We start from the raw sequence: 55,799 nt of genomic DNA, 5'->3' as shown, positions 1-55,799 counted from the left end.
GGCGGGCAAAGGCACCTATACAATCGTGCATGGTTAAAGGTATAAACGCCAAAAGTGTGCCGTGCAGGCGCTATCGGACGATATGAGGTAAGACATGGCAGATGACGATTTCGATCTTGATATTGACGACCTGAAGCGGCGCATGGACGGTGCGATGGATGCGCTGCGCCACGAATTCGCATCGCTGCGCACGGGTCGTGCCTCGGGCAGCATGGTGGAACCGATCATGGTTGACGCCTATGGCCAGCTGACGCCGATCAACCAGGTGGGCACGATCAACGTTCCCGAACCGCGCATGGTGACCGTCACCGTCTGGGACAAGGCCCTGATGGGCAAGGTGGAAAAGGCGATCCGCGAGTCGGGCCTTGGCATCAACCCGGTGATTGACGGCCTGACGATCCGCCTGCCGATTCCCGAGCTGAACGAGGAGCGGCGCGCCCAACTGGCCAAGGTGGCCGGACAGCGGGCCGAGGATGCCCGCGTGGCCATCCGCAACGTGCGCCGCGACGGTATGGACCAGTTGAAGAAGATGAAGGCCAACGGCATGTCCGAGGACGACCACAAGGTCTGGAGCGCCGAGGTGCAGGAGCTGACCGATGCCGGGATCGCCAAGATCGACTCGGTGCTGGCCAACAAGCAGGAAGAGATCATGCAGGTCTGAACGGGCCCGGCGGGGTGAAACCCGCCGCCGTCCGCGTCCGTGTCTTGGGCAAGCCGTCCGCGACACGACCATGAAAGAGAGGCAGACATGAGCAGCAAGACCGACGACACCGATCAACGGACCGGGCCGCGCCATGTGGCGATCATCATGGATGGCAACGGACGCTGGGCGCAGGGGCAGGGCAAACCGCGCCTCTTTGGCCATCACGCCGGGGTCAAGCGCGTCAAGGAGATCGTGCGCGCCAGTCCCGATCACGGGGTCAAGTACCTGACCGTCTTTGCCTTCAGCACCGAGAACTGGAAACGCACCCAGGCCGAGGTTTCGGGCCTGATGAAGCTGTTCCGCCGCTATATCGCGTCGGAAGCGCGCGATCTTCTGGCCGAGGGGGTGCGCGTGCGCTTCATCGGCGACCGCCTGCAACTGGACGCGAAGTTGCGCCGCGTGATGGACGAGATCGAGCTTCTGACCAGCGGCAACGACCGGGTGCACCTGACCGTCGCGCTGAACTATGGCGGGCGCGACGAATTGGGCCGCGCCACCAAGCGCCTGGCCCGCGAAGTGGCCGAGGGGCGGCTTTCGCCCGATGCGGTGGACGAAACCACCCTGGCGCGCTTTCTTGACACCTGTTTCCTGCCCGACCCCGACCTGGTGATCCGCACCAGCGGCGAGGCGCGGATCTCCAACTTCCTGCTCTGGCAGTCGGCCTATGCCGAATATGAATTCGTCAACACGCTCTGGCCCGATTTCGATGCCACCGAATTCGCCCGTGTCCTTGCCGGTTATGGCAAGCGGGAACGCCGTTTCGGGGCCGTTCCTGCATGACCTCGAAGCCGGGGCAGTGGGATGATCTGATCGTGCGCGTCGCCTCGGGCGCCGTGATCGCGGCGGTCGGGCTGATCTGCGTCTGGGTGGGGGGCTGGCTGTTCCTGCTGCTGACGGTCGCGGTTTCGGCGGTAATGATGTGGGAGCTGACCCGCATGCTGGATACCGAGGCCCCGGCGGTGATGATCGCGGGGGTGTCGGGCCTGGCCCTTCTGGTGGCCGACCTTGTGGCGCCGGGCTTTGCCCTGCCGCTTCTGCTGGCGCCCGCCTTCGTGGGGTTCGGCCAGTTGCACCACCGCCGGGCCACCTTTGCCATCTTCAGCATCATGATCCTGCTGGCAGGCTTCGGCCTGTTCATCCTGCGCAGCGAATTCGGCTTCGTCTGGATGCTGTGGCTGGTGCTGATCGTGGCGGCCACCGATATTGCCGGGTACTTCGCGGGCCGCTTCATCGGCGGGCCCAAGTTCTGGCCCCGCGTCAGCCCAAAGAAGACATGGTCGGGCACCGTCGCCGGCTGGGTCGGGGCGGCGATTGTCGGGGTTGTCTTCATGTTGGCCACGGGGGCTGCAAGCCAGATCATCGGCATCGCCATCGCTCTGTCCATGGCCAGCCAGATGGGCGACATCGCCGAAAGCGCGGTCAAGCGCCGGGTGGGCGTGAAGGACAGCAGCAACCTTCTGCCCGGACATGGCGGGTTGTTCGACAGGTTCGACGGCATGCTGGGCGCGACGGTCTTTCTTTTGCTGGTGGAACAGCTGGTGGATTTCCCGCCGGGGGTTCTATGACCCGACGCAGGGTTTCGGTGTTCGGGGCGACGGGTTCGATCGGGGGCAACACGCTTGACCTGATCGGCCGTGCGCCCGACAGCTATGATGTGATCGCGCTGAGCGGCGGGCGCAACGTGGCGCTTCTGGCCGACCTCGCGCGCCGGCACAACGCACAGATTGCCGTGACCGCCTATGACGATTGCCTGCCCGCCCTGCGCGACCATCTTGCCGGCAGCGGCATAGACTGCGCCGCCGGGGCAGGGGCCATCGTCGCGGCGGCGGAACGCCCGGCCGATTGGGTCATGTCGGCCATCGTCGGCGCGGCGGGCCTGGCGCCGGGCATGGCGGCCCTGAAACAGGGCGCGACCCTGGCACTGGCCAACAAGGAATCCCTCGTCACCGCCGGCACCCTTCTGATGGAGACGGCAAAGCGGCACGGCGCCATCGTCCTGCCGGTGGACAGCGAACATTCCGCCGTCTTCCAGGCCCTGATCGGCGAAGACATCGCCACCGTTGAACGGATCGTGATCACGGCCAGCGGCGGCGCCTTCCGCGACTGGCCCCTGGCCGATCTGGCCCGCGCCACCCCGGCCCAGGCGTCAAGCCATCCGAATTGGGACATGGGCCAGCGCATCACCATCGACAGCGCCAGCATGTTCAACAAGGCGCTGGAGCTGATTGAAACCCATGAGTTTTTCGGCATCGCCCCCGAACGGATCGAACCGTTGATCCACCCGGAATCGATGATCCACGCCATGGTCGGCTTTGTGGATGGGGGCATCATGGCCCACGTCGGCCCGCCCGACATGCGCCATGCCATCGGCTTTGCCCTGCACTGGCCCGAACGCCGTGCGCTGCCGGTCGAGCGGTTGGATTTCGCGGCCCTGGGGCAGTTCACCTTCCGCGCCCCGGATGAGGCCCGCTATCCCGCCCTGCGCCTTGCGCGCGAGGTGATGCAGGCCGGGGGCCTGAGTGGCGCGGTGTTCAACGGCGCCAAGGAACGGGCGCTGGATGCCTTCATCGACGGCGATCTGGGCTTCCTTGAAATGGCGCCCGTGGTCGAGGAAACCCTGACCGCGATGGCGGGCGATGCCTTGCTGTCGGGGCAGATGACACTTGATACCGTCGCCGAAACAGACCATCTGGCGCGGGTAAGGGCGGGCGAGGCGATCCGCGCAAGGCAGAGCAAAAGGCAGGATTGACCCCATGGACCTTATCGGACTGATCCCGTCCTTCGGCAGTTTCTTCTATTCGGTGCTGGCCTTCATCGTCGCCCTTTCGGTGATCGTGGCGGTGCATGAATACGGCCATTACATCGTGGGCCGCTGGTCGGGCATCCATGCCGATGTCTTTTCGCTGGGCTTCGGGCCGGTGCTGTTTTCGCGGCTGGACAAGCGCGGCACGCGCTGGCAGGTGGCCGCGCTGCCCTTTGGCGGCTACGTCAAGTTCGCGGGCGATGCCGATGCCGCCAGCGTCGAGGGCGCCGATATCTCGCACCTCAGCGCGGCAGAGCGCCGCCGCACCATGACCGGCGCGCCCCTTTGGGCGCGGGCGGCGACGGTGGCGGCGGGGCCGGGGTTCAACTTTGTCTTCTCGATCCTGATCTTCAGCGCCGTGATGCTGTTTCGCGGCGTGGCAAGCGACCCCCTCACCATCGAGGAGATCACGCCGCTGCCCGCCGCCGTGCAGGAACTGCGGGCGGGGGACGAGATCCTGTCGATCGCCGGGCAGACCACGCCGCCCTTGGCCGAGATGGACGGTTTCATCGGCAAGCTGCCGGTTGAACCGGTGCTCGATTATACGGTGCTGCGCGACGGGCAGGAGCTGAGCGTGCAGGGCCCGCACCCCTATCCGCCGCTGATCAACGGCGTCAATCTGCAGTCGGCCGCCATGGATGCGGGGCTGAAGACCGGCGATGTCATCACCGCCGTCGACGGCCAGCCGATCTTTGCCTTCGATCAGCTGCCCGCCCTGGTGGCGGCGGCGAAGGGCAAATCCCTTGACCTGACAGTCTGGCGCAGCACCGACGGGGGGGAGGAGACCCTGGATGTCACCCTGTCGCCCCGTTCGGTCGACATGCCCCGTCCCGGGGGCGGTTTCGAAACCCGCTGGCTGATCGGCATCTCGGGCGGCCTGTTCTTCACCCCGCGCACCGAAACGCCCGGTGTCTTCGCGGCCATCGGTCAGGCGGCCTCGCAGACGCTGTTCATCGCGCAATCCTCGGTTTCGGGCCTTTACCACATGGCCGTCGGCGCGATTTCCTCCTGCGGGTTGCAGGGGCCGATCGGCATTGCCCAGACCAGCGGCGACGCCGCCTCTCAGGGCGGGCTTTCCTTCATCTGGTTCATCGCGGTGCTGTCCACCGCTGTCGGGCTGCTGAACCTCTTCCCGATTCCCGTGCTGGACGGCGGACACCTGGTGTTTCATGCCTACGAGGCGGTGACGGGCAAGCCGCCCAGCGACGGCGCGCTGAAGGTCCTGATGTTCATCGGCCTGGCCCTGCTGGGCAGCCTGATGGTCTTCGCGCTGACCAACGATCTGTTTTGCCCGTAACGCCCTGATTTCGGGGATTCGGCCCAAATCACGCCACAATCTTGCGTTAGCAATGGGTCAACCCTGATCCATGACGCTTTGAACGAGTCCGACCCATGCAACACATCGAAGCCGGCGCGCGCAGTCTTTCCCTTCTGGTCGACCTGAACTTCGATCGGATCATCTATGTCGGCACGGTTGCCGCCGCGCTGATGGCAGGCGCCTTCATCGGCAGCCTCTAACGGCGCGTTAACGCAACATATATGTTTTTTTGGCCCGGACCGCATAAATAAGCGGTTCCGGGCCTTTTTGGCGTTTTGACAAGCCAGTCCAATCCCGATACCTAGTTTGCACTGGAGTCTGCATTGGATTGGGGCATATGGGCAACGTGACAACAGGCGGTCAGCGCCGGGCACAGACGAAGGCGGCGCGCCGTCTTCAGGGTGTGATTTTCTTTCTCTGTTTTTCGGTGCTTGGCGCATTCTTCGCCACCGATGCCGCGGCACAGTCTTTCCGCTTCAATTCGGTGAACATCGAAGGGAACGAGCGGGTCGAGCCGGGCACGATCCTGTCCTATGCGGGAATCGGGCGGGGTGAGGTTGTCAGCGCCGGTACGCTGAACGATTCCTACCAGCGGATCGTCAACTCGGGCCTGTTTGAAACGGTCGAACTGGTGCCCAGCGGGTCAACCCTGGTGATCCGGGTCAAGGAATGGCCGACGATCAACCGCATCAACGTGGAAGGCAACGTCCGCATCAAGGACGATGCCCTGCAACCGCTGATCCAGTCGCAGCCGCGCCGCGTCTACAACCCCAGCGTGGCCGAGCAGGACGCCGCCGCCATCGCCGAACTGTACGAGGCGCGGGGCCGTCTGGCTGCCAGCGTCACCCCGAAGATCATCCGCCGGTCGAACAACCGCGTCGACCTGGTGTTCGAGGTGGTCGAGGGCAAGGTCGTCGAGATCGAGCGTCTGTCCTTCGTCGGCAACCGCGATTTCTCGGACCGCCGCCTGCGCCGGGTGCTTGACACCAAGCAGGCTGGTTTCCTGCGCCAGCTGATCCAGCGCGACACCTTCGTCGCCGACCGCCTGGAACTGGACAAACAGCTTCTGCGCGATTTCTACACCTCGCGCGGCTATGTCGATTTCCAGACCCTTAGCGTGAACAGCGAATTCTCGCGCGAACGCAACGCCTTCTTCGTCACCTTCACGGTGCAGGAGGGGCAGCGCTTCCAGTTCGGCGAGGTCAGCGCCTCGTCCGATCTGCCGGGGATCGACCCGCAGGAATTCCTGGCCGTCACCAAGACGCGCCGTGGCCAGATCTATTCGCCCACCGCGCTTGAGAACGACATCGCGCGCATGGAGCGTCTTGCAACCCGCAAGGGGCTGTCCTTCGTGCGGGTCAACCCCAAGGTCGACCGTGACGATCGCAACCTGATCCTGAACATCGACTATGTGCTGGAGCGTGGCCCGCGCGTCTTTGTCGAACGGATCGACATCGAGGGCAACGCCACCACGCTTGACCGGGTGATCCGCCGCCAGTTCGACGTGGTCGAGGGCGATCCCTTCAACCCGCGCCAGATTCGCCAGGCCGCCGAACGCATTCGCGCGCTGGGGTATTTCGCCAACGCCGAGGTGAACACCCGCGAAGGCAGCGCCAGTGACCAGGTGATCGTCGATGTCGACGTGGAAGAGCAGCCCACCGGCAACCTGTCCTTCGGTGCCAGCTATTCCGCCGACAGCGGGCCCGGCCTGAACGTGTCCTTCTCCGAGCGTAACTTCCTGGGCCGTGGGCAGACCCTGCGCTTTGCCTTGGCCTCGGGAACGGATTCGTCCAGCTCGAACTTCACCTTCATCGAACCCGCGCTTTTGGGCCGCGATCTGAAATTCTCGTTCCGTGCCTTCTATTCGGTGACCGAGCAGGAAAACTCCTTCTACGACACCCGCGTCGTCGGCTTCTCGCCCTCGATCGAATTCCCGGTCTCCGAGAACGGGCGTCTGGCGCTGCGCTATTCGCTGTCGAAGGACACCATCCTGAACGCCTCGACCGACAGTTCGCCGATCCTCCAGGCCGAGGCGGGCGGTCTTTATACCAGCGCGCTGGGATATACCTTCAGCTATGACACCCGGCGCACGGGGCTGAACCCAAATGCCGGCGTGCTGTTGCAGTTCGGGCAGGATTTCGCGGGTCTTGGCGGCGACAGCCAGTACATCAAGACCTCGGCCCTGGCCATCGCCCAGACCAAGGTGATGAACGAGGAAGTGACCCTGCGCGCCACCTTCGAGGGCGGGGCCATCAACTCGCTGTCGGACTCGACCTCGCGGCTGACCGACCGGTTCTTCCTTGGCCCCAACCAGCTGCGCGGTTTCGAATCCAAGGGCCTTGGCCCGCGTGACCTGAACGCCGGTAACGAGGATGCCCTGGGTGGCAATCTCTATGCCGTGGCCCGGTTCGAAGCGGAATTCCCCCTTGGCCTGCCCGAGGAATACGGGATTTCGGGCGGTGCCTTCGTCGATGTCGGCTCGGTCTGGGGGCTGGACAACACCGTCGGGGCTGGCGGGCTTGAGGTGGACGATGACGCTGCCCTGCGCGCCGCCATCGGTGTGTCGCTGTTCTGGGATACGCCCATCGGTCCGCTGCGGTTCAACTTCTCGAAGCCTCTCAAGAAAGAGAGCTACGACAAGGAACAGAACTTCAACCTGACGATCTCGACCGAGTTCTGAGATGGCGCCCGGAGCGATGATCCGGGCGGCGCTTCTGGCGCTGGCCCTTGCGCCAGTCGCCGACCCGGCGGCGGCCCAGGACACCGGGCCGCTGCTGATCCTCGACCAGGAGGAGCTTTTCCTGCGTTCGCAGTTCGGCCAGCGCATGCGCGAGGATATCGCCGTGGCCTCGGGCGAGCTGGCAGCCGAGAATCGCCAGATCGAGGCCCGGCTGGTGGCCGAGGAACAGGAGCTTACCGACAAGCGCGACACCCTGCCGGTGGATGAGTTCCGCGCGCTGGCCAAGGCATTCGACGAAAAGGTCACCGCCCTGCGCACCGAACAGGATGCCAAGGCGCGCGCGCTGTCGCGGTCAAGCGACGAGGCACAGGCGAGGTTCTTCACCCGCGTCGCCGAGATCCTGTCGCAGATCATGCGTGAACGCGGCGCCGTGGCCATCCTTGACCAGCGGGTGGTCTTCCTTTCGGCCGAGGTGATCGACATCACCGATGTCGCGGTCAGCCGGATCGACGCGGCCCTGGGCGACGGAACCGCCGCCGGGCCTTCCGAACCCGGGCGGCCGGAACCCGCCGAAGGGGCGCCGACACCCCCCAACACCCCCACGGCCGACTGAGCGGGTCGCTTGCGGCACCCTGCGCCAGTTGCTAGTCAGGGTCCAAACCCGGAGAGGATGCCCGATGAGTGACAAGACAAGCGCCGATATCCAGTTGATCCAGCGGATCATTCCCCATCGCTATCCCTTCCTTCTGGTGGACCGGGTGCGCGATATCGTCGGCCACGACAGCGCCGTCGGGATCAAGAACGTCACCATGAACGAACCGCATTTCCAGGGCCATTTTCCCGGCACGCCGATCATGCCGGGTGTCACCATCGTCGAGGCGATGGCCCAGACCGCGGCTGTGATGGTCGGCGTCGACATGGACCTGGCCGACAAGAATTTCCTCGTCTATTTCATGGCGATCGACAGCGCCAAGTTCCGCCGCAAGGTGGTGCCCGGCGACGTTCTGGAAATGCAGATCACCACGAAGCGGGGCGGCGGCAAGGTGTGGAAGTTCCACGGCCGGGCCACGGTTGACGGCGAACTGGCCTGCGAGGCCGAATTCACCGCGATGATGGACCTGCCGAAGTGAGCATCGACGCCTCAGCCCGTATTCACCCCTCGGCGGTGATCGAAGACGGCGCCCGGATCGGCCCCCGCGTCGAAATCGGCCCGTTCTGCGTGATCGGCGGCGATGTCCGGCTGGATGAGGGCTGTGTCGTCAAAAGCCATGCGGTGATCACGGGCCAGACGACCATCGGCGCCGAGACCACGGTGTTTTCCTTCGCCTGCGTGGGTGAAATTCCACAGGATCTTAAGTTTGCCGGCGAAACGACCCGTCTTGAGATCGGCGCGCGCTGCCGCATCCGCGAAAGCGTGACGATGAACACCGGCACTTCCGGTGGTGGCGGCGTGACGCGGGTGGGGGACGATTGCCTGTTCATGGCCGGGGCCCATGTGGCCCATGACGCGCAGGTGGGCAACCGGGTGATCATGGTCAACAACTCGGCCCTTGCGGGGCATTGTGTCGTGGGCGACGACGTGATCATTGGCGGCCTCGCTGGGGTGCATCAATGGGTGCGCATCGGGCAGGGGGCCATCATCGGCGCCGTGACCATGGTGACGAATGACGTGATCCCCCATGCGCTGGTGCAGGGCCCGCGCGGAGAGCTGGACGGGCTGAACCTTGTCGGGCTCAAGCGCAAGGGCGTCAGCCGCGCCGACATCACCGCCCTGCGCGCCGCCTTCCAGATGCTGAAGCAGGGCGACGGCGCCTTCCAGGACCGCGCCCGCCGCCTGGGCGAGGAAACCGACAGCGCCTATGTGCGCACCATCGTCGATTTCATCACGGCCGACAGCGACCGTGGCTTCCTGACCCCGTCATGAGCCTCTGTCTGATCGCCGGGCAGGGACGCCTGCCGGTGCTTCTGGCAGAAATGCTTGCCGAAGGGGGCGCGCCGCTGCTCCTCGCGCAGTTGGAGGGCAGCCCCTGGGATGGCCCGGCGCGCGACGATGTGCTGACCTTCCGCCTTGAAACCCTGGGCAGCCTGATCGAAACCCTTGTCGCGCGGGGTGTCACCCGCGCCTGTTTCGCCGGGGCGATCCGCCGCCCGGTGGTTGATCCGGCTCGGATCGACGCCGCCACCTTGCCGCTGGTGCCGCGTCTGATGGCGGCGCTGGGGCAGGGCGACGATGGCGCGTTGCGCGTGGTGCTGGACCTGTTCCAAGAGGCCGGGATCGCCATCGTCGCCGCCCATGACCTGCTGCCGGGGCTGCTGGCCGATGAAGGTGTCCTGACGCGCGCCACTCCGGGCGACCTGGTCAGGGGTGACGCCAGTCGGGCCGCCGGGATCGTGGCGGCCATGGGGCAGGCCGATGTGGGGCAGGGCTGTGTCGTGCTGCGCGGCCAGGCCCTTGCGATCGAGGCGCAGGCCGGCACCGACTGGATGCTGCGCAGCCTTGCGCTCATGGCGCAGGACGCGGGCACACTGCCTGCACCACCCCCCACGCGGGGCGGTATCCTGTTCAAGGCGCCGAAACCAGGGCAGGACCGGCGCATTGATCTGCCCGCCATCGGCCCCGACACGGTGGCGCTGGCGGCCGAGCTTGGCCTTGCGGGCATTGTCGTTGCGGCGGGGGGCGTTCTGCTGCTGGACCGTGAACTCATGGTGGCCCGGGCCAATGCGGCGGGGCTTTTCCTCTGGGTGCGGGCGTGAAGATCTTCCTTGTCGCGGGCGAGGCTTCGGGGGACCGTTTGGGCGCGGCCCTGATGGCGGGGCTGAAAAGCCTGCGCCCCGACATCAGCTTTCACGGCGTCGGCGGCCCCCTGATGCAGGCCGAGGGGCTGGACAGCCTGTTCGACATGAACGAACTCAGCGTCATGGGCATTGCCGAGGTGCTGCCGAAGTATCGCCACCTGCGGGCAAGGATGATCCAGACCGCCGATGCTGTTCTGGCCCTGCGCCCCGATGCCCTGATCACCATCGACAGCCCCGATTTCTGCCTGCGGGTGGCGGCGCGGGTGCGGCGCAGTGCCCATGTGCACACGGTGCATTACGTCGCGCCTTCGGTCTGGGCCTGGCGGCCGGGGCGCGCGGCGAAGATGGCGCCCCATGTCGATCAGGTGCTGGCGCTGCTGCCGATGGAGCCGCCCTTGATGCGGGCCGCGGGCATCCGCTGTGATTTCGTGGGCCACCCGGTGGTGACCGAGCCACAGGCCGACGCCGCGGCGCGTGATGCCTTTCGTCAGGCCCATGGCATCGGCGCGGCGCCGCTGCTTCTGGTGCTGCCCGGTTCGCGCAACAGCGAGGTGGGGCGCCTGCTTCCGATCTTCGGTGAAACCGTCGCCCGCCTCGCACGGCTGCGCCCCGACCTGCGCATCGTCGTTCCCGCCGCGCCCGGGGTTGCCGACAGGGTGCGGGAGGCGGTCTCGGGCTGGCCCGGCGGCCCGGTCGTGCTTGACCCGCGCGGCGCGCCGCCCGAGGCTGCGCGCCATGCCAAGGCCGCCGCCTTTGGCGCCGCCGATGTGGCCCTCGCGGCCTCGGGGACGGTATCGCTGGAGCTGGCGGCGGCCGATACGCCCATGGTCATCGGTTACGACATGAGCTGGCTCAGTTGGCAGATCATGTCGCGCATGGCACTGATCGACACGGTCACGCTGGCCAATATCGTGACCGGCACGCGTCTGATCCCCGAATTCCTGGGCCCTGCCTGCCGCCCCGCGCCCATGGCCCGGGCGCTGGACGCGGTTCTGGCCGCACCGGACGGGCAACACGAGGTCCTGGCTCAGACCATGGAGAAGCTGGGCAGGGGCGGCGAACCGCCCGGCCTGCGTGCCGCGCAGGCGGTGCTGGAGGGGTTGCCCAAGGTGCGCGAAGCCTGACCGGCCGCCTCGCTCCGACGGATTCACTCAAGCCGCGATCCGCCCATCTTTGGTCTTCAAATATCCCTGCGCAGGTCAAAGCCCCGGGGCGCGCCCTCTGACGGTTTCACGCCCACGGACCGCGGCGTCCGGTCTCAGCCCTTGGTGATCCAGCCGCCGCCGAAGATCCGGCTGCTGTCCGGATCATAGAACACGCAGGCCTGGCCCGGGGAAACACCTTCCTCCGGGGTCAGCAGTTCCACCTCGGCCTGTCCTTCGCCGCGCGGGCGCAGGATCGCGGCGCGGGGCGGGCGGGTCGAGCGGACCTTGACCAGAATGTGCCATTCCTCCTGCGAGGTCAGCGGCGCATCCCCCAGCCAGTTGATCTCTTTCAGGGGTACGGTGCGGGTTGAAAGCAGCGATTTCGGCCCCACGACAACCTCGCGCCGGTCCACGTCAAGACGCACGACATAGAGCGGTTCGTCCAGCCCGCCGATGCCAAGGCCGCGCCGCTGGCCGACGGTATAGTGGATCACGCCGCGATGTTCGCCCAGGTCGCGCCCCTCGACATCGACGATGCGCCCCGGATCGGCCGCACCGGGGCGCAGCTTCTCGATCACGGCGGCATAGTTGCCGTTGGGCACGAAACAGATGTCCTGGCTGTCGGGCTTGTCGGCCACGCTGAGGCCATACCTGGCCGCGAGGGCGCGGGTTTCGGCCTTGCTGGCCAGATGACCCAGGGGGAAGCGCAGATAATCCAGCTGTTCCTGCGTGGTGGAGAACAGGAAATAGCTCTGGTCGCGGTTTGCATCGGCGGCGGCGTGAAGCTCGGCCTTCTCGGGGCCCATCTTGCGCTGGATGTAGTGGCCCGTGGCCATGCAATCGGCGTCAAGATCGCGGGCCGTTTCCAGCAGGTCCTTGAACTTCACCCTCTCGTTGCAACGGATGCAGGGCACGGGCGTTGCGCCGGCCAGATAGCTGTCGGCGAATTCGTCGATCACCGCTTCCTGAAACTTGTTTTCGTAATCAAGTACATAGTGGGGAAAGCCCATGGTCTCGGCCACGCGGCGGGCATCGTGAATGTCACGCCCGGCGCAACAGGCACCCTTCTTGGCCAGCGCCGCGCCATGATCGTAAAGTTGCAGGGTCACCCCCACCACGTCGTAACCTTCGGCCGCCAGTTCGGCCGCAACGACCGAACTGTCGACACCGCCCGACATTGCCACGACCACGCGGGTTTCGGCGGGGGGCTTGGCAAAGCCAAGCGAATTCAGCGGGTGGTTGCGATCGAGTGGCATGGCGGCTCCGTTGGGCATCGTCGGAATATAGGAAAATTGGAAGCACTCTCAAGGGTGCCGTTTCACCCCCCATTAAGTGCTGCCTTTTACGGTCTGCCCCGGGGGTACGAAAGGGGTGTTACCATGTTTCTTAAGAAAGTGACCGGACCGCGGGCCGTAAAGCTGCCCGGCGGACAGATGATGACAAGGGCCGATCTGCCCGATCCGGACACCAAGCGCTGGGTCGCCAGCCGCAAGGCGGCGGTGGTGCGCGCGGTCATCGGCGGGTTGATCACGCAATCCGAGGCGCTGAAGACCTATGGCCTTACGGACGAGGAATTCGGCGCCTGGTGCCGCGCCGTGGATCGCCACGGAGAAGCCGCATTAAAGACCACGAGATTGCAAAAATATAGACAACTTTAAGGAGAACATGTTAACCGGGATTAAGCGTAACCGGTCATTAACCATTTGCGACCAAGGTGGGGATCAATTCGGGAACCGGCGGAGAGACGAATGCGGATTTTGCTTGTTGAAGACGACCCCACCACATCGCGCAGCATCGAATTGATGCTGACCCATGCAAATTTGAACGTCTATTGCACCGATATGGGCGAAGAAGGCGTCGATCTGGCAAAACTCTATGATTACGATCTGATCCTTCTCGATCTCAATCTTCCCGACATGAATGGCCACGAGGTTTTGCGCCAGGTGCGCCTGGCGCGGATCGACACGCCGATCCTTATCCTGTCGGGGTCGGACGATACGGACAACAAGATCAAGGGGTTCGGTTTCGGCGCCGACGATTACCTGACGAAACCCTTCCACCGCGAGGAATTGGTGGCACGGATTCATGCGATCATCCGCCGCTCGAAAGGGCATGCGCAATCGGTCATCAAGACCGGCCGCATTTCGGTGAACCTGGATGCCAAGACGGTGGATGTGGCCGGGCAGACGGTGCATCTGACGGGCAAGGAATACCAGATGCTGGAATTGCTTTCCCTGCGAAAGGGAACGACCCTGACCAAGGAGATGTTTCTCAATCATCTTTACGGCGGGATGGATGAACCGGAATTGAAGATCATCGACGTGTTCATCTGCAAGTTGCGCAAGAAACTGTCCCAGGCCACGGATGGGGACAATTACATCGAAACGGTCTGGGGGCGCGGCTATGTCCTGCGCGATCCCGACCCGAAGGAAAACGGCGCGCCCATCGCGGTCAGCGCCTGATCTGCAACGCCGATGGCGCTGCGGGCTGGACCCCGGCCAAATCCGAACCTATCAAACCGATATGGTGCAGTCGGAGGGGCAGATGGCCGATCCAACCCGGGTTGACGAATTGAGCGAGGATGAAGCGGCGGCAGAACTGGCGCGGCTTGCCGAAACGCTGCTGGCGGCGAATACCGCCTACCACGGGCAAGACGCCCCGACGCTGAGCGATGCGGATTACGACGCTTTGAAACAGCGCAACCTGGCGATCGAGGCCCGGTTTCCCGACCTGAAACGCGCCGACAGCCCCAGCGAACAGGTGGGCGCCGCCCCCGCCGATGGCTTTTCCAAGGTGCACCATGCGGTGCGGATGCTGTCACTGGGCAATGCCTTTGAGACCGAGGATGTGGCCGAGTTCGACCGGTCGGTTCGCAAGTACCTGGGCCTGGGCGCCGAGGCCGCGCTGCCCTATACAGCCGAGCCCAAGATTGACGGTCTGTCGCTGTCTTTGCGCTATGAGAATGGCCGGTTGGTGCAGGCGGCCACCCGAGGCGACGGCGCCGTGGGCGAAAACGTCACCGCCAATGCCCGCACCATCGACGACATCCCGACGACCCTGCAAGGCGCGCCCGACATCCTTGAGGTGCGGGGCGAGGTCTACATGTCGCACGCCGATTTCGAATCGCTGAACGCGCGGCAGGAGGCTGCGGGCAAAAGCCCCTTCGCCAATCCGCGCAATGCCGCCGCCGGATCGCTGCGCCAACTGGACGCCGAGATCACGCGCGCCCGGCCGCTGCGCTTTTTCGCCTATGCCTGGGGCGAGGTTTCGGCCCCCCTTGCAGACACGCAACAGGCTGCGATCCAGCGGCTGGGCGACCTGGGCTTCACGGTCAACGATCTGACCGCGCTCTGCGACGGCCCCGAGGAGATGATCGCCCACTACGCGATGATCGAACAGCGCCGTGCGACACTTGGCTATGACATCGACGGTGTCGTCTACAAGGTGAACGACCTGGCGCTTCAGGCGCGGCTTGGCTTCCGGTCAACCACGCCGCGTTGGGCCATCGCGCACAAGTTTCCCGCCGAACTGGCCTGGACCCGGCTGGAACGGATCGAAATCCAGGTGGGGCGAACCGGTGCGCTGTCGCCCGTGGCGCGGCTGCAACCTGTGACGGTGGGCGGCGTGGTGGTGTCCAACGCGACGCTGCACAACGAGGATTACATCGCCGGGCGCGGCGCCAAGAGCGAAGAAATTCGCGGCGGCAAGGACATCCGCGAAGGTGACTGGGTGCAGGTCTATCGCGCGGGTGACGTGATTCCGAAGGTGGCGGATGTCGACCTTGACAAGCGGCCCGCGGATTCGAAGCCCTATGACTTTCCCGATACCTGCCCCGAATGCGGCTCGCCTGCGCCGCGCGAACCGGGCGATGCGGTGCGCCGCTGTTCGGGTGGGCTGATCTGTCCGGCGCAGGTGGTTGAAAAGCTGAAACATTTCGTCAGCCGCGCCGCCTTTGACATCGAAGGCCTGGGCGCAAAACAGGTTGAGCAGTTCTACCGTGACTGCTGGATCAAGGAGCCGGCCGACATCTTCACCCTGAAGAAACGGTACGGCAGCGGAATGCAGCAACTGAAGAACCGCGAAGGGTGGGGCGACAAGAGCGCCGCCAACCTTTTCGCGGCAATCGAGGAGAAGCGGCGCATTCCGCTGAACCGGGTGATCTTTGCCCTCGGCATCCGCCATGTGGGCGAAAGCAGCGCAAACCTTCTGGCGCGCCATTACGGCAGCTGGTCGGTCTTTCATGGCGCAATGACCTCCGCCAGCCCGGATAGCGATGCCTGGAACGATCTTCTGGGCATCGACGGGGTGGGCGAAGTGATGGCGCAATCGCTGGTCACCGCCTTCGAACTGGGCCCCGAGCGTGACGCCATTGACCGGCTTGCCGCCCATCTGAGTGTGCAGGATGCCGCGCGCCCCGATACCTCCTCCAGCCCCGTGGCGGGCAAGACGGTAGTGTTCACCGGCACCCTTGAAAAGATGACCCGCGCCGAGGCCAAGGCCCGGGCCGAAGCGCTGGGGGCCAAGGTCGCGGGCAGTGTTTCGTCGAAGACCGATCTTCTGGTCGCGGGGCCGGGGGCGGGATCGAAGGCCAGGAAGGCCGCCGAACTGGGCATTGAAACGCTGGACGAGGACGGCTGGCTGGCGATGATCGACGGGCTATGAGCACCCGGCCCGAGGCGCTTTTTCCGCTGTTCGCGGCGCTGACCACGCTTGAGGGGATCGGCCCCAAGACGGCGCAGGCCCTGGCGCAGATCGACGTGGAAAAGCCGCGCGATCTGTTGTTCACGCTGCCCCATTCGGGGATCGACCGGCGCCGCCGCGAAACTGTGCGCGATGTCGATGCGCCGGCGGTTGCCACGGTCGAGGTTGAAGTGGGGCGTCACATCCTGCCCGCCTCGCGCGGGCGGCCCTACCGGGTTGAGGTGATGGATGCGCAGACCACCTTCCAACTGGTGTTCTTTCACGCCCGCGAGGATTATCTGAAACGGCAGTTGCCGGTCGGCGCGCGCCGGGTGGTTTCCGGGCGGGTCGAGGTGTTCGATGGCATCGCCCAGATGGTTCACCCCGATCACATGGTTCCCCCGGACGAAGGGGCGGCCATCCCGCAATACGAACCGGTCTATCCGCTGACCTCGGGGGTGACGCAACGGCTCATGGCGCGGGGCGCGCGCGCCGCGCTGGAGCGTGCGCCGGACCTGGCCGAATGGATCGATCCGCACCTTCTGACGCGCGAGGGTTGGCCGGCCTGGCACGCCGCCCTGTCCCGGGCCCACAGCCCCGAAGGGGCGGGTGATCTGTCGCCCGATGCCCCGGCGCGGCGGCGGCTGGCCTATGATGAACTGCTGGCCCATCAGCTGACCCTGGCGCTGGCCCGGGCCGACAGGGCGCGCGCCCGGGGGATGGAGACGCGGGCGACAGGGCGGCTTCAATCGAAGGTGTTGAAATCGCTGCCCTATGAACCGACCTCGGCGCAGAGCCGGGCGATTGCCGAAATCTCGGCCGACATGGCCGCAGCGACGCGGATGAACCGGCTTTTGCAGGGCGATGTGGGGGCCGGAAAGACGCTGGTGGCGCTGATGGCGCTGCTTGTCGCGGTCGAAGCAGGCGGGCAGGGCGTGATGATGGCGCCCACCGAAATTCTGGCACGCCAGCATCTGGAGGGGCTGCAACCCCTGGCCGAAGAGGCGGGCGTGGTGCTTGAGATCCTCACCGGGCGCGACAAGGGGGGCGAACGCGCGGCCAAGCTGGCGGCGTTGGCGGCGGGGGATATCCAGATCCTGGTGGGCACCCATGCGGTGTTCCAGAAGGATGTCGTCTTCGCCGATCTGCGCCTTGCCGTGGTGGACGAACAGCACCGTTTCGGCGTGCGTCAGCGGCTGGACCTTGGCGCCAAGGGGCGGGCGGCGGATGTTCTTGTCATGACCGCCACGCCGATTCCCCGGTCGCTTGCCCTGGCGCAATATGGCGACATGGAGGTTTCGGTGCTGGATGAAAAACCGCCCGGGCGCAAACCGATCACCACCGCGCTGGTCAACACCGCCCGCATCGATGACGTGGTGGCCCGGCTGCGCGCCGCGATCGAGGCGGGGCGGCAGGCCTATTGGGTCTGCCCGCTGGTCGAGGAAAGCGAAACAGTCGATCTGACCTCGGCACAGGAGAGGTTCAAGCGCCTGCGTGCCGCCCTGGGCGACGATGCGGTGGGCCTGATCCACGGCCAGATGCCCCCGGCCGAGAAGGACGCCGCCATGGCGCGCTTCGTGTCGGGCCAGACCAGCGTTCTGGTGGCCACGACGGTGATCGAGGTGGGCGTCAACGTGCCCAACGCGACGATCATGGTCATCGAACGGGCCGAGAGTTTCGGCCTGGCGCAGCTTCATCAGTTGCGCGGCCGGGTGGGGCGGGGCAGCGCGGCTTCGACCTGCCTGCTGCTGTTCCAGGCTCCCCTGGGTGAAACCGGGCGGCGGCGGCTTGAGATCCTGCGCGAAACCGAAGACGGATTCCGCATCGCCGAGGAAGACCTGGCGATGCGCGGCGCGGGCGATCTGATCGGCCACGCGCAATCGGGGCTGCCACGCTTTCGCATCGCCGATCTTGAGCGTCAGACGGCCCTGATGGTGACGGCCCAGAGCGATGCGCGCAACCTTCTGCAGGATGATCCCAAGCTGACCGGCCCGCGCGGCCAGGCGGCGCGCCACCTTTTGTGGCTGATGGAGCAGGACAAGGCTATCCGTTTGATTTCAGTGGGTTAGGTCGGATGTTCCGGTTTGTTCGCAAATGTTCTCATAAAGTTCTTTACACAGCGTTCCTGATGTGAGAACAAAGAAGCAACAAAGCGATACGAACAGGAAAGGATGGCAAGATGATCAGGCAGATCAAGACGGTTCTGGGCCGGTCGGACACGTTGATCAAGGATCTTGCCGGCGCCATGGCGCTGTTCGTGCTGCTGATGGGCGGGCTTTACCTGCCCGGTTTTTGACGCTTACGGAGTTTTCACTGACTGCCTGCTGTTCGTTTCGGCCGGTTCCGCATCCCATGTCCCCAACGAAGATGCGCTGCCTCTGTCCCCAAGATCCGGGTGCCTCAACCCCCGCGATCGCCCGGTGCGAACGAACATGCCACTGACGCCGCCATTCCCCCAGGGAATGCGCGGCGTTTTTTTTGGCTCAAACCGATACGGTTCAGGCGTTCTGGGCCGTCTGCATGGCTTCCAGGGTCGCTTCGAGGGCCAGCATGATCGAAGCGTGGCGGTTCTTGTAATCCTTCGCGGGTTCCAGCACCGACAGCCCGTCGAAGGGCGCATCGGGGGCGGGGCCGCCGGATTTGAGCATGGCCTTCAACTGGTCACGGGCCTGTTCCACCTCGGCCAGGCTGCGTCCGATGATCTGGCTGCCCACCACCGATGCCGCCGCCTGGCCAAGGGCGCAGGCCTTCACGTCTTGGGAAAAGGCGCTGATCCGGCCATCTTCGGTGCACAACTGCACCGAAACCGTCGACCCGCAGAGAGGAGAGCGTTTGCGCGCGCTGGCCTCGGGGTCTGCAAGGGGTGCCGTGTGCGGCATGTTCGCGGCCAGTTCGAGAATCCGCCCCGAATAGAGTTTGATCATGTCGCTGTCGGCCATGGCGCAGGCTTTCGTTTTTGCATCGCTTCCCGTAGATAGCCCCGGCACGCCCCGAAGAAAAGGTGACCCGATGGCATTCGACCCTGACACGCTGCGCTTCGATGCGGCCGGACTGATCCCCTGCATCGCCCAGGAGGCAGAGACGGGCGAGGTTCTGATGCTGGCCTGGATGAACCGCGACGCCGTGGCAAAGACGCTGGAAACCGGGCGCGTGACCTATTGGTCGCGGTCGCGTCAGGCCTTCTGGATCAAGGGCGAAACCAGCGGCCACGTGCAGCATCTGGTCGAACTGCGGCTGGATTGCGACCGTGATTGCCTGTTGGCGCTGGTGCGCCAGGAAGGTCCGGCCTGCCACACCAACCGCCGGTCCTGCTTCTACACGGCCGTGCGCGATGACGCCGAGGTGGAACTGAGCAAGCCGATGCTATAGCCCCACCATCGCCCGGATCTGGGCGGGGCTGGCCCCTTCGGCGCGGAAGGTGGCGATGGCGCGGGCATCGTCACGCTTGGCCAACCGTTTGCCCGCGGCGTCCCGGATCAGGCGGTGATGGTGATAGGCAGGGGTTGGAAGGCCAAGAAGCCTTTGAAGAACAATGTGGATCTGCGTTGCCTCGAACAGGTCGGCGCCGCGTACCACGTCGCTGACCCCCTGCGCGGCATCGTCCAGAACTACCGACAGGTGGTAAGAGGTGCCCATGTCACGGCGCGCCAGAACGACATCGCCCACCTTTGACACAAGATCGCCGGCGCTGATCCGCACGCGCCCGCGATGGGCGGGCAGGGCTGCTTCGTCGAACCAAAGATTGCCGATTCCGTTTATGGCTTTCCGCATGTCCAGCCGCAGGGCCACATCGGCGGGGCGCGCGCCGCTGCGCGAGGCATCGCGGCAGGTGCCGGGATAGACCAGGCCATCGGGCCCCAGAAGCGGCGCGCCCTCTTGCGGGGCCGAAGTGGCGGCGGCGATGTCCTGCCGGGTGCAGGTGCAGGGATAGAGCAGCCCGCGCGCCCAGAGATCATCGAGCGCTGCATCATAGGCGGCATGACGGTCGGACTGGCGCAGGACGGGCAGGGGCCATGTCAGGCCAAGCCAGTGCAGATCGTCATAAATCTGCGCCTCCCAGGCGGGGCGGGCGCGGGACCGGTCGATATCCTCGATCCGCAGAAGGAAGGCGCCGCCCGCCGCCTGGGCCATGTCATGGGCCAGCATGGCGGAATAGGCATGACCCAGGTGCAACGGCCCGGTGGGCGACGGTGCGAAACGGGTGGTGAACATCACGCCGGAAGGGTTTGCGCGTCCAGCCAGCCCTGCCAATCGGACTTGGCGCGGTCGGTATAGGCCTTGTAACGGTCCTTGCGGCCGCGACGGCCCGATTTCAGGCCATCAACCGGGGGGAACAGACCGAAGTTGACGTTCATCGGCTGAAAGGTCTTGGCATCGGCGCCGCCGGTGATGTGATGGACAAGCGCGCCCATGGCCGTTGTGGGCGGCACCTCGGGGATGGAGGTGCCGGTCAACTCGCCAATCGCCAGCCGCGCGGCCAGAAGGCCCATGGCAGCGGATTCGACATAGCCTTCGACCCCGGTGATCTGACCGGCAAAACGGATGTTAGGCCGCGATTTCAGCCGCATCTGGCCATCCAGAAGCGTGGGCGAGTTGAGGAAGGTGTTGCGGTGGATGCCGCCAAGGCGGGCAAAGCGCGCCTCTTCCAGCCCGGGGATCATGCGCAGCACTTCGGTTTGCGCGCCATATTTCATCTTGGTCTGGAAACCGACGATATTGTACAGCGTTCCCAGCTTGTTGTCGCGGCGCAGCTGCACCACGGCATAGGGTTTCACGTCGGGTTGATGGGCGTTGGTCAGGCCGATGGGCTTCATCGGGCCGAAGCGCAGGGTTTCGCGCCCGCGCTCGGCCATCACCTCGATCGGCAGGCAGCCGTCGAAGTAGCCGGCGGTTTCGCCCTCCTTGAAGGCGGTTTTCTCGGCTGCCAGCAGGGCGTCGATGAAGGCCTCGTAGGTGGCCTTGTCCATGGGGCAGTTGAGGTAGGCGGTCCGCTCTTCCTCGGTTTCGCCCTTGTCATAGCGCGACTGCATCCAGGCGCGCGACATGTCGATGCTGTCGGCATGGACGATGGGCGCGATGGCGTCGAAGAAAGCCAGCGCCTCGGTTCCGGTTTCGGCGCGGATCGCCTCGGCCAGGGCGCCCGAGGTCAGGGGGCCGGTGGCGAAGATCCAGTTGCCTTCGGTGGGAAGTGATGTGATTTCCAAGGCTTGCACCGTGATGTTCGGGTGCTGTGTCAATTTCTGCGTCACCGCTTCGGCGAATGGGTCGCGGTCAACGGCGAGGGCGCCACCGGCCGGCAGGCGGTGCCGGTCGGCCATTTCCATGATGATGCCCCCCGCCGCGCGCATTTCCCAGTGCAGCAGGCCAACGGCGTTCTGTTCGCTGTCGTCCGAGCGGAAGGAGTTGGAACAGACCATTTCGGCCAGGTGGCCGGTGCGATGGGCGAAGGTTTCGACCTTGGGGCGCATTTCATGCAGCACGACCTGCAGGCCCGCGTTCGCCGCCTGCCAGGCGGCCTCGGACCCGGCCATGCCGCCGCCGACGATGTTCAGTGTTTTGCTCATGTCACGCGACCTAATGGGCCGGGGCGCCCCTGGAAAGGGCGGGCGCCTCCGGCGGGAGTATTTTTAGCAAGAAAGAGCCGATCAGTCTTCGGCAATCTCGTCTTCGGGCTGTTCGGCGATCCAGGCGACGCTGACCACTTCCTCTCCGGCGCCGGTGTTGAACACCTTGACCCCGCCGGCCCCGCGCGAGCGGAACGAGATCCCCTCGATGGGGACACGGATGGACTGACCGCGCGAGGTGGCCAGCATGATCTGATCATCCATCTCGACCGGGAACGAGGCCACGAGGGTGCCGCCGCGCATCGCCCGGTCCATGGCTGCGACGCCCTGGCCACCGCGCCCGCGCAGGGGATAGTCGTGGCTGGAGCTGAGCTTGCCCGCACCCTTGGAAGTGATGGTGAGGATCAGGTCTTCGGCGGCCGACATCTCGGCGTAACGCTCCTGGGTGAAGTTCTGATCCTCGGCGGCGGCGTCTTCGTCATCGGCTTCGGCATCATCGCCGAGGCCCGCCATGGCGCGGCGCATCTTGAGGTATGTCGTCCGTTCCTCGGGCGTTGCCTCGAAGTGGCGGATCACGGCCATCGAGACGACCTCGTCATCCTTGCCCAGGCGGATGCCGCGCACACCGACCGACGAGCGGCTGTTGAAGATGCGCACTTCCTCGGCCCGGAAGCGGATCGCGCGGCCCATCCGGGTGACCAGCATCACGTTGTCGTCGGGGGCAGCGATGCGCACGTCGATCAGGCGGGTGTCGGCGTGTTCATCCTCGAACTTCATGGCGATCTTGCCGTTCGACTTCACGTTGGTGAAATCGCTCAGCCGGTTGCGCCGCACGGTACCCGCCGAGGTGGCGAAGACCACCTGCAATTCGTCCCAGTCCGCCTCGTCGCGATCCACCGGCATGATGGCGGCAATGGATACGCCCGTGGGAATGGGCAGGATGTTGACGATGGCCTTGCCCTTCGAGGTGCGCCCCCCCAGCGGCAGGCGCCATGTCTTCAGCTTGTAGGCCATGCCATCGGTGGTGAAGAACAGAAGCTGCGTATGGGTGTTGGCCACGAAGAGGGTGGTGACCACGTCCTCGTCCTTGGTCTGCATTCCCGACAGGCCCTTGCCGCCGCGCCGCTGGCTGCGGAATTCGGCAAGCGGCGTGCGCTTGATATAGCCGGACTGGGTGATGGTCACGACCATGTCTTCGCGTTCGATCAGGTCTTCGTCGTCCATGTCGCCCGACCAGTCGACGATCTCGGTCCGGCGCGGCACGGCGAACTGGTCCTTCACCTCCTGCAGCTCGGTCGAGATGATGGCCATGATCCGCTCGCGCGAGCGCAGGATATCGAGGTAATCCTTGATCTTGGCGGCCAGTTCCTCAAGCTCGTCGGTCACTTCCTTGACGCCAAGCTGGGTCAGACGTTGCAGGCGCAGTTCAAGGATGGCACGGGCCTGGGTTTCGGACAGGTTATAGGTGCCATCGTCATTCATGGTGTGGCTGGGGTCGTCGATCAGCCGGATGAATGGGGCGATCTCCTCGGCGGGCCAGGGGCGTTCCATCAGCTTCTGACGGGCTTCGGCGGCATCCATCGAGGCGCGGATCGTCGCCACCACCTCATCGACGTTCGAAACGGCCACGGCCAGACCACAGAGGATATGGCTGCGCTCGCGCGCCTTGCGCAATTCGAATGCCGTGCGCCGGGCGACAACCTCTTCGCGGAAGCCGATGAAATAGGTCAGGAAATCCCGCAGGGTCAGCTGCTCGGGGCGGCCACCGTTCAGGGCCAGCATGTTGCAGCCGAACGAGGTTTGCATCTGGGTGAAGCGGAACAGCTGGTTCAGCACGACATCGGGTGTGGCGTCGCGCTTCAGTTCGATCACCACGCGCACGCCGACGCGGTCGGATTCGTCCTGCACGGCCGAGATGCCTTCCAGCTTCTTCTCGCGTACCAGTTCGGCGATCCGCTCGATCATCGCGGCCTTGTTCACCTGGTAGGGAATCTCATCCAGAACAATGGCATAGCGGTCTTTGCGGATCTCCTCGATCCGGGTCTTGGCGCGGATGATGACGCTGCCGCGCCCCTCGGTATAGGCCTTGCGCGCCCCCGAACGGCCCAGGATGATGCCGCCGGTGGGGAAATCGGGGGCGGGCACGATCTCCATCAGCTGTTCCGACGACAGGTCGGGGTCTTCGATCAGCGCCAGGGTGGCATCCACCACCTCGCCCAGGTTGTGGGGCGGAATGTTGGTGGCCATGCCCACGGCGATACCGCCGGCACCATTGACCAACATGTTCGGGAAGCGGGCGGGCAGGACGGTGGGTTCGCGATCCTTGCCGTCGTAGTTGTCCTGGAAGTTGACGGTGTCCTTCTCGATGTCGGCCAGAAGGGCGGCGGCGGGCTTGTCCATCCGCACTTCGGTGTATCGCATGGCGGCGGCGTTATCGCCATCCATGGAGCCGAAGTTGCCCTGACCGTCGAGCAGCGGCAGCGACATCGAGAAATCCTGCGCCATCCGCACCAGCGCCTCGTAGATCGCGCTGTCGCCGTGGGGGTGGTATTTGCCCATCACGTCGCCCACGGGGCGGGCCGATTTGCGATAGCTCTTGTCGTGGGTGTTGCCGGTTTCATGCATCGCGAAAAGAATGCGCCGGTGCACCGGTTTCAGCCCGTCGCGCAGGTCGGGAATGGCCCGGCTGACGATTACGGACATGGCATAATCAAGGAAGGACGAGCGCATCTCGTCGGCGATGGAAATCACCTCGCCATGATAGACGGGCTTTTCATCATCGTTTTCAGGGGTTTCTGGCGTGTCGTTCACGTTGGCCGCTGCTCCCTCGGGCTTCTCTATATCTTGTTGTCGGTCTTATATCCCAGCATGGATATTGCGTGCAATGGGGCGGGGGGGATTCAACAAGCAGCCAGAGAGGGCGAGTGACAACATGCTGTTTTCATTGAAAATTAAAACCGCTGTGGCATGATTTGGGAACAGGCAGCAAAAAAGGTGCATCATGCAGATGTCGGAAACGGAAATGATGTTGAAGGGCTATGGCCTCACGACCGCTGAAATGTTCTATCGGATGCCGGATTTCACCAGTGTCCTCAATACCTTCATCTGGCAGGACTATGATCTTGCGCCCGATCATCCGCGATTGTTCAAGTTCATCGAGTTCTGGCGCAACGAAATCGAGGGCGCGCTGCACTCGGTCCGCTTCACCCACCGCAAGATGATCGCGCCGGGGCAATGGCGCAACGTGCAGGGCGAATTCACCCTGCACTGATGGGCCTAGGGCATAAGGCGCGCGACATAGCCGGGCAGGGCGAAGGCGGCCAGGTGCACCTCGGGGGTATAGTAGTCGCTGGCGATCCCGGCGGCGGCGAAGCGGTCGCGCAACTGCGTCAGCGTGACCTGGCGCGCGCTGCCGTCGGTGCCCCAGCCAAAGGCCATCGGCCCGCCCGCGTAGGTGGGCACCGTGGCCAGGTAGCAGGTGGCGTCGGAAAACAGGGCGCGGAAGGCGCGCATGGTGTTGGTCAGCTCCTCGCCCTGCAGGAAGGGCACGCCGTTCTGCGTCACCAGAATGCCCCCCGGCGCCAGCGCCCGCCTGGCGTGGCCATAGAAGGTGTCGGTAAACAGAACCTCGCCGGGGCCCACCGGATCGGTGGAGTCGACGATGATCACGTCGAAACGCTCGGCCGTCTCGCGCATGTAGTCGGCGCCGTCGGCAATGGTCAGATGCAGGCGCGGATCGTCGAAGGCACCGGCCGAGATGCCCGGCAGGTACTGGCGTGAAAAATCCACCACCCCGGCGTCGATCTCGATCATGGTGACATGTTCGACCGAGGCATGGCGCAGCACCTCGCGCGCCATGCCGCCGTCACCACCGCCGATGATCAGCACCCGGCGCGCGGCACCGTGGGCCAGGATCGGCACATGGGTCAGCATCTCGTGATAGATGAAATTGTCGCCCTCGGTCACCTGTACCACGTCGTCCAGCGTGAGGATCCGCCCGAAGGTCGGGTTCTCGAACACCCGCAGGCGCTGGTGATCGGTCTCGCTGTCATACAGAACCCGGTCCTCGCGCAGCGCCTGGGCATGGTCGGCGTGCAGGGTCTCGATGCTCCAACCCTTCATCCTGTCTCTCCTCGATACGGAAAACAGGGGCCGGTTCGCACCACCCCCTGCTCTTTCTTGCTGAAAATACTCATCTTCTGGCCCGACACCGGCCAAGGGATCAGGCGGCGGCGGTTTCGTTCACCAGGCCGTCACCGCGCAGCAATTCCTTTACCCGCACGTCGTCGGTGTGGAAGGCCGCCTTCAGAACCTCGACCGCGCGCCAGGGGTTGGCATCGCCGCACATGAACACGTCGAAGGCACCATAGCCGATCTCGGGCCAAGTGTGCACCGAGATGTGGCTTTCGGCCAGAACCGCCACGCCGCTCACGCCCTGAGGCGAAAACTTGTGGGTGTGGATATGCAACAGGGTGGCCCCGCAGAGTTCTACGGAATCGCGGAAGGCCTGCTGGATCCGCGCCTCGTCGTCCAGGCCGTGACCGTCCACCACCTCGATGATCAGGTGCGTGCCGGCAAAGACCTTGCCATCGCGGCGGATGAAGTGATCCTCGCGATCCGCATCAAGAACGTCACGGGTGGCCGTTTTCGGTGTGTCGATATTCGCGGCATCGAAGCCGCGGGTGTCTTCCGCGTGGGCGCCAGTCTCCAGACCGATCCCCAGTTGGAAGAGGTTGGAGCCGTCCATGGCGTTCCCCTTCGTTCCAGTAGATTGAAATCCGTGGTCCCTTAGCGCCCCCCCGTCGCCGGGGTTGGGATCGGTCCCGCATGAATTGCCGCATCTAGGGGCCATGAGGCCACCACGCAACCCCCTTTTTCCGGCGCGCCCGGATTTTTCGCCGCAAAGGGGCAGGGGAGCCGCCCTGAAGGTGGGGTATCTTGATACCTTATTTTCAAGTCATTGTTTTTGCGCTAAATTATTCAGCACATCACGATTGACTGTGCCGCGCAAACCCTTAGAACACGGCCATCCCGTGAGGGCGCAGGTCGCCCACGCAAATTCTCGACAGGACAGATCATGAAAACCTTTACCGCGACCCCGGCGGATATCGACAAGCAGTGGATCCTGATCGACGCCGAGGGCGTCGTTCTGGGCCGTCTTGCCTCGATCATCGCCATGCGTCTGCGCGGCAAGCACAAGCCGAGCTTCACCCCGCACATGGACATGGGCGACAACGTCATCGTCATCAATGCCGACAAGATCCAGCTGACCGGCAACAAGCGTGACAAGCCGAACTACTGGCACACCGGTTATCCGGGCGGCATCAAGTCGCGCACCACCGGCCAGATCCTCGACGGCAAGTTCCCCGAGCGCGTTGTGACCATGGCCGTCAAGCGCATGCTGCCCGGCGGCAAGCTGAGCCGTCAGCAGATGACCAACCTGCGCGTTTACGCCTCGGCGGATCACCCGCACGAAGCGCAGAACCCCACCGTTCTGGACGTCAAAGCCCTGAACAAGAAAAACACCCGGAGCGCATGAGCATGGCCGACGAAATCAAATCCCTGGACGAGCTGAACGCCGCCGTGTCCGGCAGCGATCTGGCCGTTGCCAACGACGCCCCCGTGCACGAACAGGTGCGCGACGAACTGGGCCGCTCCTATGCCACCGGCAAGCGCAAGGATGCGGTCGCCCGCGTCTGGATCAAGCCGGGCTCGGGCAAGGTCACCGTCAACGGCAAGGACCAGTCCGAGTACTTCGCCCGCCCGGTGCTGCGCCTGATCCTGCGCCAGCCCTTCCAGGTCACCAATGTCGAAGGCCAGTTCGATGTCGTGGCAACCGTCAAGGGCGGTGGCCTTTCCGGCCAGGCCGGCGCGGTCAAGCACGGTGTGTCGAAGGCGCTGCAGCTTTACGATCCGTCCCTGCGCGGCGCCCTGAAGGCCGCCGGTTTCCTGACCCGCGACAGCCGCGTGGTGGAACGCAAGAAGTACGGCAAGGCCAAGGCCCGCAAGAGCTTCCAGTTCTCCAAGCGCTGAGGCATTCGCCACGGTCAGAGAAAAGAAAAAGCGCAGTTTCGACTGCGCTTTTTTTGTTTTCCTGTTCGGGCAGCGCAGCAGTGGCAAGCCACGCCGCCCGGAGAATGGGGCAGGGTCAGAGAACGGCTTCGTCTTCGAATTCGTCCATGTCCTCCTCGTCGGAAACGTCGTCGGCTTCTTCGCGTTCGATCATCAGGGCCAGCATCAGTTCTTCGCCGGCATCCAGATCTTCCATGGTCGCGATGGCATCGTCGTAGGCGGCGACCATCGCGTCGGTGTCGGCGAAACCCTCGTCGGGCGCGTCGACGCGGAATGCTTCCTGCGGCACGCCGTCGTAATCATTCTGGTAGAACACCACCGATTCCACCGCGGTGACATCGCCGCCGATCTGTTCGAAGTAATTGGCGAAGTTCTCGAAGGTGGGTTCGGTGCCTTCCGGGAGAACAGGAATATTGTATTCGTTGTTTTCCGGTTCGTCGGCCAGGATGAAATACCCCCCAAGAGGGTTGTCATTGCCGTCGAAGTCGTAGCCAAAGAACACTTTGTCATAAGTCGGCTCTTCCGGTTCTTCCGGTTCCTCGGGTTCTTGCGGGTCGCCGGACACGCCCTTGATCGAACCTGAATCGGTGGTGGTCGAAGTGGCGCGGATACCGAATATGTCGATGCTGTCCAGGCTGTCGATGTCCAGCGACACCTTCAGGGTCTCACCCTCGGACAGGAAGGTTTCCTTGTCTTCACCCTCGCGGCCCAGGCCAGGTTTACTGAGCGCGACTGCCTCGTCCCACTGGACCTTTTCACCCTCATAGGTCGAACCGGCGCCATTCATGTTCAGCGATCCCTTGAGCGCCTCGCTGGCGCCCGAGTAATCGTCATCTCCATAATAGATGGCATTCACGTCCATCGCGCCTTCGTTGACGGTGATATCGGCGAAAAAGGCACCGTTCTCTTCATAGATGGTAACGGTATACGACAGGTTATCTTCTTGATATTGGAAGACCTTGCTCATGCTCTGGCTCCTGAAAAGGGGTATTCGTCACGGATCGGACAAGGAATTGTCGCCAATATCTCACCAGCAAGGTATGGCTTGGCACAGTTTGGCAATGCAGCGAAATTTCGTACCACGGAATTCTCGATCCGGGAAGAACTCAATTAGAGACACATTGTTTACAATTGGCCATCGGATTGAATGGCGCGGCAAAGCGGGTGATCTAGGTGGCTGGAATCAGCGCGCCGCTTTTTCGGCGATGCCGCTGGTGCCTTCGCGGCGGGCCAGTTCGGATTCGACATCCTCAAGGGTCAGGTCGTGCGCGGCCAGCATGACCAGCAGGTGATACAGCACGTCTGCCGCTTCGCTGGTCAGGCGCGCGCGATCGCCCTTCACCGCCTCGATGATCGCCTCGATGGCTTCTTCCCCGAACTTTTCGGCGCATTTCCCGGGGCCCTTGGCCAGCAGCTTTGCCGTCCAGGACGATTCGGGGTCGGCGGATTTGCGGGCGGCGATGGTTTCGGCCAGGCGGTGCAGGGCAGTCATGACAGCCTCATGGGGATGCCGGCGGCGGCCATGTGGGCCTTGGCCTGACCGATGGTGAAATCGCCGAAGTGAAAGATCGACGCGGCCAGAACCGCGCTGGCGCCACCCATGGTCACGCCTTCCACCAGGTGATCCAGCGTGCCCACCCCGCCCGAGGCGATGACCGGAACACTGACCGCGTCCGAGATTGCCCGCGTCAGCGGCAGGTTGAACCCGGCGCGCGTGCCGTCCCGGTCCATCGAGGTCAGCAGGATTTCCCCCGCGCCCTTCGCGGCGACGGTGCGGGCGAAATCCACCGCGTCAATCCCGGTGGGGCGGCGGCCTCCGTGGGTGAAGATCTCCCACTTGCCGGGGGCGACCGTCTTGGCGTCGATGGCCACGACGATGCACTGGCTGCCGAACCGCTCGGCGCTGCGGGCCACCACGTCGGGGTCGGCCACGGCGGCCGAGTTGAACGACACCTTGTCGGCCCCCGCCAGCAGTAGCTTGCGCACATCCTCGGGGGTGCGCACGCCACCGCCCACCGTCAGCGGCATGAAGCAGTGTTCGGCCGTGCGCGTGACCAGGTCGAACATGGTGTCGCGGTTGTCTTCGGTGGCCAGGATGTCGAGAAAGCACAACTCGTCCGCGCCGGCCGCGTCATAGGCGATGGCGGCCTCGACCGGGTCGCCGGCATCGATCAGGTCGACAAAGTTCACGCCCTTCACCACGCGCCCTTCGGCCACGTCGAGACAGGGGATGATGCGGGTTTTCAGCATGGGACATCCGGGTTCTGGTGGTTTGGCGCGGTGATACCGGGGAACGCCCCGCAAGGCCAGCCGCAACTGAAGCTGACGCAAATGTGTGCGCCAGGGGTGCAACCCGGCGGGGGCGGGCGCGTTGGGCGGGGAAGATCACTGAACAGGAGATACCAGCATGACCCGCCACTCCCGCCCGCTGACCTTTGCCAGTGCGACCGTCGCGATGGCCCTGGCCGCCAGTCCCGTACTGGCCGAACTGCAAAGCAAGACCTCGCCCAAATCGGTAAGCGAAACCGTCGATGCCCTGGCCGCCGCAGTGGAAGAGGCGGGGGCAACGGTGATTGCCCGCGTCGACCATGCGGGCAGCGCCGCCTCGGTCGATATGGAGCTGGCAGAGTCGGAGCTGCTGATCTTCGGCAACCCCAAGGTCGGGACTCCGCCGATGCAGGACGATCCGCGCGTGGGCCTGATGCTGCCGCTGCGGGTGCTGACATATCTTGACGGCGAGGGCACCACCCGCGTTGTTTACGAGAATTCGGCGGCCCTGTTCGAAGGGCTTGAGGTGCCGCAGGACGCCGAATACCTGACCAAGATCGACGGCGCGCTGGACAAGTTGACCGACAAGGCGATCGCTGACTAGCCTTCTCCGCGCAGAACGGCGAGGGCCGTGGCAAGGTCGATGGCCCCGTCGTAAAGCGCGCGCCCCGAAATCGCCCCGGCGATGACGCCGGTGGCGTCAAGCGCGCGCAGATCGTCCAGCGACGACACGCCGCCGCTGGCGATCACGGGGATGTCGACGGCACGGGCCAGCGCCTCGGTCGCGGCGACATTGGGGCCCTGCATGGCGCCGTCCCGGTCGATGTCGGTATAGATGATGGCGGCCACGCCCGCGTCCTCGAAACTGCGGGCAAGGTCGGTCACCATCACTTCGGTTTCCGTCGCCCAGCCCTTGGTGGCAACGCGCCCCTTGCGCGCGTCGATCCCCACCGCCACCTTGCCCGGAAAGGCGCGGGCCGCCTCGCGCACGAGGTCGGGGTTTTCCACCGCGACTGTGCCAAGGATGACCCGCGAAAGGCCCCGGCTGATCCAGCGTTCGATGGTGGCCATGTCGCGGATGCCGCCGCCCAGCTGTGCGGGAACAGTAATGGTTGAGAGGATCGATTCGACAGCGGCGCCATTGACCGGCTCGCCAGCGAAGGCGCCATTCAAATCGACGAGATGGACCCATTCGCAGCCCGCATCCTGAAAGCTCTTCGCCTGTGCGGCCGGATCGCTGCCAAAGACGGTGGCCTTGTCCATGTCCCCCCGCAAAAGGCGCACGCATTGGCCGTCTTTCAGGTCGATGGCTGGATAGAGGATCATGGCGGGCTTTCCTTCGTCACTGTTCGCGCGCCTTTTGCACCGAAGGGCCCGCAAGCTCAAGCGCCGGCAGCGACCCAACGTCAGTGTTGCCGGAAGGCGCGGCGCAGCGTTCAATGAAGGCGGGAGAATTCGGGAGGAGACCGAGATGAAGAAATTCTGCATCGCCCTGGGGGCCGCACTTGTGCTGGGAACCGCCGCGCTGGCCGACCCGCTGGAAGGCACCTGGCAGACCGAGGCCGACGACGGCGCCTACGCCCATGTGAAGATTGCCCCCTGCGGGCCGGCCTTCTGTGGCACGATCCAGCGCACCTTCAACGCCGGGGGGGAATACAAATCGCCTAACCTCGGGCTGCAGATCGTGCGCAACATGACGCCCAAGGGCGACGGGCGGTATGACGGCAAGGTGCTGCGCCCGTCGAACGGCAAGATCTACATCGGCAAGATCGCACTGTCGGGCAATTCCATGAAACTGTCGGGCTGCGTCGCGGGCGGGCTTCTGTGCTCCAAGCAGACCTGGCGCCGCCTGAAATAACCGTGACCCGGCGGAGGCGCTGACGCGCCACGCCATTCCCTGCGGGCGCCCGGTGCTGGCCGGGCGTGCCATCACGGGCGGGGCGCGGGCTGACGGTTTGGGATTGGATATTTGAAGACCAAAGATGGGACATGCCCCGCGCAAAATGCGGGCAGCCTCCTTTTCATCTTTGGTCCAAAAATATCCCCGCCGGAGGCATCCTTCGGGCGCCGCGCGCGCCGGCGTTTCTTACGGCGCCCAACGCAGGAAATTCGCGATCAGCCGCAGCCCGGCCGCCTGGGATTTCTCGGGGTGGAACTGGGTGCCGATGCGGTTGTCCTGTCCGACGATCGCCGTGATCGGGCCACCATAATCGCAGTGGGCCAGGCGTTGGGCCGGGTCGTCCATCTCCATCTGGTAGGAGTGGACGAAATAGGCGTGTTCACCGGTTTCGATCCCCGCAAGCACCGGGTGCGGCCGGTCTACCACCAGGTCGTTCCAGCCCATGTGCGGCACCTTCAGCGCCGGATCCGATGGCGCGATGGCGCGCACTTCGCCATCGACCCAGTTCAAGCCCTCGGTCGCGGCATATTCATGGCCCCGGCGCGCCATGAGCTGCATGCCCACGCAGATGCCCAGGAAGGGGCGCGCGCGCGTCTCCACCGCTTCCACCAGGGCTGCGTAGAGGGCGGCGTGATCCTGCAGCAGGGCGGCGCGGCAGGCCGGGAAGGCACCGTCGCCGGGCAGCACGATGCGGTCGGCGCGTGCCACGTCCTCGGGGCGGGAGGAGACGATGACCTCACCCGCGCCGGTTTCCCGCGCCATCCTCTGGAAGGCCTTTTCCGCCGAGTGCAGGTTGCCGCTGTCGTAGTCGATGAGAACCGTCAGCATCCTAGAGCGCACCCTTGGTCGAGGGCAGGGTATCGCCCATGCGCGGGTCGGGTTCCACCGCCATGCGCAGGGCGCGGGCCACGGATTTGAACGTCGCCTCGGCGATGTGGTGGCTGTTGAAGCCGTGCACCTTGTCGATATGCAGGGTGATCCCGCCGTGGGTCGAGAGCGCCTGGAAGAATTCGCGCACCAGTTCTGTGTCGAAAGTGCCGATCTTGCCGGTCGGCATGTCGGCATTCCAGATGAAATAGGGGCGGGCCGAGAGGTCAAGCGCGGTGGCGATCTGGGTATCGTCCATGGCCAGCGTGCAGGAACCATAGCGCCGGATGCCGCGTTTGTCGCCCAGGGCCTTGGCAAGGGCCTGCCCCAGAGCGATGCCGCAGTCCTCGACCGTGTGGTGATCGTCGATGTGGAGATCGCCCGTGGCGCGCACAGTCATGTCGATCAGCGCGTGGCGCGACAACTGGTCGAGCATGTGGTCGAAAAATCCGACCCCGGTGCGGTTGTCGTAGGTGCCCGTGCCGTCCAGGTCGATCTCGACCGTGATGTCGGTTTCGGCGGTGGTGCGGGTGATGCTGGCCTTGCGCATTGTCGGTGCCTCCGGGGTGCTGTCGCGCTGTCTATAGGCGCGGGGGGCTTCGGTGAAAAGGGTGTGCGATGCAAGGTGCTTGCAAGGGGCGGGGCGGCATGCCTTACTGGAGAGGTGAAAAAGAACCTGCAAGAGATGTGCCGCCCTTCGCGCACCCGGGGAGGCGGCGTTGGATGCGATTGCATACCGGGGTTGCCATTTGCGCAGTCCACATCACGGGGGTGTTACGTTAACCCTGCGGCAGTCGGAAATAACCACATAAAAGACCTGGAGGAGAGAACATGGGACGCGTTGCACTTGTGACCGGCGGAAGCCGGGGGATCGGCGCTGCAATCTCGGTCGCGCTGAAAGAGGCCGGTTATACCGTTGCCGCGAACTATGCCGGCAATGACGAGGCCGCATCGAAATTCACCGAGGAAACCGGCATCAAGACCTTCAAGTGGTCGGTGGCCGATTATGACGCCTGCGTCGCCGGTATCGGCGAGGTCGAAGGCGCCCTTGGCCCGGTCGAGGTTCTGGTGAACAACGCCGGCATCACCCGTGACGCCATGTTCCACCGCATGACCCCCCAGCAATGGCGCGAGGTTATCGACACCAACCTTTCGGGCGTCTTCAACATGACGCATCCGGTCTGGCCCGGCATGCGCGAACGCAAGTTCGGCCGGGTCATCAACATCAGTTCGATCAACGGACAGAAGGGGCAGGCGGGGCAGGCCAACTATTCCGCCGCCAAGGCTGGCGACATCGGCATCACCCGTGCGCTGGCCCAGGAGGGTGCGCGCGCCGGGATCACGGTGAACGCGATCTGCCCGGGATATATCGGCACCGAAATGGTGCGCGCCATCGACGAAAAGGTTCTGAACGAAAAGATCATCCCGCAGATTCCCGTCGGCCGTCTGGGCGAACCTTCGGAAATCGCGCGCTGTGTCACGTTCCTTGCCAGTGACGACGCCGGTTTCATCTCGGGGTCGACGATCAGCGCCAATGGCGCACAGTTCTTCGCTTAAAATTTGAAAATCTGCTGGAAGGCCGCTGTTATAACATGGAATGTTATGACGCGCCTTTTGGCAAAGGAGACGTAGATGAAAGACGGAACCCCCGACATCGATCCTGTGGAATCCCAGGAATGGCAGGAGGCGATCGAGGATGTGATCGCCCGCGATGGTGCCGACCGCGCACATTTTCTGCTGGACAAGGCGGTGCAACAGGCCCGAGCCGCCGGGGCGACCCTGCCGTTCAGCGCGACGACACCCTATCAGAACACCATTCCCTCGGATGATCTGCTGGAGGTTCCGGGCGATCAGGACATGGAGTGGCGGATTCGCACGATCAACCGCTGGAACGCCATGGCCACCGTGGTGCGGCGCAACAAGGAATCCTCCGAATACGGCGGCCATATCGCGTCCTTCGCCAGTTCGGCGGTGATGTACGATATCGGGCTGAATCACTTCTGGCGCGCCAAGTCCGACGATCACGGCGGCGACCTTGTGTTTTTCCAGGGCCATATCGTGCCCGGAATCTATGCCCGGTCCTTCATGGAGGGGCGTTTTTCCGAACAGCAGATGGAGAACTTCCGCTCGGAAGTGGGGGGCAGCGGGTTGTCGTCCTATCCCCACCCTTGGCTGATGCCGGATTACTGGCAGTTTCCCACCGTTTCCATGGGCCTTGGGCCACTGATGGCGATCTATCAGGCGCGGTTCATGAAATACATGCACAACCGCGGCCATATCGACATGGGCGACCGCAAGGTGTGGTGCTTCCTCGGCGATGGCGAGATGGACGAACCCGAAAGCCTGGGCGCCATCGGACTTGCCGCGCGCGAAGGTCTGGACAACCTGATCTTCGTCGTGAACTGCAACCTTCAGCGTCTTGACGGCCCGGTGCGCGGCAACTCGAAGATCGTGCAGGAGCTTGAGGGCAACTTCCGCGGCGCGGGCTGGGAAGTGCTCAAGGTGCTCTGGGGCAAGGGCTGGGACGAACTGCTTGAGATGGACACCACCGGCCGGCTGCGCCAGCTGATGGATGAGACCGTCGATGGCGACTACCAGACCTTCAAATCGAAGGATGGTGCTTATATCCGCAAGCATTTCTTCGGCAAGTATCCCGAAACCGCCAAGCTGGTCGAGGATTGGACCGACGATCAGATCTGGGCGCTGCGCCGGGGCGGGCACGATCCGCAGAAGGTGTACACCGCCTTCAAGCGCGCGACCGAGGTGAAGGGCCAGCCCACCTGCCTGTTGGTGAAGACCGTCAAGGGCTATGGCATGGGCAAGGCCGGCGAGGGGATGAACACCAGCCACCAGCAGAAGAAGATGGTCGAGGACCAGCTGCGCGCCATGCGCGACCGGTTCCAGATTCCGGTCAGCGACGAAGACCTGCCCAAGGCGCCCTTCGTCACGCTGAACAACGCGCAAAAGGCCTATCTGGCCGACCGTCGCAAGGCGCTGGGGGGCGAATTCCCCAAGCGGTTCACCGATGCGCCCAGCCTGGAAATTCCGCCCCTCGACGCCTTCAAGCAGCAGCTTGAAAGCACGGGCGAGCGTGAAATCTCTACCACCATGGCCTTTGTGCGCATCCTCACGACCCTGTTGCGCGACAAGAAGATCGGCAAGCAGGTGGTGCCCATCGTCCCCGACGAATCGCGCACCTTCGGGATGGAGGGGCTGTTCCGCAGCGTGGGCATCTACAACCCGCTGGGTCAGAACTATACCCCCGAAGACGCCGACCAGATGATGTTTTACAAGGAATCGACCAGCGGTCAGGTTCTTCAGGAAGGCATCAACGAAGCCGGCGCCATGGCCGACTGGATCGCCGCCTCGACCGCCTATTCCAACCACGGCGTGCCGATGGTGCCCTTCTACATCTACTACTCGATGTTCGGCTTCCAGCGGATCGGCGATCTGGCCTGGGCGGCGGGCGACAGCCGCGCGCGTGGCTTCATGCTGGGCGGGACCGCCGGGCGCACCACGCTGAACGGCGAGGGGTTGCAGCACGAGGACGGGCATTCCCACATCCTGGCCAGCACCATCCCCAACTGCATCACCTATGACCCGACCTTCAGCTTCGAGGTCGCGGTGATCGTGCAGCACGGGCTTCAGCGGATGTATGGCGATCAGGACGACGTCTATTTCTACCTCACCCTGATGAACGAAAACTACGCCCATCCCGAGATGCCCAAGGGCGCCGAAGAGGGGATCATCAAGGGGCTTTATGCGCTTGAGCGGGTCAAGAAGCCCGGCAAGAAGCACGTCAACCTCATGGGGTCGGGCACGATCCTGGTGCAGGCGATGAAGGCCGCCGAGATGCTGAAGGAGGATTTCGGTGTCACCGCCGACATCTGGAGCGCCACCAGCTTCAACGAACTGGCCCGCGACGGCCAGGACTGCGCCCGCTGGAACCGCCTGAACCCGCTCAGCGACCCCAAGGTGCCCTACATCACCAGGACGCTGGAGGATGCGAAGGGCCCGGTGATCATCGCCACCGACTATATGAAGAACTATGGCGAACAGGTGCGCGGCTTCATGGAACAACCGGTCAGCATCCTGGGGACCGACGGCTTCGGACGGTCCGACAGCCGGGTCAACCTGCGCCGCTTCTTCGAGGTGGACGCGAACCACATCGCGGCCGCCGCCATGGTCGAGCTTTACAAGCTCAAGGCCGTGAGCAAGGCCGAGATGGAAAAGGCCATTTCCAAATACGACATCGACGGCGACAAGCCGAACCCCCGCTTGGTGTAAGCCGGAGATCAGGAGATAGACATGAGTGTAGACGTTAAAGTACCCGATATCGGCGATTTCAAGGATGTGCCGGTCATCACCATCCTGGTCTCGGTGGGCGATACAGTCGCCAAGGAAGATCCGCTGATCGAGCTGGAATCCGACAAGGCGACGCTTGAAGTGCCAAGCTCGGCCGCGGGTGTGGTCAAGGAAATCAAGGTTTCCGAGGGCGACAAGGTGTCGGAAGGCAGCCTGATCATGGTGCTGGAAGGCGCGGGCGAAGAGGAAGCGAAAGCGCCCGATGAGGCCCCCGCGAAATCCGAGGCGCCAAAGGAAGAGGCGCCGAGGGAAGAAGCGAAATCCGCACCCAGCGCTCCGGCGCCCGCCTTCACCGACAGCGGCTTTTCCAAGGCCCATGCCTCGCCTTCGGTGCGTGCCTTTGCCCGCAACCTGGGCGTCGATCTGGCCCAGGTCAACGGATCGGGCCGCAAGGGCCGCATCCTGCGCGAAGACATCACCGCGATGTTCAAATCCGCCTCGGCCCCCGCGGCTTCGGGTGGCGCGCCGGCGCAGGGTGGCATGGGCATTCCGCCGATTCCGGCCGTGGATTTCTCCAAGTTCGGCCCGGTCGAAGACGTGGAGATGTCGCGCATCAAGAAGATCTCGGGCCCCGCGCTGCACCGCTCGTGGCTGAACATTCCCCATGTCACCCACAACGAAGAGGCCGACATCACCGAGCTTGACCAGTACCGCAAGGAACTGGACACTGAGGCCAAGAAGGATGGCTATCGCGTCACGCTCTTGTCGTTCATCGTCAAGGCATCGGTCAGCGCGCTGAAAAAGCACTGGGAATTCAACAGCTCGATCCATCCCGACGGCGACAAGCTGATCAAGAAATCTTTCTACAACATCGGTTTTGCTGCCGACACGCCCAACGGGCTGATGGTGCCGGTGATCAAGGACGCCGACCGCAAGGGCATCGTCGAGATTTCCAAAGAGTTGGGCGAACTTTCCGGCCAGGCCCGCGAAGGCAAGCTGAAAAGCCAGGACATGCAGGGCGCGACCTTCACCATCTCGTCGCTGGGCGGGATCGGCGGAACCTCGTTCACGCCCATCGTCAACGCGCCCGAGGTGGCGATCCTGGGCCTGACGCGCTCCAAGATGGCGCCGGTCTGGAACGGCAGCGAATTCGAACCGCGCAACATGCTGCCCATGTCCCTGTCCTATGATCACCGCGCCGTCGATGGCGCGCTGGCCGCACGGTTCTGTGCGCACCTGAAATACCTGCTGGGCGATGCCCGGCGGCTGATGCTGTAAGGGGGCCGCGGATATGGAAATCAAGGTACCCGACATTGGCGATTTCAAGGACGTTCCCGTCATCACCATCCTGGTGGCGGTGGGCGATACCGTGGCCAAGGAAGACCCCCTGATCGAACTTGAATCCGACAAGGCAACGCTGGAAGTGCCCAGCCCCGCCGCCGGAAAGATCAAGGAGATCAAGGTTTCCGAAGGCGACAAGGTGTCCGAGGGCAGCGTGATCATGGTGGTCGAGGCCGAAGGCGGCGACAGTGGCGACAGCGATGAGGGCGCGAAAGCAACCGAAGAGCGCGCGCCCGAGGCCCCGAAATCGGTGGCCGCCAGCGGCACCGCAAAGGGCAAGGGCGACCTGCACGCCGAACTGGTGGTCCTGGGCTCGGGTCCCGGCGGATATTCCGCCGCCTTCCGCGCGGCCGATCTTGGCAAATCCGTGATCCTGATCGAAAAGTACCCCACCCTTGGCGGTGTCTGCCTGAACGTCGGCTGCATCCCCTCCAAGGCGCTGCTGCACGCGGCCAAGGCCATCACCGAGGCCGAGGAGATGGGCGATCACGGGGTCAGCTTCGGCAAGCCGAAGATCGACCTCGACAAGCTGCGCGACTGGAAAGACAGCGTCGTCAGCCAGTTGACGGGCGGTCTTGGCGGGTTGGCCAAGGCGCGCAAGGTGACGACAGTGCAGGGGTACGGCAAATTCACCGGCCCCAACATGATCGAGGTCACGGGCGATGACGGCACCAAAACCGTCAGTTTCGACAACTGCATCATCGCCGCGGGGTCCGAGCCGGTAAAGCTGCCCTTCGTGCCCCATGACGACGAAAGGGTGATCGATTCCACCGGGGCGCTGGAACTGCGCGATATCCCGAATAAGCTGCTGGTGCTGGGCGGCGGGATCATCGGGTTCGAAATGGCCACGGTCTACGACGCGCTGGGTGCGGATGTGACGGTGGTGGAACTGATGGATCAGATCATTCCCGGCTGCGACAAGGACATCATCAAGCCCTTGCAAAAGCGGATGGAAAAGCGTCTGGCCGCGATCAAGCTGAAAACCAAGGTTACCGCGGTCGAGGCCCAGAAGAAGGGTCTCAAGGTCACGTTCGAGGATGACAAGGGCGAAACCAGCACCGACACCTTCGACCGGGTTCTGGTGGCCGTCGGCCGCCGCCCGAATGGCAAGCTGATCGATGCCGACAAGGCCGGGGTTTCGGTGGACGAGAGGGGCTTCATCGCCGTGGACAACCAGCAGCGCACCGGCGTGCCGCATATCTTCGCCATCGGCGACGTGGTGGGCCAGCCGATGCTGGCGCACAAGGCGGTGCATGAAGGCAAGGTCGCGGCCGAGGTCGTCGCCGGCCACAAGCGGTTCTTCGACGCCCGGGTGATCCCCTCGGTCGCCTATACCGACCCCGAGGTCGCCTGGGTCGGCGTCACCGAAACCGAGGCGAAGGCCAAGGGCATCAAATATGCCAAGGGCGTCTTCCCCTGGGCTGCCTCGGGCCGTTCGCTGGCCAATGGGCGCAGCGAAGGCATCACCAAGGTGCTGTTCGACCCGGCCGACGACCGGGTGATCGGCGCCGCCATCGTGGGCACCAATGCGGGCGATCTGATCGCCGAGGTTGCACTGGCCATCGAAATGGGCGCTGATGCCGTCGACCTGGGCCATACCATCCACCCACATCCCACCTTGTCCGAAACGGTCAATTTTGCCGCCGAGATGTTCGAGGGTACGATCACCGATCTGATGCCACCCAAGAAACGCCATTGAAGGAGACCGCGATGACCAAGAATCCGTTCGACATGAGTGAGATGTTCAAGGCCTTCGATCCGGCCGAGATGCAGAAGATGTTCCAGCCCCAGAACATGTTCGCCATGTTCCAGCCGCAACAGCAGTCGATGTTCGATCTCGACGGCATCGTGAAGGCCAACAAGCGCAACTTCGAGGCCCTGCAAAAGGCCAACAAGTCGGCCGCCGAGGCCTACAAGGACATGCTGGACAAGCAGATGGAAGTCTTCGGCCAGATGACCAAGACCGTGCGCGAGCAATACCAGTGGGCCGAGGACAACGCCGGCCCCGACACGCTCAAGGCCAAGCAGACCGCGATGAACGACGCGGTCGAAGAGGCGCTGACCATGATGAAGAAGCTGGCCGATGCCACCCGCGAGGCCAACGAGCAGGCCTATGAACAGGTGAAGGGCCAGGTCAGCGAAGCGGTTGAAGAGATCAAGAAGAAAAAGTAAACCGTCACGCAACGTAAGTTTATTACCTATCGGGCCTGTGCGCGGACAAGATCGCGTGCAGGCCTTGCCATACAGTCTGGGGGATACTGAATGCTGATCGGGACACCGAAAGAGCAGATCAAGGGCGAGCGTCGCGTGGCGCTGACGCCCGAAAGCGCGCGCGCCTTGGCCAAGCTGGGCCATACCGCCCTGATCGAAAGCGGGGCAGGGGTAGAGGCCGGATTTTCCGATGCCGCCTACGCCGAAGCGGGCGTCGAGGTGGTGCAGAATGCCGGCGTCGTCTGGAGCAAGTCCGACATCGTTGCCAAGGTGCGCCCGCCCAGCGAGGGCGAATTGGCGCAGATGCGCGAAGGGCAGACGCTGATTTCCTTCTTCAACCCGGCGGGCAACGACGCGCTGATGGAGCAGGCCCGCGACAAGGGCGCAAGCGTCATCGCCATGGAAATGGTGCCGCGCATTTCCCGCGCCCAGAAGATGGACGCCCTGTCCTCCATGGCCAATATCGCCGGCTACCGTGCGGTGATCGAGGCGGGCAACAACTTTGGCCGCTTCTTCACCGGTCAGGTGACGGCGGCGGGCAAGGTGCCCCCGGCCCGCGTTCTGGTGATCGGCGCCGGTGTGGCCGGTCTGGCCGCCATCGGCACCGCGACATCGCTTGGCGCGATCACCCTTGCCTTCGACGTGCGCCCCGAAGTGGCCGAACAGATCGAAAGCATGGGCGCCGAGTTCGTCTACCTCGATTTCGAGGAAAGCAGCCAGAACAGCGCGGCGACCGGCGGCTATGCCGCCCCGTCCAGCCCCGAGTTCCGCGAGAAGCAGCTTGAGAAGTTCCGCGAACTGGCCCCCGATATCGACATCGTCATCTGCACCGCGCTGATCCCGAACCGCGAGGCGCCGGAGCTTTGGACCGAGGACATGGTGAAGGCCATGAAACCGGGCAGCGTGATCGTCGATCTGGCGGCCGAAAAGGGCGGCAACTGCAAGCTGACCGTGCCGGACGAGAAGATCGTCACCGACAATGGCGTGACAATCGTGGGTTATACCGATTTCCCGTCGCGCATGGCCTCGCAGGCTTCCACGCTCTATTCCACCAACATCCGTCACATGCTGACCGACCTGACCCCCAAGAAGGACGGCGTGGTCGATCACAACATGGAAGACGACGTGATCCGCGGCGCGACCGTCACTCACAAGGGCGAAATCACCTGGCCGCCACCCCCGCCCAAGGTCAAGGCCATCGCCGCCGCTCCGAAAAAGGAAAAGCCGCGCGAACTGACCGCCGAAGAGAAGAAGGCCAATGAACTGGCCGCCTTCAAGGCCCAGACCCGCAACCAGGTGACGCTCCTGGCCGTGGGGGCGCTGCTTCTGCTGGGGGTCGGGCTTGTCGCGCCGGCCAGCTTCATGCAGCATTTCATCGTCTTCGTTCTGGCCGTCTTCGTCGGCTTCCAGGTGATCTGGGGTGTCGCACATTCGCTGCACACGCCGCTGATGGCGGTCACCAACGCCATCTCGTCGATCATCATTCTCGGCGCGCTGATGCAGATCGGCTCGGGCTCGTTCCTCGTCATCCTGCTGGCCGCGCTTTCGGTCTTCATGGCCGGGATCAACATATTCGGCGGCTTCCTCGTGACACGGCGCATGCTCGCCATGTTCCAGAAGTCGTAAGGGGCGCAAGACATGGAATACGGTTTCACAACAGCGGCCTATGTCGTCGCGGCAGTTCTCTTCATCCTATCGCTGGGCGGGCTTTCGGGCCAGGAAAGCGCCAAGCGCGCGGTCTGGTACGGCATCGCGGGCATGGCCCTGGCCGTGGCGGCCACGCTGATCGGGCCCGGTGCCGGGCTCTGGCTTCTGTCGCTGCTGCTGATCGCGGGCGGCGCCATCATCGGCTATCAGCTGGCCACCCGGGTTCAGATGACCCAGATGCCCGAGCTTGTCGCGGCCATGCACAGCCTCGTCGGCCTGGCGGCGGTCTTTGTCGGGTTGATCGCCCATATCGAACTGGGCCGCGTCCTGGCCATGGACGCCGAACAGCGCGCCGCGCTTGACGGCTTTGCCGCCCTGCTGGCCAAGAAGGACGGCGTCGAAATCTCGATCCTGCGGGTCGAGCTTTTCCTCGGCATCTTCATCGGTGCCGTCACCTTCACCGGTTCCGTCGTGGCCTATGGCAAGCTGGCGGGCAAGGTGAACTCGGCCGCGAAAAAGCTGCCCGGTGGCCACATGCTCAACGCCGCCGCCGCTGCGCTCGCCGTGCTCTGCCTGATCTGGTACTTCAACACCGGCGGTTTCTTCCCGCTGTTCCTGATGACGCTGGCGGCGCTCTTCATCGGCTATCACCTGATCATGGGCATCGGCGGCGCCGACATGCCCGTCGTCGTCTCGATGCTCAACAGCTACTCGGGCTGGGCGGCGGCGGCCATCGGCTTCAGCCTTGGCAATGACCTGCTGATCGTGGTGGGCGCGCTGGTGGGCTCGTCCGGGGCGATCCTGTCCTACATCATGTGCAAGGCGATGAACCGGTCCTTCATCAGCGTGATCCTGGGCGGCTTCGGCGGCAGCGCGGGCCCGGCGATGGAGGTCGAGGGCGAACAGATCGCCATCGACGCCGATGGCGTGGCAGCGGCGCTTGAAGATGCCGACAGCGTCATCATCATCCCCGGCTACGGCATGGCGGTGGCGCAGGCGCAACAGAACGTGGCCGAACTGACCCGCCGGTTGCGCGCCAAGGGCAAGAACGTGCGCTTCGCCATCCACCCGGTGGCGGGCCGTCTGCCCGGCCACATGAACGTTCTCTTGGCCGAGGCGAAAGTGCCCTATGACATCGTGCTGGAAATGGACGAGATCAACGACGATTTCCCCAGCACCGACGTGGCCATCGTCATCGGGTCGAACGACATCGTGAACCCCGCCGCCCAGGACGACCCCAACAGCCCCATCGCCGGCATGCCGGTGCTGGAATGCTGGAAGGCCAAACAGGTCTTCGTCTCCAAGCGTGGTCAGGGCACCGGCTATTCGGGGATCGAGAACCCGCTGTTCTTCAAGGACAACACGCGGATGTTCTACGGCGACGCCAAGAAGTCGCTCGAAGATCTGCTGACCCGGATCACCTGAAAAACAAAAGCCCCCGGCATGATCGCCGGGGGCTTTCCACATCCGCCCATCTTTGGTCCTGAAATATCCCGGGGTCCGGGGCAGCGCCCCGGTCCGACCTCTCAGGCAGGCACCCGTTCGCCCACCCGGGTGAACAGGCCGCCGATCAGGCGCCGCGCGAGCATCTCCACCAGCACCAGCGACAGGATAAAGCCACTGGTCACCGCCGTGGCGATGCCGATCCACACCCCGAAATAGCCGAAGTCGAAGACGACGACGTAAAGCCAGGCAAAAAGCGCCACGCCGATCCCCTGGCGGTAGATGCCGATCCACAGGGTATAGATCGGCTTCTTGAAGGCCTGCAGCATGGAGTTGATGGCAAAGAGCATCACATAGACCGGCAGGATGAAGCCATCGACGTGAAGATAGCTCTTGCCGATCTCGATCACCCGGGCGTCGTCGGTGAAGACCGCCAGGGCCGGACCGGCGGCGAACCACAGCACACAAGCCGCCCCCAGCATCAGGATCACCCCTGCCTTGAAACAGAACATCGCCGCCGCGCGCACCCGGTCGAAATCGCGCGCCCCATAGTTCTGCGATACGATGGGCAGAAGCGCGCCGGTCAGCCCGAAGGCCGGCAGCAGCAGCAATTGTTCGATGCGCAGGGCCACGCCATAGGCCGCCACGGCCGACCCGCCGAAGCCCTTCAGGAAATACTGCACCACGAAACCCGCGATCATCATCACCATCATGGCGAAACTGGCGGGCAGGGCCTGTGCGGCGATCTCCCCGTAGACCTCCGGCCGGGGGCGATACTGGCGTTCGCCCTGCATCGCCTCCGAGGTGAAGACCCGGTAAAGGATGAAGACCATCACCCCCGATTGCGACACCAGCGTTGACAGCGCGATACCGTTGAAGCCCAGCCCCTCCCAGGGGCCAAGGCCGAAGATGAACAGCGGATTCAGCACCACGTTTGCGAAGAAGGCGGCGATATTGGCGTATTGCATCGACTTGGTGTCGCCCTGCGCGGTCAGGATTCCGTTGGCCCCGAAGGCGATCAGGAAGGCCGGGGCGGCGAAGATCAGCACGTCAAGATACTGGTTCGCCGCATCCCGGTAATCCCCCGGTTCCGAGATCAGCCCGATCAGGTAGGGCGAAAAGAACCAGCCCAGGATCACCCCCAGCACCGAAACGATCAGCGCAAAGGACAGCCCCTGTGACGCGATGACCGACTCGCGCAGCGAACGTTCACCCAGGGCATTCCCCACCAGCGCGCTCATGGCGGTGGACAGCCCGAACCCCAGCGCGATCAGCACGAAGAACACCTGGAAGGAAATCGCCAGCCCTGCCTGGGCATCGGTGGAAAGCATGCCCGCGAAATAGACATCCACCACGTTGTAAAGCGTGGTGAACACCATGCCGATGGCGGTGGGAATGGCCAGGGCGCGGAAATGCCCTGGGATGGAACCGGTGGTCAGATCGCGGCGTGCCATGGTGTCTCCTGGTGAACTGGCGCCGACCATAGCGCGACGGCGGGCAAAGGACAGGGCTGTCGCGCGGGCGTGCCATGCCCCATGGCGCACCGGGGCGGGAAACTAACCGCTTGACCCCTGCGCCCACCATGGGAATTGTCGCGCCATGATCCCCGCCGTGGCGCAGCCGCCTGCCGGGCGGGCAGAGCGCGGGGGCAGGGCGCCTGTCACCCCATGCGCCGGTACAGCCAGACAAGGAGAACCGACATGTCCCTGAAAACCCGCCATTTCGACCGCCTGGGCAACGGCGGCCTTACCCTGACCGAAATGGGGTTCGGTACGGCCCCCCTTGGCAACCTGATCCGGGCGATCAGCGATGACGATGCCCAGGCCACCCTTCAGGCCGCCTGGGATGCCGGGGTGCGCTATTTCGACACCGCGCCGCTTTACGGGCTGGGCCTGTCGGAAACCCGGCTGAACCGGTTCCTGCGCGACAAGCCGCGCGATGAATATGTCCTGTCCACCAAGGTGGGCCGGCTGCTTGTGCCCACGACGCCCGAAAAACGCGACGGCCCCGACAAGTGGATCGACGTGCCCGACCGCACCGAGATGTTCGACTATACCTATGACGGCGTGATGCGCAGCCTCGAATTCTCGTTCGAACGGCTGGGGGTCGCCCGGGTGGATATCCTCTATGCCCATGACCTTGACATGTTCTCGCGCGGTGATCGGCAGGTGCTGGATGCAGCGCTGAACGAATTTATCGAGGGGGGCTATCGCGCCCTGCTTGAGTTGCGTGACCAGGGTGTCATCAAGGCTTTCGGTGCAGGCGTGAACGAATGGGAAAGCTGCCAGTGGCTGACCGAGCGGGGCGATTTCGACATCTTCCTGCTGGCCGGGCGCTATACCCTTCTGGAGCAGACGCCGCTAGACAGTTTCCTGCCCCTCGCGCAAGAGCGTGGCATCGGCCTGGTGATTGGCGGGGCCTACAACTCGGGCATCCTGGCCACCGGTGCGAAACCCGGCGCCTATTACAATTACGACCCCGCCCCGCAGGAAATCCTCGACCGCGTGGCGAAGATCGAAAAGGTCTGTGCCGCCCATGGCACCCGGCTGATCGACGCGGCCTTCCAGTTTCCGCTGCTGCATCCCGCGGTGGTTTCGGTCATTCCCGGCGGGCAGGGGGCAAAGGAAGTGCAAGGCAGCCTTCAGGCCGCCCGCGCCGAGATTCCCGATGCCCTGTGGCACGATCTGAAATCCGAGGGCCTGCTGCGCGCGGATGCGCCCACGCCGTGACCCAGGCCGCGCCATGCCTGCCATGAAGGGCGGGCATGGCGGGGTTGCGCCAGCGATCTTGACCGGGGGGCCTTGCAGGGCTATTCCTGTGGCCCGGCCAGACCTGCGATGGCGTCGCATGGCATCGGCCCCCCGAAATCAATCCTGAACGCCCGGATCAAGGCTGCACGACCTGCAGCCGCAGATTTGCGAGGTGTCTGGAATGATGCAGACCATCCCCCTTCAGGTCGCGGCCATGACCGCACGGCGCCAGGCGCGCCCCGGCATGATCCTGATGATGATCGCCATGCTGCTTTTGCCGCTGGGCGATACCTTTGCAAAGCTGCTGACCGGCGTGCTTGACCCGCTGGCGGTGACCATGTGGCGCGTCATCGCGCAGGGGCTGTTCCTGGTGCCGGTGGCCTTCTTCCTGCGCCGCCGGTTGCGTGGCGCGATGTTTTCGCCGCTGGTGGCTTTTTCCGGCGGGCTTCTGGCGGCATCGCTCAGCAGTCTGATCCTTGCCTTCTCGGTCATGCCCATCGCCACGACCATCGCGATCTTCTTTGTCGAGCCGCTGATCCTGACGCTGCTGGCCGGCCCCTTGCTGGGCGAAAGGGCGGGGCCGCGCCGGTTGCTGGCGGTTCTGGTGGGGCTTGTGGGCGCGATGATCGTCATCCGCCCCGGCTTTGCGGATTATGGCTGGGTGACGGTTCTGCCGCTTTTGTCGGCCCTGGCCTATGCGTTGAACATGATCGTGCTGAAACGCGCCTCTCTCACGCGCTCGGCGTTGACGGTGCAATGCGGGGCCACCGTCTTTGCCGCGCTTTGGCTGGGCATTGCGGTGGGCGGGCTGCATCTTGGCGGCGTGCTTTCGGCGGTGCCGCGGGGCGAGGCGATCTGGCCCTGGGGGGCGATCCTGTGTGCCGGGGCGGTGGCGGCCACCTGTTTCGTACTGATCGCCGAGGCCTTCCGCACCAGCGATGCCACCACCCTGGCACCGTTCCAGTATTTCGAGATTCTGACCGCGACGGCGCTGGGATTCGTGATCTTCGGCGATTTCCCCGATGCCGCAACCTGGATCGGTGTTGCGATAATCCTTGGCTCCGGGCTCTATATCTTTCACCGTGAAGGTATCCGCGACACCGAGGCGCCGCGCCGCAAGCGCATCGTGCGATAAGAACGACAGGAAGGGACCCGACATGAGCGACACGACCGAAACACCACCGGCCCGCAATCCGGCGATGAAGATCGCCCTCATCGTCGTGGTCCTGCTGCTGGTCCTCACGGTTCTCTACGCGCTCAGTGACCGGATGGCGCCCTCAACCTCGCGCGGGATCGTTTCGGCCCATGTGGTGCAGATCGCGCCAAGGGTGTCGGGCGAAGTGACCCGGGTGCATGTCGACGACGACGCGGTGGTGCAGGCGGGCGATCCGCTCTTCTCGCTCGATTCCCTGGCCTTCGACCTGGCCCTGCGCCAGGCCGAGGCGAACCTGGCCTCGACCACTCAGGGCATAGATGCCTCCAGCGCCTCGCTTGTCGCGGCGCAGGCGGCGGTGACACAGGCGCGGGTGGCGCTGGACAACGCGCGCGAACAGGCCGATCGCACGCTGCGGCTTGAGGAACGCGGAATCGCCTCGACCGCGCAGGGCGACAGTGCCCGCGCCTCGGTGGCCGACGCCGAGGCGCGCCTGGCCTCGGCCCAGGCCAACCTTGAAAGCGCCCGCACCCAACTGGGCCCCGAGGGCGACGAAAACCCCGCCATCCTGGCCGCCCAGGCCCAGCTTGAACGCGCACAATACGACCTGGCCTCGACCACGGTTCATGCGCCGCATTTCGGGGTCGTCACCAATGTGGTGCTTTCGGAAGGCCAGTTCATCGGTGCCGGCAACCCGGCCCTTACCTTCATCGACGCCAATGCCGCCTGGATCACGGTGGATCTGCGCGAGAACCAGTTGCAGAACGTGGAGCCGGGCGACCCGGTGCACCTGCTGTTCGATGCCCTGCCGGGCCAGATATACGAGGGCAGGGTGCAGAGCATCGCCTGGGGCATCAATCCGGGGCGCAACGTGCAGGGCGGGCTGGTGGTGAACCAGCCGGCAAACCGCTGGTTCGAACCGGCCCGCCAGATCCCGGTGCGGGTGGAACTGAACGGCGGGATGGAGAACTGGCCCCGCCAGGTGCGGGTAGGGGGCAAGGTGCATGCCGTCGTCTTTGCCGATGGCACCACCAACCCCATCGCCTGGATGGCCCGCGCAATTCAGCGGATCCGGTCCTTCGTGACCTACCTGCACTGAGGGCACGCCATGTATGTCATGCCCCGCCCACAGGTTTCGGAGGATCCGCTTTACGCGGTGCGCCTGGGCCTGACGGGAATGCTGGCCTATGCGGCGATTCCGCTGCTTGATCCGGCGCTGCCGCCGATCATCGCCGCATTGCCCCTTGGCCTGATCGCCGCACAGCGCAAGGCCTTCAACCCGGTGCGCGCCCTTGCCGCGCCCATCGTGGTGATCGTGCTGGTCTATGTCATGACCTGGTTCGTCGAACAACTCCGCCCCCTGCCGGTGGTCTATGTCGGTGCGATGTGGGCGACCTATTTCCTGGCCTTCCGGGTCATCCTGCAAACCGGCGCGCCCTTCGGCATGCTGATCGTCATCGTTGCCGTCCTCATGTCGGTGATGGGCATGCACGGCACGGCCACGGTCGAGGCGATGCGCGACGGCTTCGTGCAGGCGGCGCTGGTGGCCTTGGTCATCGGGCCTCTGGTCTATCTGGTGCTGCCCGCCCGCACCCGCGAACAGCATGTCGATGAACCGGTGCCCACCACCGGCAATCTCGAAATGGGCGCGGCAATCCGGGCGACGGTTCTTCTGGCGCTCAGTTTCTGGCTTTACTCGGTGATGCAGCCTTCGGACATGATGATGGCAATGATCGCCGCCATGGTCATCGTCTTTCCGACCCGCCACGCCGTCTGGTGGGAGGCCCGCCAGAGGGTGCGCGCCACCTTCTATGGCACCGGCGTGGCCTTCGTGGTGCTGGGGCTGTTCACCATGTCGGCGCACCTGCTGACGCTCTTGGGCCTGATCTTTCTGGCCGGGGCCTACTTCGGCTCGAAGATGTTCACCGGGCGTCACCCCAGCATGGTCTATCAATATGCCTTCTCGGTCACGCTGTCGCTTGTCGCCGGGGCACTGTCGACACAGGATCCGGGCTACGCCGCCTTTACCCGGCTTGTCCTGACGCTGGCCGGGGCGTTTTCGGCGGCCTTTGCCGTTGCGCTGCTGGATGCGGCTACCGGCTGGTTCGACGACATCCGCCGCGACCCGGGCAGTACGCCCACCCCTCCGGACCCCCAGAAATTGGAAGTTCAATGATCAAGGTTATCAAGTTTCTTTTTATCGTCCTCTGCATCGGGGCCATCGCCATCATCGCGGCGCGGCTTCTTTTTCCGCTGCCCGCGGTCGAAAACCGCACCGACAGCACGGCCTTGCCCCCGCCCGAGGATTCGCCCCTGGGCCGCGCGGTTCTGGAGCAATGGGCCGACCATCCCGGCAAGACCGGAGTCGGCCCCCTGCGCACGGGGGCCGATGCCTTTGCCGCGCGGATGCTTCTGGCCGATGCGGCGGTGTCCTCCATCGACGCGCAGTATTACATCTGGCACGGCGATCTGACCGGTTCGCTTCTGCTGGATGCGCTGAAGCGGGCGGCCGACCGCGGCGTGCGGGTGCGGCTGCTGGTGGATGACAACGGCACCGCCGGGCTTGACCGCGAACTTGCCGCACTGAACGCTCATGAGAACGCCGAGGTGAGGCTGTATAACCCCTTCAACCTGCGCAGCCCCAAGATGCTGTCCTATGGGTTCGATTTCTTCCGCCTGAACCGGCGGATGCACAACAAGTCTTTCACCGTGGACGGCACCGCCACCATCCTGGGCGGGCGCAACGTGGGCGACGAATACTTCGATACCGGCCCCACCGCGCTTTACGTTGATCTGGACGTCCTCGCGGTCGGGGATATCGTTCAGGAGGTTGCCAGCGATTTCGATCGTTACTGGGCCGCGAAGGCCGTGCATCCGGCGGGGCCCATCGTCGGCCCGGCGCCCGAGGGCGACCCGGTGGGCGATGCGGTGCGCCGCTATGAAGGCGACCCGCAGCTTGCCGAATACCGCGAGATCCTGGCGCAGTCGGGCCTTGTGACGGGCCTGGCCCAGGGCAAGCTTGACCTGGAGTGGACAGACGTCGTGCTGGTCAGCGACGATCCGGTCAAGGGGCTGGGCGCGGTGCCGCGCGAAGACCTTCTGGCGACCCGGCTGACCCAGGCAGTGGGCGAGGTGAAATCGCGCTTCGATGGCATTTCGCCCTATTTCGTGCCGGGCAAGGCGGGGGTCGATGCCTTTGCCACGCTGGAAAAGCGGGGCGTCGATGTGCGGATGCTGACCAATTCGCTTGAGGCGACGGACGTTCTGCCGGTGCATGCCGGGTATTCCAAACGCCGACGCGACATGCTGAAATCCGGGGTGGAGCTGTTCGAGCTTCAGCGTCAGTCGACGCTCGAAATCCCCGAAGACCGCGTCGGACCCTTCGGATCGTCCGGGGCCAGCCTGCACGCCAAGACCTTCGCCGTCGATGGTGAACGCATCTTCATCGGGTCGTTCAACTTCGACCCGCGATCAACCACGCTGAACACGGAAATGGGCCTGCTGATCGACAGCAAGAGCATGGCAGGAGAAATGCACCGGGCCTTTGACAACGGCCTGGACGGCCTGGCCTGGAAAGTCACGCTGGAAGAGGGCGACCTGGTCTGGCGCAATGCTGCCGAGGGCACGCAAACCACGGAGGAACCGGGCGCAAGCACGCTGAACGGCCTTGCGATCACGATCATCGGCTGGCTGCCGGTCGAATGGTTGCTGTGAGAGGAGAGAGGTTGGAGCGGCTAGAGGGAATCGAACCCTCACGACCAGCTTGGGAAGCTGGGGCGCTACCATTACACCATAGCCGCACAAGGGTTAGATAGCGCGCCGCGGCGGCGGGTGCAAGATGCTGTTGCGTCGTTGATGACGATGGCGAAAGGCCGCCCCGGGGGCGGCCTTTGGTCTTTGCGGGGCAGGGTCAGTAGGTGGCGCGCCCGCCCGACAGGTCGAAGGCCGACCCGGTGGTAAAGCTGTTGTCGGCGCTGCAAAGCCAGACGATCATCTTCGCCGCCTCGTCCAGTTCCAGGAAGCGCCCGCGCGGAATTTTCGACAGCATGTAGTCGATATGCTCCTGCGCCATCTGATCGAAGATCCGGGTGCGTGCGGCGGCCGGTGTGACGCAGTTCACGGCGATGTCGTGCCCTGCCAGTTCCTTGCCCAGCGATTTGGTGAAGCCGATGACCCCCGCCTTCGAGGCGGAATAGGCGCTGGCGTTGGGGTTGCCTTCCTTGCCTGCGACCGAGGCGATATTGACGATCCGCCCGTAATTCTGCGTGGTCATCTGTTTGACCACGGCCTTGTTCACCAGGAAGGTGCCGTTCAGGTTGATATCGACGATCCGCGCAAACTCGGCCACGTCGTAATCGGCCACGGGGGCATTGCTGCCCGCGATCCCGGCGGAATTCACCAGGATATCGACCCGCCCGAAGGTGTCCAGCGTGGTGTCGAAGGCGGCCTGAACGTTGGCCCAGTCGGCGACGTTGCATTTCACCGCGATGGCGCCATTGCCCAACTTTTCGGCGGTTTCGCGCGCCAGGTCCTCGTCCATGTCCCACAGGGCCACGCGCGCGCCGCCCTCGGCCAGGCGGGCAGCGACGGCGCCGCCGATGCCCTGCGCGCCTCCGGTGACGATGGCGGTGCGGTCGGTGAGTTCACTGGTCATGGCGCGGTTCCTTGCAATGCGGTTGATGGGCCGCACAATCAGGATTTGCCGCCCCATGTCCAGCCCCGGTGCGGGAATGTCAGCGCAAAATGTTACCCTGCGTCATGCCCTCAGCCCAGTCGCGACAGCAGCGCCTGGGACGGTTCGCCCGTGACGGGAAGGCCCATGCGCCCCTGGTAGGCGGAAATGGCCGACCGGGTGTTCGGCCCGATCACGCCGTCGGCTCCCTGGGTGTCGAAACCCGCCGCCGTCAGCCGCCGTTGCAGCGCGATCCGGTCATCCTTGCGCAGGCCGTACTGATCGGGCGGGAAGGGGCCTTCGATCGGCCCGCCGCCCAGGATGCGGTCGGACAGGTGCCCGACGCCGATGGCATAGCTGTCCGAGTTGTTGTAGCGCTTGATGGCGTCGAAATTGCGCCCGACGACAAAGACCGGCCCGCCGACCTCGGGCTGCAACTGCCGCCCACCCGGCACATTTGCCCCCGGCGTCCCGACGACACCGCCCCAGGACTGGCCGCGTTGCCAGCCCGATTTCGCCAGGTAGGCGGCGGTGCTGGCCAGGGCATCGGTGGGATCGTCCGACCAGATGTCGCGCCGCCCGTCGCCGGTGAAATCGACGGCGAAAAGTTCGTAAGACGTGGGAATGAACTGGGTGTGGCCCATGGCGCCCGCCCAGCTTCCGGTCATGTTCGCCGGCGTGGTGTCGCCGTTTTGCAGGATCTGCAGCGCCGCGATCAGCTGTTTTTCGAAGAAGGCGCCGCGCCGCCCCTCGTAGGCCAGGGTCGAGGTGGATGATACGATGGGAATGCTGCCGCGCCGCTCGCCGTAAAAGCTCTCAAGCCCCCAGATGGCCGCGACGACATGCGCCTCGACGCCGTAACGCTGTTCGATCCGCGCCAGGGTGCTGCGCTGCTGGGCGAAATAGCTGCGCCCCTTGGCAACCCGTTCGTCCGAGGCGGCGATGGAAAGGTAATCTTCCAGGCTGCGCTTGAACTCGGTCTGGTTGCGGTCGCGTTCGATCACGCCGGGCAGGAAGCCCGCGCCGCGAAAGGCGCTTTCGATGACGGCGGGGGAAATGCCCTGGGCCGCCGCGCGCCCCTTGAAGGATGCCACCCAGGCATCCCAGCCCGCGTTGGGCACCGATGGCATCGCCGCATCGGCCCGGCGCACCGGCGCGGAAAACCCGCCGGATGCCCCCATGCCGCAGCCCGAAAGAAGCGCCGCCATGGCCCCGAAGGTAAAGTTTCGTCGTGTCGCCTGCATCTGCTCACCCCTTTTTTATAGGTCGTTTGACACAGTCTAGCGGAAGCGCGGCCCTGGGCAAAGGTCAGTCGGGCGCACCGGCAACATCGCGCAGACGCCGCACGCCCGGCGTGGCGTCCATGGTTTCGGCCAGGGTGGTGGCCATGGCCGCCGCGGGCCGCGACAGGGGCTGGTCGGCATGGGCCAGCAGGTGCAGATCGAAGGGAATCGCCGGGGCAAAGGGAACGGTGCAAAGCGCGGTTGGCGGAAACTGGCGCGGGGTCAGCGGATCGACAATCGCAGCGCCCAGCCCTTCGGCCACCAGCGCGCAGGCCGAATAGGAGGGTTGGCTTTCGATCACGATCTCCGGGGCGATGCCGGCCTCGGCAAAGCGTTCGGTCGCATAGCCCGCCGTCACCGTCTGGAACGACAGCGCCACCATGGCCACACCCTTCAGATCCTGCGGTGTGATCTGCGCATATCCGGCAAGGGGGTGGCCGACCGGCAGCGCCACCACGCAATCGGTGCGCCACGACTGAAGATGGCGCACATCGCTGCGCCCCGGCGCTGTCTGCGCGATGCCCAGATCGGCCTGGCCAGCGGCGACCAGATCGGCGACCCGGGGTGAGGTGTGGACATTATGAGTGACGCGCAAGCCATTGTGATCTTTCAGGAATGCGGAAAGGGCGCGGGGCAGGATCTGGAAGCTGACCATGGGCAGCGTGGCCACCGAAAGGCTGCCCTGGCGCAGGTTGTGCATGTCGCGGGCGAAACGCTCCAACCGTGCCAGGCCATAGAACATCCGCTCGACCTCTGACGCGAAATTGCGCGCCTCGGGGGTGGGAAACAGCTTGCCCGCCCGCCGGTCGAACAGGGCAAAGCCAAGGTCGCTCTCAAGATCGCCGATCAACCGGCTGACGGCGGGCTGTGACACGGCCAGCGCACGGGCGGCGGCCGTCACCGACCCAAGGCGCATCACCTGGCGAAAGGCGTTGATCTGACGGTCGTTCATCGCGCCCCATAACATTGCCGCATAAGGTGCCACGTTAATTCTATTTGATTTTATCGCAAGTCCGAGTCCCAATGATGGATATCGCCATCAGAACGGGGAGACGCGAGATGAAGATCAACCGACGGGCCAGCCTGGCCCTTGCCTTTGGCACCTTGCTGGCCGGAACCACTGGCGCCTGGGCCGCCGATGTGAACCTGCGCATTCACACGCTGGTAAAATCTCCGCATCCTTACAATGACATGGCGGACTATCTTAAGGCAACGCTTGAAGAAAAGAGCGAGGGCCGCATCGCCGTGAAGGTGTTTGATTCCGGGCAGTTGGGCCAGGATCCGGCGGTGATCGGCGAGGTCGGCCTTGGCACCATCGACATGATGGTTTCCACCGCCAGCAACGCCGCGGGCGAGGTGCCCGAACTGTCGATCTTCACGATGCCTTATCTTTTCGCCGGTATGGACGAGGCGCTTGCCATCCTCGAACCCGGCACGCCGGCGCACGATCACTTCGCCGCCGCCTTTGCCGACCGTGGCACAGGGGTCAAGCTTCTCGCGCTTGGTCCGGCGGGTACGCGGAACATGGCGGCGGTCGATGTTTCGGTGACCACGCCCGACCAACTGGACGGGCTGCGCATGCGCACCACGCAATCGCCCATGGACGCCGCGACATGGTCGGCGCTGGGGATGTTGCCAGTGTCAGTGGCCTGGGGTGAACTTTACGCCGCCATGCAGACCGGCGTTGCCGATGCCATGGAAAGCTCGCTTCCCGGCTACAGCGGTTCGAAGCTTTACGAAGTGGCGCCGAACCTCGCCCTGACCCAGCACCAGGTGCAGATCCACCATATCTCGATCTCGCAGCGGACCTTCGACAAGATGCCCGAAGACCTGCAGCAACTGGTGGTTGACACCGCGCGCGAGGCCAACCTGCACGGGCTGGAAAAGGCCGAGGAATACGACGGCGCCCTGGTGGAAACCCTGAAGAAGGACCACGGCGTGACCGTTTCGCAGCCCGACAAGGCGGCCTTCAGCACCCGGCTGGAACCGATCCAGTCCGAACTTGCCGCCCAGCTTGACCTTGAAGCCGAATACAAGCTTCTGAAAGGCAAGTGATTTTCGCGCCTCCGGGTCTGACCCGGGGGCGTGCCGTCACGGTGGATAGATCATGTATCGACGTTTATGCCAGGCGGTCATGCGCACCGCCGAAGTCGTCTCGGGCATCCTGTTCTTCGGGTTGATCGGTGCCGTTGCGCTTC

54 protein-coding genes and 1 tRNA gene (2 of these 55 only partly in view) are annotated in these 55,799 nt (G+C 64.5%); 37 read left to right on the top strand and 18 right to left on the bottom strand.

Annotation, left to right across the window (positions count from 1 at the left end; all coding sequences use genetic code 11):
- The 13 genes from pyrH to lpxB form a co-directional block, all read left to right on the top strand.
- A protein-coding gene (gene pyrH, locus H7828_RS11010) for a UMP kinase (protein ID WP_226781076.1) crosses the window boundary here: on the top strand, positions 1-37 show its 3' end. Its footprint begins 701 nt before the window's first position; only the last 37 of its 738 coding nucleotides appear in the window; its start codon lies beyond the left edge, outside the window; its stop codon occupies positions 35-37.
- 57 nt (positions 38-94) lie between these two features.
- The gene (gene frr, locus H7828_RS11005) at positions 95-661 is read left to right on the top strand and encodes a ribosome recycling factor (protein WP_226781075.1); all 567 of its coding nucleotides are present in this window, start codon (positions 95-97) and stop codon (positions 659-661) included.
- Between the two features lie 87 nt (positions 662-748).
- Entirely contained in the window at positions 749-1,483 is a 735-nt protein-coding gene (gene uppS, locus H7828_RS11000; protein WP_226781074.1) for a polyprenyl diphosphate synthase, read from the top strand.
- A complete protein-coding gene (locus tag H7828_RS10995) occupies positions 1,480-2,268 on the top strand; it encodes a phosphatidate cytidylyltransferase (protein WP_226781073.1) in 789 nt (262 codons plus the stop codon). The genes uppS and H7828_RS10995 overlap by 4 nt, the downstream gene beginning before the upstream one ends.
- Positions 2,265-3,452: a 1-deoxy-D-xylulose-5-phosphate reductoisomerase gene (gene dxr / locus H7828_RS10990; RefSeq protein WP_226781072.1), complete on the top strand. Its 1,188-nt coding sequence runs from the start codon at positions 2,265-2,267 to the stop codon at positions 3,450-3,452. The genes H7828_RS10995 and dxr overlap by 4 nt, the downstream gene beginning before the upstream one ends.
- Before the next feature lie 4 nt (positions 3,453-3,456).
- Positions 3,457-4,803, top strand: coding sequence for an RIP metalloprotease RseP (gene rseP, locus H7828_RS10985; protein WP_226781071.1), 1,347 nt, complete (start codon positions 3,457-3,459; stop codon positions 4,801-4,803).
- A 95-nt stretch (positions 4,804-4,898) separates the two neighbouring features.
- Positions 4,899-5,024 (top strand): hypothetical protein, encoded by a 126-nt coding sequence (locus H7828_RS22835; protein ID WP_281070727.1) that lies wholly within the window; start codon positions 4,899-4,901, stop codon positions 5,022-5,024.
- Between the two features lie 137 nt (positions 5,025-5,161).
- Complete coding sequence (gene bamA, locus H7828_RS10980; RefSeq protein WP_226781070.1) at positions 5,162-7,504, top strand: outer membrane protein assembly factor BamA; 2,343 nt, start codon at positions 5,162-5,164, stop codon at positions 7,502-7,504.
- A gap of 1 nt (position 7,505) precedes the next feature.
- A complete protein-coding gene (locus tag H7828_RS10975) occupies positions 7,506-8,117 on the top strand; it encodes an OmpH/Skp family outer membrane protein (RefSeq protein ID WP_226781069.1) in 612 nt (203 codons plus the stop codon).
- A 64-nt stretch (positions 8,118-8,181) separates the two neighbouring features.
- Positions 8,182-8,634 (top strand): 3-hydroxyacyl-ACP dehydratase FabZ, encoded by a 453-nt coding sequence (gene fabZ / locus H7828_RS10970; protein WP_226781068.1) that lies wholly within the window; start codon positions 8,182-8,184, stop codon positions 8,632-8,634.
- Positions 8,631-9,428: an acyl-ACP--UDP-N-acetylglucosamine O-acyltransferase gene (lpxA, locus tag H7828_RS10965; RefSeq protein ID WP_226781067.1), complete on the top strand. Its 798-nt coding sequence runs from the start codon at positions 8,631-8,633 to the stop codon at positions 9,426-9,428. Before fabZ ends, lpxA begins: the two co-directional genes overlap by 4 nt.
- Positions 9,425-10,258 carry an LpxI family protein gene (locus tag H7828_RS10960; RefSeq protein ID WP_226781066.1) on the top strand — a complete coding sequence of 278 codons (834 nt, stop codon included), beginning with the start codon at positions 9,425-9,427 and terminating at the stop codon, positions 10,256-10,258. Before lpxA ends, H7828_RS10960 begins: the two co-directional genes overlap by 4 nt.
- Complete coding sequence (lpxB, locus tag H7828_RS10955) at positions 10,255-11,424, top strand: lipid-A-disaccharide synthase (protein ID WP_226781065.1); 1,170 nt, start codon at positions 10,255-10,257, stop codon at positions 11,422-11,424. Before H7828_RS10960 ends, lpxB begins: the two co-directional genes overlap by 4 nt.
- Before the next feature lie 134 nt (positions 11,425-11,558).
- On the opposite strand, the gene mnmA is transcribed toward lpxB, so the two are convergent.
- A complete protein-coding gene (mnmA, locus tag H7828_RS10950) occupies positions 11,559-12,701 on the bottom strand; it encodes a tRNA 2-thiouridine(34) synthase MnmA (protein ID WP_226781064.1) in 1,143 nt (380 codons plus the stop codon).
- A 123-nt stretch (positions 12,702-12,824) separates the two neighbouring features.
- On the opposite strand from mnmA, the gene sciP reads away from it, so the two are divergent.
- From sciP to recG, 4 genes are all read left to right on the top strand, one after another.
- Positions 12,825-13,103 carry a CtrA inhibitor SciP gene (gene sciP, locus H7828_RS10945; RefSeq protein ID WP_226781063.1) on the top strand — a complete coding sequence of 93 codons (279 nt, stop codon included), beginning with the start codon at positions 12,825-12,827 and terminating at the stop codon, positions 13,101-13,103.
- A 90-nt stretch (positions 13,104-13,193) separates the two neighbouring features.
- Positions 13,194-13,907, top strand: a complete 714-nt coding sequence (ctrA, locus tag H7828_RS10940; protein WP_226781062.1) for a response regulator transcription factor CtrA — start codon at positions 13,194-13,196, stop codon at positions 13,905-13,907.
- 82 nt (positions 13,908-13,989) lie between these two features.
- Positions 13,990-16,107 (top strand): NAD-dependent DNA ligase LigA, encoded by a 2,118-nt coding sequence (gene ligA / locus H7828_RS10935; RefSeq protein WP_226781061.1) that lies wholly within the window; start codon positions 13,990-13,992, stop codon positions 16,105-16,107.
- The gene (gene recG, locus H7828_RS10930) at positions 16,104-18,194 is read left to right on the top strand and encodes an ATP-dependent DNA helicase RecG (RefSeq protein WP_226781060.1); all 2,091 of its coding nucleotides are present in this window, start codon (positions 16,104-16,106) and stop codon (positions 18,192-18,194) included. Before ligA ends, recG begins: the two co-directional genes overlap by 4 nt.
- A 429-nt stretch (positions 18,195-18,623) precedes the next feature.
- Here the strand turns inward: recG and H7828_RS10925 are convergent, their stop codons facing one another.
- Positions 18,624-19,064, bottom strand: a complete 441-nt coding sequence (locus H7828_RS10925; RefSeq protein ID WP_226781059.1) for an iron-sulfur cluster assembly scaffold protein — start codon at positions 19,062-19,064, stop codon at positions 18,624-18,626.
- Between the two features lie 70 nt (positions 19,065-19,134).
- Here H7828_RS10925 and hisI point away from each other — a divergent pair, with 70 nt between their 5' ends.
- Positions 19,135-19,494: a phosphoribosyl-AMP cyclohydrolase gene (gene hisI / locus H7828_RS10920; RefSeq protein WP_226781058.1), complete on the top strand. Its 360-nt coding sequence runs from the start codon at positions 19,135-19,137 to the stop codon at positions 19,492-19,494.
- Here the strand turns inward: hisI and gluQRS are convergent.
- The 3 genes from gluQRS to gyrA form a co-directional block, all read right to left on the bottom strand.
- A complete protein-coding gene (gene gluQRS / locus H7828_RS10915; protein ID WP_226781057.1) occupies positions 19,489-20,337 on the bottom strand; it encodes a tRNA glutamyl-Q(34) synthetase GluQRS in 849 nt (282 codons plus the stop codon). The two genes, hisI and gluQRS, sit on opposite strands and share 6 nt — an antisense overlap.
- A complete protein-coding gene (gene trmFO, locus H7828_RS10910) occupies positions 20,337-21,689 on the bottom strand; it encodes a methylenetetrahydrofolate--tRNA-(uracil(54)-C(5))-methyltransferase (FADH(2)-oxidizing) TrmFO (protein WP_226781056.1) in 1,353 nt (450 codons plus the stop codon). Before trmFO ends, gluQRS begins: the two co-directional genes overlap by 1 nt.
- An 81-nt stretch (positions 21,690-21,770) precedes the next feature.
- Positions 21,771-24,500 (bottom strand): DNA gyrase subunit A, encoded by a 2,730-nt coding sequence (gyrA, locus tag H7828_RS10905; RefSeq protein WP_226781055.1) that lies wholly within the window; start codon positions 24,498-24,500, stop codon positions 21,771-21,773.
- Positions 24,501-24,690: 190 nt separating this feature from the next.
- Here gyrA and H7828_RS10900 point away from each other — a divergent pair, with 190 nt between their 5' ends.
- Positions 24,691-24,960: an usg protein gene (locus tag H7828_RS10900; protein ID WP_226781054.1), complete on the top strand. Its 270-nt coding sequence runs from the start codon at positions 24,691-24,693 to the stop codon at positions 24,958-24,960.
- Positions 24,961-24,965: 5 nt separating this feature from the next.
- Here H7828_RS10900 and speE read toward each other — a convergent pair whose 3' ends face one another.
- Positions 24,966-25,811, bottom strand: coding sequence for a polyamine aminopropyltransferase (gene speE / locus H7828_RS10895; protein WP_226781053.1), 846 nt, complete (start codon positions 25,809-25,811; stop codon positions 24,966-24,968).
- Between the two features lie 100 nt (positions 25,812-25,911).
- On the bottom strand, positions 25,912-26,436 hold the full coding sequence (gene speD / locus H7828_RS10890; protein ID WP_226781052.1) for an adenosylmethionine decarboxylase: 525 nt from the start codon (positions 26,434-26,436) through the stop codon (positions 25,912-25,914).
- 330 nt (positions 26,437-26,766) lie between these two features.
- On the opposite strand from speD, the gene rplM reads away from it, so the two are divergent.
- Together rplM and rpsI are read left to right on the top strand one after the other, a co-directional pair.
- Positions 26,767-27,228 carry a 50S ribosomal protein L13 gene (gene rplM / locus H7828_RS10885; RefSeq protein WP_226781051.1) on the top strand — a complete coding sequence of 154 codons (462 nt, stop codon included), beginning with the start codon at positions 26,767-26,769 and terminating at the stop codon, positions 27,226-27,228.
- Positions 27,229-27,230: 2 nt separating this feature from the next.
- Positions 27,231-27,722, top strand: coding sequence for a 30S ribosomal protein S9 (gene rpsI, locus H7828_RS10880; protein ID WP_226781050.1), 492 nt, complete (start codon positions 27,231-27,233; stop codon positions 27,720-27,722).
- Positions 27,723-27,837: 115 nt separating this feature from the next.
- Here rpsI and H7828_RS10875 read toward each other — a convergent pair whose 3' ends face one another.
- The 3 genes from H7828_RS10875 to hisF all read right to left on the bottom strand — a co-directional run bounded on the left by H7828_RS10875 (position 27,838) and on the right by hisF (position 30,011).
- Positions 27,838-28,728, bottom strand: coding sequence for a hypothetical protein (locus H7828_RS10875; RefSeq protein ID WP_226781049.1), 891 nt, complete (start codon positions 28,726-28,728; stop codon positions 27,838-27,840).
- 216 nt (positions 28,729-28,944) lie between these two features.
- Positions 28,945-29,253 (bottom strand): phosphoribosyl-ATP diphosphatase, encoded by a 309-nt coding sequence (locus H7828_RS10870; protein WP_226781048.1) that lies wholly within the window; start codon positions 29,251-29,253, stop codon positions 28,945-28,947.
- Positions 29,250-30,011 carry an imidazole glycerol phosphate synthase subunit HisF gene (hisF, locus tag H7828_RS10865; RefSeq protein WP_226781047.1) on the bottom strand — a complete coding sequence of 254 codons (762 nt, stop codon included), beginning with the start codon at positions 30,009-30,011 and terminating at the stop codon, positions 29,250-29,252. The genes H7828_RS10870 and hisF overlap by 4 nt, the downstream gene beginning before the upstream one ends.
- Before the next feature lie 157 nt (positions 30,012-30,168).
- Between hisF and H7828_RS10860 the strand changes: the two genes are divergently transcribed.
- Positions 30,169-30,633 (top strand): DUF302 domain-containing protein, encoded by a 465-nt coding sequence (locus tag H7828_RS10860; protein ID WP_226781046.1) that lies wholly within the window; start codon positions 30,169-30,171, stop codon positions 30,631-30,633.
- On the opposite strand, the gene hisA is transcribed toward H7828_RS10860, so the two are convergent.
- The gene (gene hisA / locus H7828_RS10855; protein ID WP_226781045.1) at positions 30,630-31,355 is read right to left on the bottom strand and encodes a 1-(5-phosphoribosyl)-5-[(5-phosphoribosylamino)methylideneamino]imidazole-4-carboxamide isomerase; all 726 of its coding nucleotides are present in this window, start codon (positions 31,353-31,355) and stop codon (positions 30,630-30,632) included. The genes H7828_RS10860 and hisA overlap by 4 nt on opposite strands.
- Before the next feature lie 145 nt (positions 31,356-31,500).
- On the opposite strand from hisA, the gene H7828_RS10850 reads away from it, so the two are divergent.
- Positions 31,501-31,887, top strand: coding sequence for a DUF2147 domain-containing protein (locus tag H7828_RS10850; RefSeq protein ID WP_226781044.1), 387 nt, complete (start codon positions 31,501-31,503; stop codon positions 31,885-31,887).
- Between the two features lie 228 nt (positions 31,888-32,115).
- Here the strand turns inward: H7828_RS10850 and hisH are convergent, their stop codons facing one another.
- Both hisH and hisB read right to left on the bottom strand, forming a co-directional pair.
- Entirely contained in the window at positions 32,116-32,757 is a 642-nt protein-coding gene (gene hisH, locus H7828_RS10845) for an imidazole glycerol phosphate synthase subunit HisH (protein WP_226781043.1), read from the bottom strand.
- 1 nt (position 32,758) lies between these two features.
- Complete coding sequence (gene hisB, locus H7828_RS10840) at positions 32,759-33,346, bottom strand: imidazoleglycerol-phosphate dehydratase HisB (RefSeq protein WP_226781042.1); 588 nt, start codon at positions 33,344-33,346, stop codon at positions 32,759-32,761.
- Positions 33,347-33,627: 281 nt separating this feature from the next.
- Between hisB and phbB the strand changes: the two genes are divergently transcribed.
- The 7 genes from phbB (at position 33,628) to H7828_RS10805 (ending at position 43,725) form a co-directional block, all read left to right on the top strand.
- Complete coding sequence (gene phbB / locus H7828_RS10835; protein WP_226781041.1) at positions 33,628-34,353, top strand: acetoacetyl-CoA reductase; 726 nt, start codon at positions 33,628-33,630, stop codon at positions 34,351-34,353.
- A 75-nt stretch (positions 34,354-34,428) separates the two neighbouring features.
- The gene (gene aceE, locus H7828_RS10830) at positions 34,429-37,083 is read left to right on the top strand and encodes a pyruvate dehydrogenase (acetyl-transferring), homodimeric type (protein WP_226781040.1); all 2,655 of its coding nucleotides are present in this window, start codon (positions 34,429-34,431) and stop codon (positions 37,081-37,083) included.
- A gap of 21 nt (positions 37,084-37,104) precedes the next feature.
- Complete coding sequence (gene aceF, locus H7828_RS10825) at positions 37,105-38,379, top strand: dihydrolipoyllysine-residue acetyltransferase (protein ID WP_226781039.1); 1,275 nt, start codon at positions 37,105-37,107, stop codon at positions 38,377-38,379.
- A 13-nt stretch (positions 38,380-38,392) separates the two neighbouring features.
- A complete protein-coding gene (lpdA, locus tag H7828_RS10820) occupies positions 38,393-40,141 on the top strand; it encodes a dihydrolipoyl dehydrogenase (RefSeq protein WP_226781038.1) in 1,749 nt (582 codons plus the stop codon).
- An 11-nt stretch (positions 40,142-40,152) separates the two neighbouring features.
- Positions 40,153-40,614, top strand: a complete 462-nt coding sequence (locus H7828_RS10815; protein WP_226781037.1) for a phasin family protein — start codon at positions 40,153-40,155, stop codon at positions 40,612-40,614.
- A 90-nt stretch (positions 40,615-40,704) separates the two neighbouring features.
- Complete coding sequence (locus tag H7828_RS10810; RefSeq protein WP_226781036.1) at positions 40,705-42,279, top strand: Re/Si-specific NAD(P)(+) transhydrogenase subunit alpha; 1,575 nt, start codon at positions 40,705-40,707, stop codon at positions 42,277-42,279.
- A 12-nt stretch (positions 42,280-42,291) separates the two neighbouring features.
- Complete coding sequence (locus H7828_RS10805) at positions 42,292-43,725, top strand: NAD(P)(+) transhydrogenase (Re/Si-specific) subunit beta (protein WP_226781035.1); 1,434 nt, start codon at positions 42,292-42,294, stop codon at positions 43,723-43,725.
- Between the two features lie 101 nt (positions 43,726-43,826).
- Here H7828_RS10805 and H7828_RS10800 read toward each other — a convergent pair whose 3' ends face one another.
- Positions 43,827-45,197: an MATE family efflux transporter gene (locus H7828_RS10800; RefSeq protein ID WP_226781034.1), complete on the bottom strand. Its 1,371-nt coding sequence runs from the start codon at positions 45,195-45,197 to the stop codon at positions 43,827-43,829.
- 246 nt (positions 45,198-45,443) lie between these two features.
- On the opposite strand from H7828_RS10800, the gene H7828_RS10795 reads away from it, so the two are divergent.
- The 5 genes from H7828_RS10795 (at position 45,444) to H7828_RS10775 (ending at position 51,360) form a co-directional block, all read left to right on the top strand.
- Complete coding sequence (locus H7828_RS10795) at positions 45,444-46,472, top strand: aldo/keto reductase (protein ID WP_226781033.1); 1,029 nt, start codon at positions 45,444-45,446, stop codon at positions 46,470-46,472.
- A 202-nt stretch (positions 46,473-46,674) separates the two neighbouring features.
- Complete coding sequence (locus tag H7828_RS10790) at positions 46,675-47,628, top strand: DMT family transporter (RefSeq protein WP_226781032.1); 954 nt, start codon at positions 46,675-46,677, stop codon at positions 47,626-47,628.
- 22 nt (positions 47,629-47,650) lie between these two features.
- Positions 47,651-48,745, top strand: a complete 1,095-nt coding sequence (locus tag H7828_RS10785) for an HlyD family secretion protein (RefSeq protein ID WP_226781031.1) — start codon at positions 47,651-47,653, stop codon at positions 48,743-48,745.
- A 9-nt stretch (positions 48,746-48,754) separates the two neighbouring features.
- Positions 48,755-49,822, top strand: coding sequence for an FUSC family protein (locus tag H7828_RS10780; protein ID WP_226781030.1), 1,068 nt, complete (start codon positions 48,755-48,757; stop codon positions 49,820-49,822).
- The gene (locus tag H7828_RS10775; RefSeq protein WP_226781029.1) at positions 49,819-51,360 is read left to right on the top strand and encodes a phospholipase D family protein; all 1,542 of its coding nucleotides are present in this window, start codon (positions 49,819-49,821) and stop codon (positions 51,358-51,360) included. Before H7828_RS10780 ends, H7828_RS10775 begins: the two co-directional genes overlap by 4 nt.
- A gap of 12 nt (positions 51,361-51,372) precedes the next feature.
- Here the strand turns inward: H7828_RS10775 and H7828_RS10770 are convergent.
- The 4 genes from H7828_RS10770 to H7828_RS10755 all read right to left on the bottom strand — a co-directional run bounded on the left by H7828_RS10770 (position 51,373) and on the right by H7828_RS10755 (position 54,553).
- Positions 51,373-51,446 (bottom strand) — tRNA-Gly (locus H7828_RS10770).
- Positions 51,447-51,556: 110 nt separating this feature from the next.
- Positions 51,557-52,300 carry an SDR family NAD(P)-dependent oxidoreductase gene (locus tag H7828_RS10765; protein WP_226781028.1) on the bottom strand — a complete coding sequence of 248 codons (744 nt, stop codon included), beginning with the start codon at positions 52,298-52,300 and terminating at the stop codon, positions 51,557-51,559.
- A 110-nt stretch (positions 52,301-52,410) separates the two neighbouring features.
- Positions 52,411-53,562: a lytic murein transglycosylase gene (locus tag H7828_RS10760; protein WP_226781027.1), complete on the bottom strand. Its 1,152-nt coding sequence runs from the start codon at positions 53,560-53,562 to the stop codon at positions 52,411-52,413.
- A gap of 64 nt (positions 53,563-53,626) precedes the next feature.
- Positions 53,627-54,553 carry a LysR substrate-binding domain-containing protein gene (locus H7828_RS10755; protein WP_226781026.1) on the bottom strand — a complete coding sequence of 309 codons (927 nt, stop codon included), beginning with the start codon at positions 54,551-54,553 and terminating at the stop codon, positions 53,627-53,629.
- A gap of 107 nt (positions 54,554-54,660) precedes the next feature.
- Between H7828_RS10755 and H7828_RS10750 the strand changes: the two genes are divergently transcribed.
- A complete protein-coding gene (locus H7828_RS10750; RefSeq protein WP_226781025.1) occupies positions 54,661-55,656 on the top strand; it encodes a TRAP transporter substrate-binding protein in 996 nt (331 codons plus the stop codon).
- A gap of 52 nt (positions 55,657-55,708) precedes the next feature.
- A protein-coding gene (locus H7828_RS10745; RefSeq protein ID WP_226781024.1) for a TRAP transporter small permease crosses the window boundary here: on the top strand, positions 55,709-55,799 show its 5' portion. It continues 380 nt past the right edge of the window; the window shows 91 of its 471 coding nt (coding positions 1-91); the start codon lies at positions 55,709-55,711; its stop codon lies beyond the right edge, outside the window.

The organism is Oceaniglobus trochenteri (genome assembly GCF_020529025.1).
GTDB lineage: Bacteria > Pseudomonadota > Alphaproteobacteria > Rhodobacterales > Rhodobacteraceae > Oceaniglobus > Oceaniglobus trochenteri.
The sequence above is the reverse complement of the archived record's forward strand: the minus strand, read 5'-3'. Positions and strand labels throughout refer to the sequence as shown.

What these genes read in the sequence shown, in the direction of transcription:
- H7828_RS10810 (WP_226781036.1), top strand. Translation starts at nt 40,705, where the DNA reads ATGCTGATCGGGACACCGAAAGAGCAGATCAAGGGCGAGCGTCGCGTG.
- H7828_RS10900 (WP_226781054.1), top strand. Translation starts at nt 24,691, where the DNA reads ATGCAGATGTCGGAAACGGAAATGATGTTGAAGGGCTATGGCCTCACG.
- dxr (WP_226781072.1), top strand. Translation starts at nt 2,265, where the DNA reads ATGACCCGACGCAGGGTTTCGGTGTTCGGGGCGACGGGTTCGATCGGG.
- recG (WP_226781060.1), top strand. Translation starts at nt 16,104, where the DNA reads ATGAGCACCCGGCCCGAGGCGCTTTTTCCGCTGTTCGCGGCGCTGACC.
- H7828_RS10850 (WP_226781044.1), top strand. Translation starts at nt 31,501, where the DNA reads ATGAAGAAATTCTGCATCGCCCTGGGGGCCGCACTTGTGCTGGGAACC.
- mnmA (WP_226781064.1), bottom strand. Translation starts at nt 12,701, where the DNA reads ATGCCACTCGATCGCAACCACCCGCTGAATTCGCTTGGCTTTGCCAAG.
- H7828_RS10765 (WP_226781028.1), bottom strand. Translation starts at nt 52,300, where the DNA reads ATGACCAGTGAACTCACCGACCGCACCGCCATCGTCACCGGAGGCGCG.
- uppS (WP_226781074.1), top strand. Translation starts at nt 749, where the DNA reads ATGAGCAGCAAGACCGACGACACCGATCAACGGACCGGGCCGCGCCAT.
- lpdA (WP_226781038.1), top strand. Translation starts at nt 38,393, where the DNA reads ATGGAAATCAAGGTACCCGACATTGGCGATTTCAAGGACGTTCCCGTC.
- H7828_RS10800 (WP_226781034.1), bottom strand. Translation starts at nt 45,197, where the DNA reads ATGGCACGCCGCGATCTGACCACCGGTTCCATCCCAGGGCATTTCCGC.
- hisB (WP_226781042.1), bottom strand. Translation starts at nt 33,346, where the DNA reads ATGCGCAAGGCCAGCATCACCCGCACCACCGCCGAAACCGACATCACG.
- H7828_RS10975 (WP_226781069.1), top strand. Translation starts at nt 7,506, where the DNA reads ATGGCGCCCGGAGCGATGATCCGGGCGGCGCTTCTGGCGCTGGCCCTT.
- H7828_RS10995 (WP_226781073.1), top strand. Translation starts at nt 1,480, where the DNA reads ATGACCTCGAAGCCGGGGCAGTGGGATGATCTGATCGTGCGCGTCGCC.
- H7828_RS22835 (WP_281070727.1), top strand. Translation starts at nt 4,899, where the DNA reads ATGCAACACATCGAAGCCGGCGCGCGCAGTCTTTCCCTTCTGGTCGAC.
- ctrA (WP_226781062.1), top strand. Translation starts at nt 13,194, where the DNA reads ATGCGGATTTTGCTTGTTGAAGACGACCCCACCACATCGCGCAGCATC.
- sciP (WP_226781063.1), top strand. Translation starts at nt 12,825, where the DNA reads ATGTTTCTTAAGAAAGTGACCGGACCGCGGGCCGTAAAGCTGCCCGGC.
- H7828_RS10870 (WP_226781048.1), bottom strand. Translation starts at nt 29,253, where the DNA reads ATGACTGCCCTGCACCGCCTGGCCGAAACCATCGCCGCCCGCAAATCC.
- rseP (WP_226781071.1), top strand. Translation starts at nt 3,457, where the DNA reads ATGGACCTTATCGGACTGATCCCGTCCTTCGGCAGTTTCTTCTATTCG.
- H7828_RS10760 (WP_226781027.1), bottom strand. Translation starts at nt 53,562, where the DNA reads ATGCAGGCGACACGACGAAACTTTACCTTCGGGGCCATGGCGGCGCTT.
- H7828_RS10755 (WP_226781026.1), bottom strand. Translation starts at nt 54,553, where the DNA reads ATGAACGACCGTCAGATCAACGCCTTTCGCCAGGTGATGCGCCTTGGG.
- aceE (WP_226781040.1), top strand. Translation starts at nt 34,429, where the DNA reads ATGAAAGACGGAACCCCCGACATCGATCCTGTGGAATCCCAGGAATGG.
- speE (WP_226781053.1), bottom strand. Translation starts at nt 25,811, where the DNA reads ATGAAGGGTTGGAGCATCGAGACCCTGCACGCCGACCATGCCCAGGCG.
- hisF (WP_226781047.1), bottom strand. Translation starts at nt 30,011, where the DNA reads ATGCTGAAAACCCGCATCATCCCCTGTCTCGACGTGGCCGAAGGGCGC.
- hisA (WP_226781045.1), bottom strand. Translation starts at nt 31,355, where the DNA reads ATGATCCTCTATCCAGCCATCGACCTGAAAGACGGCCAATGCGTGCGC.
- aceF (WP_226781039.1), top strand. Translation starts at nt 37,105, where the DNA reads ATGAGTGTAGACGTTAAAGTACCCGATATCGGCGATTTCAAGGATGTG.
- H7828_RS10960 (WP_226781066.1), top strand. Translation starts at nt 9,425, where the DNA reads ATGAGCCTCTGTCTGATCGCCGGGCAGGGACGCCTGCCGGTGCTTCTG.
- H7828_RS10785 (WP_226781031.1), top strand. Translation starts at nt 47,651, where the DNA reads ATGAGCGACACGACCGAAACACCACCGGCCCGCAATCCGGCGATGAAG.
- rplM (WP_226781051.1), top strand. Translation starts at nt 26,767, where the DNA reads ATGAAAACCTTTACCGCGACCCCGGCGGATATCGACAAGCAGTGGATC.
- H7828_RS10775 (WP_226781029.1), top strand. Translation starts at nt 49,819, where the DNA reads ATGATCAAGGTTATCAAGTTTCTTTTTATCGTCCTCTGCATCGGGGCC.
- gluQRS (WP_226781057.1), bottom strand. Translation starts at nt 20,337, where the DNA reads ATGTTCACCACCCGTTTCGCACCGTCGCCCACCGGGCCGTTGCACCTG.
- H7828_RS10875 (WP_226781049.1), bottom strand. Translation starts at nt 28,728, where the DNA reads ATGAGCAAGGTCTTCCAATATCAAGAAGATAACCTGTCGTATACCGTT.
- H7828_RS10860 (WP_226781046.1), top strand. Translation starts at nt 30,169, where the DNA reads ATGACCCGCCACTCCCGCCCGCTGACCTTTGCCAGTGCGACCGTCGCG.
- hisI (WP_226781058.1), top strand. Translation starts at nt 19,135, where the DNA reads ATGGCATTCGACCCTGACACGCTGCGCTTCGATGCGGCCGGACTGATC.
- H7828_RS10780 (WP_226781030.1), top strand. Translation starts at nt 48,755, where the DNA reads ATGTATGTCATGCCCCGCCCACAGGTTTCGGAGGATCCGCTTTACGCG.
- H7828_RS10750 (WP_226781025.1), top strand. Translation starts at nt 54,661, where the DNA reads ATGAAGATCAACCGACGGGCCAGCCTGGCCCTTGCCTTTGGCACCTTG.
- fabZ (WP_226781068.1), top strand. Translation starts at nt 8,182, where the DNA reads ATGAGTGACAAGACAAGCGCCGATATCCAGTTGATCCAGCGGATCATT.
- ligA (WP_226781061.1), top strand. Translation starts at nt 13,990, where the DNA reads ATGGCCGATCCAACCCGGGTTGACGAATTGAGCGAGGATGAAGCGGCG.
- H7828_RS10815 (WP_226781037.1), top strand. Translation starts at nt 40,153, where the DNA reads ATGACCAAGAATCCGTTCGACATGAGTGAGATGTTCAAGGCCTTCGAT.
- H7828_RS10795 (WP_226781033.1), top strand. Translation starts at nt 45,444, where the DNA reads ATGTCCCTGAAAACCCGCCATTTCGACCGCCTGGGCAACGGCGGCCTT.
- H7828_RS10790 (WP_226781032.1), top strand. Translation starts at nt 46,675, where the DNA reads ATGATGCAGACCATCCCCCTTCAGGTCGCGGCCATGACCGCACGGCGC.
- trmFO (WP_226781056.1), bottom strand. Translation starts at nt 21,689, where the DNA reads ATGAGCAAAACACTGAACATCGTCGGCGGCGGCATGGCCGGGTCCGAG.
- H7828_RS10805 (WP_226781035.1), top strand. Translation starts at nt 42,292, where the DNA reads ATGGAATACGGTTTCACAACAGCGGCCTATGTCGTCGCGGCAGTTCTC.
- H7828_RS10925 (WP_226781059.1), bottom strand. Translation starts at nt 19,064, where the DNA reads ATGGCCGACAGCGACATGATCAAACTCTATTCGGGGCGGATTCTCGAA.
- rpsI (WP_226781050.1), top strand. Translation starts at nt 27,231, where the DNA reads ATGGCCGACGAAATCAAATCCCTGGACGAGCTGAACGCCGCCGTGTCC.
- phbB (WP_226781041.1), top strand. Translation starts at nt 33,628, where the DNA reads ATGGGACGCGTTGCACTTGTGACCGGCGGAAGCCGGGGGATCGGCGCT.
- hisH (WP_226781043.1), bottom strand. Translation starts at nt 32,757, where the DNA reads ATGCTGACGGTTCTCATCGACTACGACAGCGGCAACCTGCACTCGGCG.
- frr (WP_226781075.1), top strand. Translation starts at nt 95, where the DNA reads ATGGCAGATGACGATTTCGATCTTGATATTGACGACCTGAAGCGGCGC.
- bamA (WP_226781070.1), top strand. Translation starts at nt 5,162, where the DNA reads ATGGGCAACGTGACAACAGGCGGTCAGCGCCGGGCACAGACGAAGGCG.
- speD (WP_226781052.1), bottom strand. Translation starts at nt 26,436, where the DNA reads ATGGACGGCTCCAACCTCTTCCAACTGGGGATCGGTCTGGAGACTGGC.